The organism is Ralstonia sp. A12, from assembly GCF_000801955.1.
GTDB lineage: Bacteria > Pseudomonadota > Gammaproteobacteria > Burkholderiales > Burkholderiaceae > Ralstonia.
On sequence record NZ_JSZO01000036.1, the window covers coordinates 1 to 56,443 of the forward strand.

Below are 56,443 nucleotides of genomic sequence, written 5' to 3' on the forward strand. Positions count from 1 at the left end.
GGATTCAGGGGGCTGCTCCACTCCGTTTCGAAACCCCCATGGAACCAGAACATTCATGTCACGCAAACACCTGGGCTGCGTGTTCCGCTGACACCACTCACGCTAGCGTCCGTTCAGACTGCCACGATTGACGCGTGGCCGCTCAGAAGCGCCGCCAACTACGCCTTCGACGTTGATGTTCAGAGCAACATCGTAGTAACTGTCTCGAACGTCAACGGTGTGCCGGATGGCACTTATTACCTCGCCGGTAGCGCTGGCAACCAGGACTATCTGTGTACGACCAAGACGTACCATGCCGGTTCGTGCTTAGCCAAGATCTGCAAAGGCTACTCCGACTACAACACTTGTTTTTCATACTCAAATGGCAACTGGAGTACCAACGGCGCCACCATGGTGCCTGGCGTGATTTGGTTTCATGGTGATGTGAATCTTGGCGTTGGGACCTATCAGAACACTGTTGTGGCCACCGGTAACATAGTTACGAGCGGCAATACCGTCGTGTATGCCCCGAACTATGGTGGTGCCAGTGCTCAATGCAGCAACACAGTGTTCCCGTCGCTCTATCCCACGAACTTCTGTTCGGGTGGTTCCTACACTAGCAGCTCGATTGGCAACATTGCGTTGCTTGCCGGGGGCTATCAGAACAGTGCCTTTGCCGGTGGCAACGTCACGCTAGGGGCATCCAACAGCGTCTTTGGCAACATTCTGGCCGCCGGTGTTCTTAACACAGGTGGATCCACATCGATCCAAGGCTACATCACGGTTGGCAACCAAGGGGGGAATGGAGGTGGGTCGACGTGGGGAGCAAGTACTACGATCGACGTCAGTCATCTGCCATCCACCTTCGATCCTACGCACATTCCAGGTGGGGGGGGAATGGGTTCACCCCGCCAGCAAGTGTGAGTGTTGTCTGGACTCGCTACCTATAGCGAGTTCGCCAGCCGTTTGCATGTTGGTCCGCTTCACTCCAAGTTGGCAGACTGTAGTGGTCAACCCATCCCGGACACTGCGTTAAGTTTTTCTTCTGCAACAGGCGGCGCCAGTCCGTCATTGAACTGATGTGGCCGTATCCAGTTGTACCGGGGCATCAGGTAATGGCTGATGTCCCCGTGAGCTTCATGCGCCGTCATGTAACCCACTGACCGCAACCACTCGGTCTTCAGGCTGCGGAACAGCCTCTCCATCGGGGAGTTACCCTGCAATAGGTGCATTGTCAACCTCCGATTGCTTGAGCCCATCAGGTACATCCCGCCAGTTGAAGCTGAGGCAAACTACTGGCGGCAGTTTGCCAGCGAGACCATTGCATCGGTCTCAACTTAAACCAACCGGCCCCCTCGAATCCCGGGGCGATTCGCACTAACTTTCGCTACACCTGTTCAGGCCGTCTATCTTCCACCCCGCGCACCGCACCTCCAGCCTGCCAAGTGCCTCCGATGGCCTTGTAGCTCAATCCCACAGCGAAGGCTGGCACGACGTTGGTAAGCGCGGATGTCCATGCTGCCGGCATCTTGGTCTTTTCCGCTACCAAGCTAAGCGCCGTACCCAGCGAGACGTTGGAGCCAATAGCGGCCGTGCGCGCGACAGACTGATCTAGTACCCGCATGTAGTCTTCCCGCTTGCCCTTGAGAGCCGGACCGAATTGCTGGCACGTACCAGCTTCGTTGGCTTCTTGCTGCGTAAGGTTGGTCCAGTCAGCCGTTTCCAGCAGCGTGTTGATAGCCGCCTTGATGGCCGACGATTCAGTAATTACCTTGAACGCTTCACCCTTTGTGAGTCCAGGACTCGCCCCGTCCGGCCGATTCATCTCAGCCAGCGCTAGTCGTGCGTTGCCGAATTCGGCGGGGGCAGCCGCCTCACCCGCATAGTTGGCGACTACGTTGGCTAGCGCATAGAAGTTGGCCGCGGCGTCCAAGTGTGCACCGCTCACACCGCCATTGCTGGCGTTGGGGTTTTCCATGCCAACCATGCGGAACGAGGCCTGGATAGTGTCACGCATTGCGGAATAGGCGGCCACCTTGACGTCGTTCGCGACCATCCGGGCGGCTAGCTCGGGGGCGCCGATGTGCTGGCCACTGAAGGCCAGCGTGATGTTGGTCATGACGCTGGCGGTGGCCAGCGTAGTGACGGCGTCAGAATATTTGCGCTGCTCGCTCATGAGCCGCTCTTTTTGCTCGCTGCCTAGCTCAGCCCATTGTTCGGCACTGAAGTTGTGGAATCCACGTGCCGCTGCCTCGGGGTTACGCTGTTCGCGATACTGGCGTACGCGGTGCGAGGCCAACGTCATGGTACCTACTGCCACTTCCATGGCGGCCACGTGTGACGGAGGCAAGTGACGCAGCGCCGCGAACATGGTTTCCGCCATGATTTCTCGTGCAAACGTTGGGATACCAACGGCCGTGAGTTGATGGATCAGGTGACCGCCGGCTGCGCCGGCAAACTTTGCGTCAATGCCCATTACACTCATGCCGGACAATGTGCTGCGTGCGCCAGCCACGGCGTGTCCGCCGACGAAGGTGGCGGCCGTAACAGCATGGTTCGCCATCCACTTTGTGCCGTTCCAGGCTTGCTGCGCGCCGTGCGTTGCCGCGTCAGCGACTGTGTGAGTCGCATGGCTTGCGGTCTGCCCCAAGCTTTGACCAGCCATCTGAGCGGTTTGTCTGAGCGACACAAGCGTCTCCCGCCATGTAGCACCGGTTTGTGCCGGCAGGTGCTTCATCTGCAGCGCCTGCCCATGTGCTGGGGTGTGCGCGGACTCCAAGTCGATTTCCGACAGGTTGTCCAGTTGGCATCCGGAAAATGTCGTCGAATGGAAGGAAGGAAGCTGAGTGCCGTCAGAATGCTTCGAACTGAACGCGACCATGGCGGATATGTCGTCAGCGTCGATTCGAGCGGAGTGTGGGCCCTGGAAAAGGCGGCTGGCCTCGCCCTCGTCATCTTTGCTGCGAGCACGTGGCGATCTGGCTAAGCCGCCGAGTGCAGCGTCCAATTTGCGACCACCGGAGGCATTGTGGAGAGGCTTGCTGGAGCCGGGAACTGTTGTGTCACTGTGACCCGAGGGCAGATGCGGCATGGATTGACTGCGAATACGATCGATGGTCATGACTGGGCCTTGCTATTGAGCGACAGTGGGAATGGGCGAAAGTGCCCCATGGCGCTTGGATTCGATATCTGTCGCAAGCGACGCAAAACTACGCAGCCAGCGCGCGAGCGCGGCAGGACGGCGAGGTGCAAGTGGCCAGCGGCTGATCAGTTGCAGGCCAGCATGGCCCGCCGCGACAGCTACACCTGCGGTGAGCAGCAACGGGGCGTTCGCCAGCAGCAAAGCGCGCCGCGCCGCGGGCGTAGCCCACTCGCGACTAAGCGGTGCACCAATCAGCAAGGTCGTTTCGTCGCCCGAGCATGTGAGTACGAGTTGCCTGCCGGCCACGCGCAACTGGCCGGTGCGCGCGGCTTCCCGTGCTACCTCGTAGGGTGCGCCCAGCAACAGCATGATTTCGGCCACCAGCGTGAGCACATCCTTGTGGGCTTCGAACTCTAGGCTGCTACACGCGGCGAATGTCGGTTTGGTAGTGCGGGCGGATGCGCAGGGAGGTACTGAACTGAAAGGCGCGTGAATCGTCTTCATTGCAGGGGCTCCGGATTCAAGTTCGATCGGGCGGCGGCATCACGCACCGTGGCGCACAAGTCCATCATGGCTTCGAAAATGGCACGCAGCAGGACAGGCGTATCCATATCCGGCTGCAGCTTCATGATGAGGCTGGCGGAGTCGTCCTCTTCAAGGGTGAAACTCCACTCGGCAGTCAGCATGGTGGCTTCGTTGGCTGCTAGCAGGGTGTCATGCCATACCGAAGGCGCCACGCCTTCAGGACGTAAGAGCGAGGCAGACGCAACCGATGTGAGCGGCGCTTGGGGAACATCGCTTGCGTGTAGGGCAAATGTGATGTCGCCTAGGCGCACTTGGCCGAAGCGAGCGAACTGCGACTGCGCCTCGGCGTCTAGGCCAATGACGGCGGCCGCGGCGCGTAACAGTGCCTCACGGTCCGTTGGTGGCGGCAACGCAACGGCTGGGATAGAAGTGGACTGCGGGGTAACCATATCGGACGGTCCTTGACGCGGTGATGGTCCGATTGCAGCAGTTGCTAGACCCGATTGACAGATTGCCAGCGCAGTGACGGCGCCAATAGCGAAAACAATGCCTTCCCGGGCCCGAGCGACCGGCGGTTCGTTGCCAAGGATGCATTTCTCAACTTGCATTCCAAACCCCCGATCACGTGAGCATGGCGGCCCTTGGCTGCTGGCTCACGTCACAGGTTCTGCGCTCTACGGTCGCCAGTCCGCCATGTGCGCGAGTGATGGTGTTGAACTCTCGGACTCACCGTCACCCCATTAGGTGATCTAGGTAGGCGCATCGCCTCCCTATGCCAACACCAAGAATCTGCTCTGTCGGAGGGGCTTGGCATCCCCGCAGAGCCTGTCCATGATCTCTTGAGCAGAAGCACCAAGAAGGCCAAATATACGAACTGCAGGCTGGTGTTGAGCTCGCGCTCACAGTTTTTCCATAGCCTGCGATTCTTTATTGGCAGCACTTTAGAAGTGACCCACCTAGAGGTGCGGACGATCTCGAACAACCCGTGCGAGAACGCCAACCGGCCGCTCGCCGTCGGGCGCCGCGACTGGCCGTTCTGCGATACAGCGGCTGGCGCCAATGCCTCGGCCAACCTGTACTCGCTGGTGGAGGAGGCTAAGGCCAACGGTGTCGACGCGTACCAATATCTCGTCGCCTTGCTCAAGGCTCTGCCACGCGCACAGGCGGTCGATGATTACGAGGCACTGAAGCTCTGGAACCTCAAACCGTCAACCGCTGACTAACCGAATCCACCATCGGCCGCAAGAGACTCCCTCAGCCAACCGCTGACAACGAATTGCAAACGGTGGCATGGCTGCGGCCGGTATAACAACCGGGCCGCCTCGGGGGATACGTCTTACTGGGCTTGTTCCTGCCGGCGTAGCGGCAAGATGGATGAGTCTTGCTGCAGCATGGCCACCAAGTTACGGACCAACTGCTGGGCATTGTCGCCTGAGGCCTCTGCGGCCTGGCGCACGGCCGGATGCAAGGTTCCTGCGGGCTGGGTCGAGATGTCATGCAAGTGGTCGACCACGTCAAGCATGTGCGCGCCGGCTTCCGCCGTCATGTCTTCGTGGCCAGCAAAGCCGGTGAGCATGTTGATTGCGTGAATCAGCGTCTCGGTGCTGATGCGCAGCGGCGCGCCGTTGGCGGGTGCCAGCCCAGCGTTGCCGGGTGGCGGCCGACGCGGCGAGTACACCGGCGGGCTGCCTGTGAGCACGCCCACCAGATTGCGAATCAACTGCTGTGGATTGCCGTCGGCCTGTCCAGCAGCGTTGCGCACGGCCGGGTGCAGGCGGTTTGCAGGCACCGCCGCAATGTCTTGCAGATGGTCAACCACGTAGAGCGTGTGGTGGCCGGCTTCTTCGGCCATGTCCACATCGTCCAGGCCGTTGAGCATGTTGACGGCGTCGGACAACATGTCTGCGTTCACGTGCAGCGGCGCTGGGTTGGCGCGCAGCAGGTCTGCCAGCGCGCGCCCCGCATGAACGGCAAGCATCATCGTGCCGAGCATCGCCACGGACGCCGCGCCAGCATAGGCCGGCACGTCATTGCGCTGCTGCGCCCGGTGCATGTTGTAGTTGCCCAGCGCAACGCCCCCCAAGCCTGCTGTGAAGAACGGATTTTCCAGCGCGAATTGCCCCAGGGCAGAGCCGGCCTGGCCTCCCGCCTGGGCCAGCGCTTGCCCCGCGCCACGTACGCGGCGGAGCGTGGCAGAAATGCGGCTGCGTGGGGGCTCTACGACAGCGGTGTCCGCAGCCTGCACGCGCGGCGCATTGGCGCGGGGCGCGGGCAGTTCGGCCAGCGCGCCCTCACGCGCACGCACCGGGCGCCGACGCAGGTTGGTATCGGGGCGCGGGATGGTGCGGCTGGTGGATGCCTCGCCAATGGACGGCGAAGGCACCGCCGATGGACTTGAACCGTCGACACGTGGCATGGCAACTCCGGAACGGAACAATTGAGAATGGACCAGCGTGTAATGTTGCCGCGAGGTTGCGTCTGCCGAGCCGCCATGGGCGAAACCATTGCAGCGTAAGCGAACCGAATGTTGTGTGAGGGACGCGTGCGGCGAGCGCAATGGGCGCTGCCGTTGCCGCCAACCGCTGGCGGGAGGCAAGTGGCGCGTGTGCGCCCGGCCTGCGGGCGTGCCGCCCTGTTGTTGTCTGGCTCCCCCGCTAGTCACATTAGGGAGAGCGTCCATCTTGGTGTTAGCCACGAGCATCCGCGGTGCCATTCGCCGCAGCAGACGCCGGAAATCGCTACTTCTGGACGGGACTAATTCCGGTCCAGGGTCATTCTTGCCGCCGACCCTGCTGTTTGGGTTGCTCTTGCCACGCTTATCACGATGAAAATCGTGCAGGGCATTGACAACCTGATCTTCATTTCGATCCTGGCAAACAAGTTACCCGAAGACCAACGAGACAAAGTGCGGCAGACAGGCATCCTCCTCGCACTGCGATTGCGGCTTGGTCTGCTTGACACGATTACCTGGATCGCGCGCCTCACCGAACCGGTCATCACGGTGTTCGATCGTTACCGTCCGGAGTTCGCAAGTAAGGTGTTCGATGCGCAAACTCATAAAGGGGTGTCACGCTGCCGTTCATTCGGCATGTCCTATTAGGTCATGTCGGGGAGAGGGGTGTCGCCTTAGGCTAAACGCTTGGAACCGGACTTCACCCGCGAATCCGGCTTCTCCAACGAGATGATGGCGAACTCAGCACCGAGATGGACGAATGATATTTACATGAGAAATAAAATTATTTCAGTGCTGGAGATCCTGCATTGTCGAAATACAAGAAAACTCAACTTTGGGGCGCTTCGCTTGTGCCGCACTCAAGATTTCTCTTGCACTGCCGATATGTCCGGTCGAAGCAGCCTAGGCAATATCGGCGAGTGACGGCTTTGAAGATCGGCAAACGACGGCCGCAATTCTTCCTGAGATGCTCCTGCTTCAACGCATGCACCTGAGTGCATTGCGCAATGGCTCGGCAATGACGTCGCCGCGCTGTGATGTTTCTCTCTTTGAAGCTGCTGAAACAGGAAGAAGAAAATGAGAATCTCGGACATGAGGATCGGGGTACGCCTCGGAGCCGCGTTCGCGCTTGTCGTGGCGTTGCTGATCGGGATCGCTGCGGTCGGCATACAACGGCTGGACGACAACAACACAAAGATGGGCCGGATCGTGAGCGAGCGCTACTCACTGATCGCGTTGAGCAACCAGATCAAGAACAATGGCTACAAGGCCAACGGCATTCTCAGCAATCTGCTGCTCGCCACCGCGCCCGAGCAGAAGACGAAGTACATGAGTGACTACGCGGCCATCCGCCAGGCCAATGCGCAGGCATATGGCCGCCTGGAGAAGCTGCTCACGACCGATCAGGGCAAAGCACTCTTCAAAGAACAGTTCGATGCACGTTCAGCCTACGGTGCCAGCGTCCGCAAGTTCTTCGAGCTGGTCGATGCCGACAACGCGCAGGAGGCACGTGCCCTGTATCAGGGTGACATGTCGCGCCTGCAAGACCAGTATTACGTGCTGGTCGACAAGATGGTCGACCAGCAAGCAGGCGAGATGGAGCGCGATGTGAGCGAAGCTGCCGCCCAGGGCGCCAACGCCAAGATCCAGATGATCGTGCTGGCCGTTCTTGCCACGCTGCTGGCCATTGCCACGGGGGCCTTCATCACCCGCACCATCACGCGCCCGATTCACCATGCCATGCACCTGGCTGAGGCCGTGGCGCAGGGCAATCTGACGCATCGGCTGGAGGTCGGCACGCAAGACGAGATCGGCCGTCTGCTGGCGGCGCTCAAGCACATGACCGAAAACCTGCACGGCATAGTCAGCCAAGTGCGGGGCGGCACGGACACCATCACCCGCGCATCGAGCGAAGTGGCCAGCGGCAACATCGATCTCTCGGGCCGTACCGAACAGCAGGCCAGCTCACTGGAGGAAACGGCAGCGGCCATGGAGCAGCTCACCTCCACCGTCAAGCGGAACGCGGACAACGCGCAGGAGGCCAGCCGCCTGGCATCCAATGCGTCGATGGTCGCCACCAAGGGCGGCGATGCCGTGGGCGAGGCGATCCAGACCATGAGCACGATCAACGCGTCGTCGCGCAAGATCGTCGACATCATCGGCGTGATCGACAGCATTGCCTTCCAGACCAATATCCTGGCGCTCAACGCTGCGGTGGAAGCCGCGCGCGCTGGCGAGCAGGGCCGTGGCTTTGCCGTGGTGGCCGGCGAGGTGCGCAGCCTCGCGCAGCGCAGCGCAGCAGCGGCCAAGGAGATCAAGGCACTCATCGAGGATTCCGTCAGCCACGTCAGCACTGGCACGGCCAAGGTGGAAGAGGCCGGCCAGATCATCCGCGATGTGGTGGCCGGCATCCAGAACGTGACGAACATCGTGTCCGAGATCAGCGCATCGAGCCGCGAGCAGAGCGACGGCATCGAACAGATCAACCAGGCGATCACGCAGATGGACAAGGCCACGCAGGAAAACGCCTCGCTGGTGGAGGAAAGCGCCACGGCGGCACAGGCCCTGCAGGACCAGGCAAATCAACTGGCCGACATGGTCAGCACCTTCACGCTCCACGCAGACCTGTCAGGTCGTGGCCACGCCGCGCAAGGCGAGGCAGGCTCTGTGGCACACGCCGCCTGGAGCCAAGTGCAAACGCTTTCGTAGTCGCAGTGCTGTTGCTGTAAGCGGTTCAACGGAGGAGGCACGGGCTGCCCGCGAGGCGGCTCGTAAAAGAAGGAATCGACGGAGCGCCCGGCCGGCTCGCCCGGGTTGGTGTTTCGAAAGGTCCCGCCGTCTGTCCGAACATGCGCCTGCTGCACAGTGTCTGCGCTGTCTGAAGGGCCGCCGCGTGGAGCGGTGTCGGAGTGCCGACGGCGGGGGCAACTAACGGTGTCTCTTTCTCCTGCACAACCATGTCTTCCCAATCGCCTCAATTTGCCGGCCAGGATTCTGTCGCCGCGTTCGACCCGCATGCCCTGCCGACGGGTGCGGCAGACGCTGGGCCGTTGTCCACCCCCGCTTCCCGTCTGATTGACGCCTACCGAGACCTCGGGTATCGCCGCGCGCGTCTCGATCCGCTCTCACGCGCACCGCTGCCCGAGGTGCCCGAACTCCGACTGCGGTTCCATGGCTTGGACCCCGCACACAGGCGCGAGCCAGTGGGCGCCGTGTTGCCGACGGCGACCACCATGCAGGAACTCGAGTGGCAGCTCAAACGGGTGTACTGCGGCTCCATCGGCCTCGATTGCAGCGGCGTGCGCAAACGCCAGCGCCGCACCTGGCTCTACGCCCGCATGGAGGCAGAGCTGACGGCACCGCCACTTGCCCCCGACCGTAAGCGTTGGCTCCTGGGTCGGCTGGCCGCAGCCGAAATGTGGGAGCGCCTCGCAGCCGATCGGTTTGCGCATGCCAAGCGGTTCTCTCTCGAAGGCTGTGAGAGCCTGGTACCGCTACTCGAAACGCTGTTCGAAGAGGCGGGCAGTTGCGGTGTGCGACAGGTCTTTCTCGGCTTGCCGCATCGCGGGCGCTTGAACGCGCTGGTCAACGTGATGGGCTTCGATGCGCAAGGCATGCTGGATCGGCTGGACCCGGATTCCGAAGTCGCCATCACCCAGCGTGATCTGCCGTACCACCTGGGCGGACTCGCCAAGCGAACCACCGATGCCGGCGAACTCCAGTTGGTGCTGGCGCCGAACCCCTCGCATCTGCAGAGCGTGTATCCCGTTGTTTGCGGCATGGCGCGCGGGCACGTGGACGAGCATCCCGACGCGCCATGCCTGCCGGTGATGGTGCACGGCGACGCGGCGTTCGCCGCTCAGGGCGTCGTCATGGAGACCTTGAACCTCACCCGTCGGAGCGGCTACACGGCAGGCGGGGTCGTGCACGTCATCGTCAACAACCAGATCGGATTCACGACGCCCAACGTGATGGACGTGCGCGCCAACGACTATTGCACCGACGTGACGCGCATGGTTGATGCGCCGGTGCTGCATGTCAACGCAGATGACCCGGAAGCGGTCTTGCGCGCTGCGCGGATCGCCCTTGAGTACCGCATGGAGCATGGTGCGGACATCGTTATTGATCTGCTCGGCTATCGTCGGCTGGGGCATTCTGAGCACGATCTACCTGCCTTGACACAGCCGGTGCTACACGCGGCCATCGCGTCGCATCCAACCGTCACCGAGCAGTATCACGCGGCCAGCGCGGAATCGACGCGCCTGGTCGACCTGCGTGAAGATGCCCTGCGCCAGTTGCTGGCGGGCTCCACGGTAGCCACGTCAATGGCTGACGCTGCGGCGGCCGTCAACGGGATGCGCCATCTGCTTCAGCCGCTGTCGCTGCAGCGCTTGCAGGCGCTGACGCAGACGTTGACCACGCCGCCCGAAGGTGTGGTTCTGCACGATCTGGTGCGCGATCTGTGCGAGCGCTGGCGCGCGGCGTTGGCAGACGGCCAACACACGGTCGATTGGCGCATGGCTGAAAACCTGGCCCACGCCACGTTGCTGGAAGACGGGCACGACATACGGCTGTCCGGCATGGACGTCGGGCGCGGCACGTTCATGCACCGGCAGGCGGTGTGGCATTCGCAAGTTACGCTGCCGGGTGGGGGCGGGCAGCACGTTCCGTTGCAGCATGTCGCACAGCGCCAGGGGGCTTTTGACATCGTCAACTCTCCGCTGACGGAAGAAGCCGCACTCGGTTTCGAATATGGTTACAGCGTGCAGACGCGCACGCGGCTGACGATCTGGGAGGCGCAGTTTGGCGATTTCGTGAACGGCGCTCAAGTCTTCGTTGACCAGTACATCGCGCCAGGCGAATACAAGTGGGGTTGCCAGTCGGCGTTGACCATGCTGCTGCCGCATGGCCACGAAGGTGTTGGGCCGGAACATTCCAGCGGGTTCCTGGGCCGTTTTCTGCAGCTTTGCGCGGATGAAAACCTACGCGTTGTCGTGCCCTCGACCTCCGGCCAGTGGTTCCATCTGCTGCGTGAGCAAGCTACGCTGGCAGCCCCCAAGCCACTGGTCGTCATGTCGCCCAAGTCGGAACTGCATGGCAACGGGCGCTCGCATTCGCGCGTGCAGGACCTGGTCGACGGAGCCTTCATGCCGGTGCTGGCGGATACGGGGGTGGCCGAGCCGAACGCTGTCACGCGCGTGGTGCTGTGCAGCGGCAAGTTCTTTTACGAACTGCTGGCGCAGCGTGAACACGACGCACGCGCTGACGTGGCGCTGATCCGCGTCGAGCAGCTCTACCCGTTTCCGGCGCGGGCACTCATGGCTGCACTGGCGGCCTTTCCGAACCTGAGAGAAATCGTCTGGGCGCAGGAGGAGGATGCCAACCAGGGCGCATGGCGCTTCGTGCGGGATGAATTGGAGGCGTGTTTGCCGCCCGGAAGCCGGCTCGCCAGCGTGTGCCGTCACGCAACGCCATCGGGGGCGCATGCGTCGGTGCGGGCACATCAGGTGGAGCAGCGCAGGGTGGCTGCTGCTGTATTCGGTGTTTTGCGCTGATCTTCTAGCGCGCATTATGAACTTGGTCGGATTGGGGCTATCGTATTGGCATGCCGAAGCCCAGTCCCCATCCGGCCGACGTAAGTAGTGAAGAAGAGGCGCCAACCGGCTTGGCAACGCGGGCGCCATGCCAAGCGCGGGGTGGGTGTGCGTAGCGGCGAACTCTCCAAGTTCGCTGCCAACTTGCCCCCAAGGCAGCCCCTTGAGGGCAGTGCTACTTACTTTCTAGCCGCCGTATCGGCTCACTTGCGAGCCGATTTCTTCGCAGACTTGGCCTGCAGTGTGTTCGGCACGTATTGGTGCTTCTTCCAGTCGTATTCGAAATAGTCTAGGAGGCTGCTTCCCTTGCTGTATGGGTCCTGCGGCCGGGGGACTGTGTAGTATCGGCCTGTGATGGTGGTATCCGTCACCTCCAGGCGCAGGAATCCGTGGTTGTCGTCGCTGTATTTCTCCAGCGTGACACGGTCTCCCTCTTTGTCCTCAAAGACGGTTGGGGCAATCAGCTTTTCACCGTCGACTTTCATGATCGAGTGCAGATTGTGGTAGCCACCGGCGCCGGCTACCAGATAGGGCACAACTGTTCCATCCCCCATGTCCTTGCTGATGCGCTGGAAGTTGTGGACGTGCCCGGCCAGGACCATATCGGGGTGCCGGCCGGCTTCCTTGGCTGCCGCTTCGATGATCTCTTTCATGTGCGTGCTGCCGGAGTGATAGGTGTCAGCGGAATACACCGGGTGATGCAGGGTCAGGAAGAGCGGCAGGCTCTTTGGTAGCGACTTGATCTGCTGGGTAAGCCACTCCAACTGGGGCGAGCGAATGTCACCGCCTTCCGGTACGTTGGAGTAGAGCCCGATGATGTTGACCATGGGTGTGCGCAGCGTCCAGTAGACGTTGGGTTGCGTCATCGTCGTGCGGCCCGTATCTCCCGCCTCCGGCAAGAGCGCAGCGTGCTCCGCGCAGAAGAAGCGCACAAATCCGTCAAGGGAATTGTCTTAGGGCAAGTTCTCGCCGTCATGATTGCCGGGCACGGCAAAGATAGGGGCTTTGTAGAACTGGTAGGGCTCGAAGAACTGAGCCCGGTACTGCTCCCCTTCGCCGTTAAAGTAGACACAGTCTCCCAAAATGTAGAGAAAGGCAGGGTTGTCCGATGGCGCAGCAGCGTCATCAAAATCAGCCTCCATGCCTCGTGCCACCAGCTCCTGCGGCGTCGCGAACACGATGCCTCCCATGTCGCCGTTCACGTGGAATGTGAGCTTCTTGGCTTTCTTGATGTCCGCTAGGTTTTTTTCGGGAAGGATGTCGGCGAGATCCAGGTTAAACGGTGGCTTGCCAGTCGGATCGGGCAGATTTCGGTAGTGCGTGTCCCGCGCTTCCTGCGACGTTTTGACGTGAACGTTGAAATTGCCATCGCCGGACGGGCGCGATTTACCAAAGTGGTGATCTTGCTTAGCACGTGCCATAACTCCTCCTGCCTTTTTCCTGTAGATTGCGACGATAGGATGGGTGCTGTGCAAGGTGACAGAACATAAGCGTGCCACGACAGCACGCAGTGTTTTTAGTCGAACGAAACGCGCGACGTCAATTGCTCAAAAGATGGTTGGGGTCGATGTGTAACACCTCCACTCCGAAGGGATTAGTTCATGACCGTCGGACGCGCTTTCGGAATTGCCAAGTCTTTTGTAGTAAGGCACAGCGGGTTGCCACCGGAATTTCCGTAACCAAGTGATATACAGTCGCCCCAAAGTGAGGAACCTTGCCTCTATGATGGTTTTGAGGATTGTTGAATATTGTTTGTTTGAGTTTTATTTTGGTATGGAAATGTTTCATCCGGATTTTTCGCGTTTCCTAAGCTGTCTCCGTTGCATTGGCAGTGTGCAGCTTCATCGAGCTGGGTGAGTCGGTAGCTGTGAGCAGGCGACGTAATTCTGACTTCACTATCTTTCAGAGGGAGGCGGGACGAGTTCCCGCTAGCATTGCCGGCTTTACGCTGATACACGCAACACAACAGATGTCGATTCTTCCCGAAGCTGCGGATAAACCTTCCTGGGACATACCAACAACGTGGGAGCGTGTGCGCGCAAGGAAGCGAGATCAGTGGGTCTCTCGCTATTGGAAACGGAATCCAGTCGGAAATTCCTATCTGAATGCGGACGGCTATATAACCAGAATTATCAAGACCGGTAAGGCCGCTTGGCACTTTGAACTTCAGCCGAATAAATCGGTTGAGGTCGTCCGGACCGGCGGGGGATACCGCACGGTTGTGGAGGCCCGCTTGGCAGCATTTGATGCGATTACGGAACTACTGCGGCAGGATAGTCAGCGCGAGGGTTGAGGCTAGTTTTGCTAGTCCTCTCTCTCCGGCAAAGAGCCCATTGCTGGGGATGCGCACGGTGACGTTATTGATTCGCTATGAATTAACTTGAACGCAGCTACGCCCCCAAGGGGCAAACGCCGGTGGTTCGCGTGAGCAACAAGCGGCACGGCCTGTCGGTGATCTCCACAGTCACCAACAAGGGTGAGATGCGTTGGAAAATCTTCGATGGCGCGCTGAATGCCGACATTCTGATCGACTTCATGCAAGGCTCATTCGCGGGGCCGAGAAGAAGATCTTCCTTGTGCTGGACAACCTGCGCGTGCATCACGCCAAACCGGTCAAGGCGTAGCTGGCGGCCAACAAAGAGCGTATCGAGGTGTTCTACTTGCCCAGTTACAGCCCCGAGTTCAACCGTGATGAGATGCTCGCTGAAGCAGGCTGTCACCAAGCGCGCTCCGGCGCGAACCAAGCTGCAGTTGATCAAGGCAACTTCCAGCCATTTGCGAAGCGTGCAGCGCCAACCCGCGCGCGTCAGAAAATACTTTGAGCATGAGCCTATCCGCTATGCGGCTTGATTCAAGTCGATTGATGTCGGATAAATAACAGCGCCCGAAATTTAAACAAAAATAAAATCTGATTTTCACGCCAGTACACTCCGTTACTGACCCCATTATTCGACTACCAACAAATGTACAGCGGGATGCCAAAATTTTCCGATTGAGAAAAATTGAAAGTTCCACGCAGAGCGGAATCGCACCTGATAATATCTCCAACGCCTTGATTATAAAAGGAAAAACATCTTAACGAAAGCGTTGTGGGGAATCTTGTCTTGGAACATCGCCGGTGGCACAGTCGCAAATCGTGGACATGCTGAAGTTATGATCGGCCCACACCACCCACAAATCATCCTTGTTAAGGAGAAAAGAAAATGAATGCACGCATGACAGAACGGCAAGAAATCGCCCGAGCGTCCGAGGGCACCGTCGAAATCCCGACGATTACGCTGCTCGGCTCGCTTGACGATTCCCAAGGTACGATCGGTTTGGGCCTGAATGCGGTCAGCACGAAGCCCGTTTTTGCCATCATCTACAACGGGCTCTGATTCTTAGGCGTCTAGGCCGTTGTTTGTCTTGCTGGTGCACATTTCAAAATGGCATCAGCTTCTCTCTTGTTTCACACTTCCGACGAAAGGTCAGGAATGTCCAGACGCATATGGATTGCCGAAGGTTATGCGACTGATGGGGACATGTATGGGCGCGCACTTCAGGTGCCCGATGCGAGCACATACCGCCCCTCGTCTGAACAGGGTGCGGGAACGGACGTTCAGCGGAAACGTGCGGCGATCGTCAAAACCAACGTCGGAGACGTCGCGTCGTGCCCGTGCCTCGATGTGGGCTTGTCCAGCAATCACGAGGCCGAATCCGACCCGCGAGGTGCGACATGCGCGCTGGGCTGACAAGAAACCTGAAGACGATCTTTGCCGGCGAAGAAGCAGCCGTCGTGACGGACGATTGGCGCTTGGCGGAGTGGCTGGCGACCCGCGACATTCGAGCCGTGACGTTTGATGAAATTGCTGCGGGCGATATTGAAGTCCCACGGCGGGCTCTCACTGTGCCGCTCGATTGGGAGCGTGTTCCATCCCGCCAGGCACTGCGCGACACATGGTCGGAGACCGCTGTCTTGTGGCTGCCGCTCGCGTCCTTTTCATCTGATCTCGATGCACCGAAATACTCCGTCGAGATGTTTTCGGAAGTCGATGTTTTCCAGTCCGTGGCCATGAACCGCCGGGTCATCACGCGCCTGCTCATGGCCCGCGAGGAAATCACCATGACAGGGCCGGACACCGCATTGAAGGTTCGGCTGCCGGATACGCTCCACGTGGTGGGGCGCACGCGGATGAGTCTGCTGCACGATGAACACGCGGCCCTTGGCAACTACTTCGAAGTCGGCATGTCGCCAACCGACATGGCGGGCAACCTCGACGCATCGATGTCCGTGTCCGGCCTGGTCCGGGTCGATTCGGTACTGGTCGCAAAGCACCGCGAAATCCGGGGCGCCAGGGCATCGTCTTTTTCTGCGGCAGCGGACGTCGCTGACAAACTCCGCAGGGCATGCCCTTTCCAGGTCACGATTTGCGATAACCGGATCGTCGATGGCTTCGGCGAGTGGGCGGACGAGATCGACGCGCTCAGCGGGCCGGAATACGGCGCCGCCTTGACCGAGGTGGCCGTCGGCACCGGGGCCTTGCCGTTGGGCCGCGTGGACTGGAGCCTCAACAGAGTGCTCAACGAAGGCGCCACCGGCATCCACATCGGTGTTGGAAACGGCCTGAATGGCATGCACTTCGACTTCATCTCCACGGAGGCGCGACTTGACTGTCTGTGACCGACATGCAACCGAGGCCACGTCCGGGAAGATAATGCAACTCGCCAGCAATCTCCATGTGCAAGAGGAGGCGGATGCTGGGGCGCTCGTCATCGATGACCAGACGCTGACTGCGGCCCGTCTCAACCGATCGGCGCGCGTCCTTTCCAGGCGCTCAGCCAGCCTCGAACATTGGCGGACTTGGTCAGCCTCTTCGCCGACGCCGCCAAGTGCCCGGTCAGCGAAGCCTCTGCACCTGTAGCCACGCTGGTCGAGGAAATGAGCCGGCTGGGGTGGATCAGGCTTCATTGCGACATGGCCGACATCGGGAGCACGGCACCGTAACCCGGCCGGATGCCGGCACGCGCGCTTGCCATGGAATCAGGCCTCGAGCGAGGCACCCGCCTGGTGCGCCGGTCAGCGCACGCCTCGCCCGAGCTCGATGCTGCGTTGTCTAAACCGAAGAGGTGATCCACCCGCTTGGCTAAGCGGCAAACAAAACGCTGGCGCATCATTGATGCAGCGCAAGGCGGTTTGCAATTGGCCTGGATAGTTCTGACAGGTTGCCTATTAGCCGTACTTTCTCGCCTATGATGTTGGGCATGTCTGATAGGACGAACATGGGCTGATGCAAGGAACGTTGAGGGGCTGGGAGCGAGAGCTGGAAGGGTTGCACGAGCGACTGGGGAAGCTGTTCAAGCGTTCAGAGCCACGGCAGCGGGCCTTGGGCTACCTGAGTGGGCTTCTGAGCCCGGTGGAGCGTAAGAATGGCTGGCAATTGGCCGAATGGATTGGCGAAGCGAGCCCGGACGGTGTGCAACATCTATTGGAACGCGCGCAGTGGGACGCGGAAGAAGCGCGTGACGTACTGCGGGAGTATGTAGTCGAGAAGCTTGGTGCGGACGATGAGGTGTTGATCGTTGACTGTTGACTCCCTACAAATCAGTGCCAAGCTAAGTTAGAGGTCCCCGGGGTCTTGTGAATGCGGAATTCGGCAGGCGTCAGCCCGCCGAGGCTGTCATGGGGAATCTCTTGGTTGTAATCGGAGAGCCATTGCTCGGTGCGCTCGCGCACCTTGTTGAGCGTGCGAAAGACGTGCATGTCGAGCACGCCGCATCGATGGCCGCTGTTGAAGCGTTCGATGAAGCCGTTCTGCATCGGGTGCCCCGGCTCGATGAAGTCCAGCGAGATGGCGTGGCTCTCGGCCCATTCCGCCAACGCTAACGCAATGAACTCCGGCCCATTGTCTAGGCGAAGCTTGTCCCGGTAGCCGCGCCAGGCAGCGACACACTCCAGGGTGCGAATCACGCGGGCGGCCGGCAGGTTCTGGTCCACTTCGATGGCCAATGCTTCGCGGCTGAAGTCGTCGATGACGTTAAAGGTGCGGAAGCGCCGCCCATCCCACAGGGCGTCGGACATGAAGTCGATCGACCAACTGCGGTTGATCTGCTCTCCCGCGACCAGCGGCTGCGGGGACCGGCTCGGAATCCGCTTCTTGCCACAACGGCGGCGGTTCAATCCAATCAGGCAGTACACGCGCCAGACCCTCTTGTGGTTCCACACCCGGCCGCGACGCCGAATCAATTGAAACAGCTTGCCGAAGCCTCGCTCGGGGAAACGTTCAACCAATTCGGCGAGCAGCGCGATCACCTCCTCGTCTCGGTCCGGCCGGCGCCGGTAGCGCGCCGTCGACCGCGATAATCCAATCGCCGTACAGGCCCGGCGCTCGCTCCAGCCGTGACACTCCATCAACCACGCCACGAGCGGGCGCTTGTGCGCCGGGTTTACTGCTGTCTTGCGATCACGTCCTTCAGCGCATGGTTCTCCATGGCCAGCTCGGCGTACATGCGTTTGAGCTTGTTGTGCTCAGCATCAAGGTCCCAAAGCCGCTGCACGTCGGCCGCTTCCATCCCGCCGTACTTCGACTTCCACACGTAGTAGGTCGCTTCGGATATGCCCAGCTCCCGGCATACTTCCTTGACCTGCCGACCGCCTTCGACCTGCTTCAGCGTCGCGACGATCTGGCTCTCGGTGAACTTGCTCTTGCGCACCTTCGATCTCCTTGCGGCTAGTTTGCCCGGAGACCTCTGGTTTTGCCTGGAGTGAGCTTACGGGAAGGCGACAGTTCAACGGAAGAGCTTGTGGCACCGCGCTCGCGGCGACGGTACGGGACATCGGGAGGCCGTCGCCCGCTGTCATGCGTTGAGGAAAGTTCAGAATGTGCTCTGGGGACGTGGGGGATGCTTGTGCGGCCGTTAGGCGCCCAGTCTTTCCTGCATCGTGGGGAATGGTCCCCACGTTGGGGCGAGATCGCCGCGCCGACGGGCAATTGCCTTTCTTTGGAGTCCACTCATGCACATTCCTGCCAAACTTCTTATTCCTATCATCGTGGCGGTTGCTTCCTCAGTAACGCATGCTGCGGATGCCCCTGTCACGACGCAATGGGGCACGGTGTCTGAACCCAGCTACCCGGCCACCCTTTGCGGCAACCCGTTGGTCGCCACGCTCGCGCCAGAAAACGGCTCGGTCGACGCGCTGGACAGTAACCCCTCCAATTCAAAGCCGGATACCTCGCGCATCCAGGCCGCCATCGATGCGTGCCCGTCCGGCCAGGCCGTCAAGCTGGTAGCGGGATCCAGCGGGAAGACCGCGTTCATCACGGGTCCGCTCAAGCTCAAATCCGGCGTGACTCTGTGGGTCGATACGGGTGTCACTCTGTTTGCCTCGCGCAACCCGAAGGACTATGACAACGGCGTGGGCACTTGCGGCACGGCCACCAAGTCGAGCACCAAGTCGTGCAATCCGCTGATCTTGGCGAACAAAACGTCGAACAGCGGCATCGTAGGCGGAGGCATCATTGACGGCCGTGGTGGCAGCCTGTTGACAGGCGGTGCCAACGCCAGTGCGCGCACTTGGTGGGACGTGGCCTGGCAGAACCGGGCCAACGGCCTGAACCAGCAAAACCCGCGGATTGTGCAGATCCAGAACGGCAGCAATTTCACGCTGCACGGTATCACCTTGCAGAATTCACCCAATTTCCACATCTGGGCCTATGGCGTGACCGGCTTGACGGCCTGGGGCATCAAGATCTTGACGCCGAGCCTAGCCTACACCAAGTCACACTATGCCTGCCCAAGCGGTACCACTCCGGATCAGGTCACACCCGCCACCTGTTTCACGCCCGACACGGCGGTGAACACTGACGGTCTCGACACGGGGTACTCTAGCAAGGTGTTACTCGCCTATTCGTACATCAGTGCGGGCGATGACCACGTAGCGATCAAATCCAGCGGCAGTCCGGGCGTGACCAATCATACGTACGCGCACAACCATTTCTACTACGGACATGGTTTGTCCATAGGGTCCGAAACCAACGCGGGAGTGAGCAATGTTGCGGTCACTGATCTTTCGATCGATGGCCTTGATAGCGGCACCAGCGGTGGGTTGCGCATCAAGTCTGATTCGTCACACGGTGGCACCGTGGACAACGTGACCTACAAGCAGATCTGCGTGCGCAACGTAAGCTCGCCGCTGACGTTCGACCCGTTCTACAGCGGCTCGAAAGGTTCGCTGTTCCCGAGCTTCACTAACATCGCGATGCAGGGATTCCACAATCTGGGCAGCACCAAGTACATGGGTGGTAACGTGGTATTTGTGGGCTATGCACTCAACGGCCAGCACAATCCGCTGACCATTACGCTGGATAACGTGGTCTTCGACGGCGCGCAGCCGAGGTTTGCTGCGGGGCACAATGGCGGTCCGACCACGACTCCTGCCGCAACGCACTTCAAGCTGGGGGCTGGGCCGGTCAGTTTTGCCTCGTCGATCATTACATCGTCCATCAACGACGTGACGGTCACAGGAACGCCTAGCACTGGCAGCGCCATCGATTGCAGCTCCGCGTTCGTTGATCTGAAATCCGTCTTATCGACATCACCGATTTGATCGTCACCACACTAGCATTGCGCGCTGTGCCTGCCCGCGAAGGTGTGGCGTGCATCCCTGCTCGATGCAAGGGCATGGAACCGGTACACGGAGTCTGCAAATTGGTGAGGGCAGCGCAATGTGTCCATTTGACCGTCGCCTCATGGACGAAACTGCGCAAGGGATCGCCGAGCTTGCGCCATTGCCAATACGCCGATGAGTTCACGGAAGGGACCTTGGCGTGCCCGCCTATTCTGAGCCCTTGAGCTGGTCCAGGTAGTCTGCCCACTGCTGCATCATCTCGCGCCGCTGTTGAAGAAACCTGGTGCGATTGTATGCGCGCCCATTGGTATCTTTCACAACGTGGGCAAGCTGCGCCTCGATGATGGCTGGCGGCACGTTCAGCACCTCATCAAGGATCGTGCGCGCCATCGCACGGAAGCCGTGGCCGGTCATCGTCTCTCCGTCATAACCCAGGCGGCGTAGCGCGGCATTGACCGTGGCGTTGCTCATGGGACGGCCGGAACTGCGGATGCAAGGGAACAGGTAGCGGCTGTGGCCGGTATATCGATACAGGTTTTGGAGAAGCCCGACGGCTTGGTGGGAAAGCGGCACAATGTGATCCTCGCCGTTTGCCTTGAGCTTCTTCGCCCGCTTCATTCGGGCCGATGGGATTTGCCATGTCGCGTTCTCAAAATCGAATTCGCTCCATTCAGCGAGGCGTACCTCTCCCGGTCGCTGAAAGACCATGGGCATGAACTGAAGGGCACACGCTACAGGAAAGCTGCCTGGGTAACCGCTGATCGCGCGCAACAGACCTCCGACCTCACGAGGATCGACAATGGCCGCCAAGTGTTTAACCATGCTCGGTGTCAGCATGCCTCGCAGGTCCGCCGTCGGGTCTCGTTGGGCACGGCCGGTTACCACCGCGTATCGCATCACCTGCCCAATCGCTATTTTGACGCGGTGCGCTGTTTCGATCGTGCCGCGTTGCTCGATCTTGCGGATGATGGCCAGCACATCCGACGGCTCCACAGTGGTGGCTGGGCGTCGGCCGATGATAGGGAGGGCGAAGCGCTTCAATCGGCTCCAGGTGTTCTCGGCGTGCTTGTCTGACCAGGTCGACTTGAAGCGCTCGAACCACTCGGTCGCTATTGCCTGAAATGAATTTGCCGCAGCAAGCTGCCCAAGGTGCTTGGCGACTTTGCGAGCGTGGCCGGGGTCGATGCCTTTCGCGATCTGCTCGCGTAGAGCGATCGTTCTGGTGCGTGCATCTTTGAGCGTGACGTCTGGATACACGCCCAGTGACAGACGCTTCTCACAACCGTCAATCCGGTACTTGAGGCGCCACCATTTTCCTCCGTTCGGCGATACCTCAAGGTAGAGGCCATTGCCGTCGAAGAGGCGCTGCGTTTTTTCGGAGGGACGTGTCTGGCGGACTGTTACATCTGTTAGATACATGGGGGCAACTCGTTCTGGAGGTGGGGAGCTATCCCCAATGTTGCCCCCAGAACGGTTTGGTTGCCAACGCACACCAGCGTACAGCAGCGGACAATGAGTTGCCCGTAAAGCCTTGTGGTACAACGATTTTCCGGATTTCGGTGTTCAACGTTGGACCTTGATGTGGTGGGACGTACAGGACTTGAACCTGCCTGCCTGCGTCGGTAAACCGTCGCTGCTCGACCCATGAGCTACCGTCCCGCCTTCACTATATCGACCCTTCTTGAGGAAACCCGAGTCGGGACATCCACCTAGCCCGATCGGCCAATTCATGGGGCCGGCAGAGGCATCCGGACGCTCTACGCCGGAATGATCTTGCGCTGCCGCAGGTCGTCGAAGATGCGCATGAACATCGCTTCTGTCTCCGCGTATTCATGAAAGCCCAAGCGGCGTGCCTTGGAGCCGTCGCCGAACATGTCGTAGTCCCACGAGAATACGAAGTCGGCAAAGCGCCACGAAGACACGTCGTGATACGGCGTGTCGGCCAGGCCATGTCTGGCGATCATGCTTTGCCACAGCGGTGCCTTGTCGGCCATGACAGTGTCGAGCGACAGGGGCAGCGGCGGGGCGACTTCCAGATCAAAGTAGCGCGCGATCTTGGGCCACATTTCGCTCCAGCGGAAGAGGTCTCCATTGTTGATGTTGAAGGCCTGGTTGGCGCAGCGCGGGTCGGTGGCGGCCCATACGGTGGCGCGGGCGAGCAGGCCCGCGTCGGTCATCTCCAGCAGGTGGTCGTACGCGCCGGGTTTGCCGGGAAAGCGCAGGGGCAGACCCAGCTCCTTCGACATCGTCGCGTACATGGCAATGGCCACGGCCAGGTTCATCGGGTTGCCCAACGCAAAGCCGCCGACCACCGACGGGCGGATGGCTGACCATGTCCACGCCTTGCCGTGCTGGCGTGTCTCCAGAAAGGTCTGCTGGTCGAACATGAATTCGGGCGGCATGAAGTGCGCATCAGTTTCGCGCGCCGGGGTCTTAAAGGGCCCGAGGTGGCCGCCGTAGACCTTGTAGCCCTGCATCAGGCTGATGTGCGCGAGGTTGGGCGCCACAGCCTCGATGGCGTCGACCACGTTGGTCAGCATGGCCAGGTTGGGCGGTACGAGTTCAGCCCAAGTAGGGCGGTCCTGGTAGGCGGCGTAGAAGATATGCGTGACGTGGTTGAGTGCGCTGAGTTTGGCGCGAGTGTCGGCCGTATCGAGCAGGTCCACTGCGATGTGGCGGATGCGCTCGGTCGATTCGCCACCGCGGCGCGACAGGCCGACGATGCGCCAGTCGTCCAGCGTGGCGAGGTGGTCGATCAGGTTGCGGCCGATCACGCCTTGCGCGCCGACGACGAGCGCGACTTTGTGCTGTGCAGTCATGATGGTGTGCAGTGAAATGTTGGCGCGTGATCGATCACGCGGTTTGCGGGTGCTGTGCAGCATCTCCGGCGCCATGCAGGCGCAGGCCGATGACGACGAGAACAAGCGCGCCGACGGGTGCCAGGGCGGCCACCCAAGGCAGGGCGGTCAGCCCCGGGCCATGCGAGATGACTACACCGCCCACCCATGCCCCCAGCGCATTGCCCAGGTTGAACGCGGCGATGTTGAAGCTCGACGCGATGCTCTGGCCGGCGCCGTGCGCCTTCTCCAGCACCCACATCTGCAGCGGCGGCACGGTGGAAAAGGCCACTGCGCCCAGCAGCGCTACGAACACCACGGCCCATACCTTGTCATGCACGGCAAACGTCATCAGCGCGAGCGTGACGGCCAGGGCGACAAGGGTGCCGACCAGCGTGCCGCGCAGGTGCCGGTCTGCCAGTCGTCCGCCGATCAGGTTGCCCGCGATGAGCCCGCCGCCGAATACGAGCATCACCGGTGAGACGGCCGCACTGGTGTAGCCCGTCACCTCAATGATGAGTGGCGCAATGTAGGTGAACACCGCAAACACGCCGGCATAGCCGAGCACCGTGGTCAGCAGCCCGAGCAGCACGGGGCCGCGCATCAGTACACGCATGTCCTGGCGCCAGTCGCCGGCATCCTGCGGGGCGGGTTCGTGCGGCACGAAGCGGGCGATGACGACCAGCGCTACCACGCCAATCGCCACGATGGCCCAGAACGCGGCACGCCAGCCATACGCCTGGCCCAGCCATGTACCCAGCGGCACGCCCAGGATGGACGCCACCGTGAGCCCCGTGAACATGATGGCGATGGCCGAGGCGCGGCGGTTGGGCGGCACCAGGCCGGTGGCCACCACCGAGCCGACTCCGAAGAACGTGCCGTGTGCAAACGCGGTCAGCACGCGGGCGGCCATCAGCAGTGCGTAGTCGGGCGCCAGCGCGCAGGCTGCGTTGCCCACCGTGAAGATGGCCATGAGCCCCAGCAGCACGGCCTTGCGCGGCCAGCGGGCCGTGAGCGCTGTCAGCACCGGTGCACCCAGCACCACGCCGAACGCGTAGCCGGAAATCAGCAGGCCCGCCTGCGCAACGGTGACATGCAGGTCTGCACTGGCTTCCAGCAGCAACCCCATCAAAACGAATTCCGTCACGCCGATGCCGAAGGCGCCGGCGGTCAGGGCGAGTAAAGCCACAGGCATGGTCAGGTGTCCTCAAGAACTGGCCGCAATTGCGGGATGCGGCCAAGTATGTCGACGCTGTGTCTTGTGCGATAGACTGCCTATAAGCACAACATCTATGAATTGAAATCACAATGTCGCGGCTCGATGTCAATCGCTTTGGCGAGATGGAAGTCTTCGTGCGGGTGGTGGAGCAGGGCGGTTTTTCCGCTGCTGCACGGGCGTGCCGGATGACGCCATCGGCGGTGAGCAAGCTGGTGGCGCGGTTGGAGGCACGGCTTGGCGCGCGGATGGTGAATCGATCAACGCGGCGCTTTCAGCTCACGCCGGAGGGCGCGGCCTTCTATGAGCGCAGCGTGGCGGTGCTGGCCGATCTGGACGAGGCCGAGCGCGAGGCTTCATCCGGTGCGCAGCCATCGGGGCGTTTGCGCGTGAACTCCAATCTGCCGGTCGGCACCCACCTGCTGCTGCCGATCGTGCCGGCGTTTCTGGCGTGTCATCCGCAGGTGTCGCTCGATATTGCATTGACGGACCGGGTGATCGATCTGCTCGAAGACCGCACCGATGTTGCGCTGCGCAGCGGGCCGCTGAGGAACTCCCGGCTGGTCGCGCGCAAGCTCGGGCAGACCCGGCTGATGATCGTAGCCTCACCCGCCTATCTGGCACGGGCCGGTACGCCGCGCACGCCGGCTGACCTGGCAAACCACAACTGCTTGGCCTTCAGCTACGTGCGCGCGGTCAATGGCTGGCCGTTCACCAAGCGGGGCCGCCGCACCGAGGTCATGCCGCAGGGCAACACGCAAATCAGCGATGGCGAGGCGCTACGCGCGGTGGCCGTGGCTGGCCTGGGCCTGGCGCGGCTGGCCGAGTTTCAGGTGCGTGCGGATCTGGATGCAGGCCGCCTCGTACCGGTGCTGGAGGATTACAACCCCGGCGAAGCCGAAGATATTCACGCCGTTTATGTCGGCCAGGGCGCGCATTTACCGGCGCGGGTACGGGCATTTCTGGACTTTCTGGTCGCGCACGTGAAGGTTGCCTAGGCGGCGGATCCCCCACGCTGGAAGGGCGTGGCGTTCACATTCGTAAATCCCTTCAAGTTGCCCGGCAGCCTGCCGTTTACCGCCACATAACGTGTGCTTGAACGGGGGAAGACGATGTCGCAACTGGAAGTCGATGAACGGACCAATCTGACGAACAACAACCGCTTTGAACTGTTGCTGTTCCGCCTGGGCGAATCTGCGCGATCCAACCAACGCGAAATGTTCGGCATCAACGTGTTCAAGGTGCGCGAGATCATGGTCATGCCGCCTGTCACGCACGTGGCGGATGCCGGCGCCCACATCCTGGGTGCGGTGAACGTGCGCGGCCAGATCATCCCGGTGATCGACCTGGCCAGCGTGATCGGCACCAAGAACAGCAACGCCAACATCCTGCTGATTACGGAATACGCGCGTTCCACCCAGGGCTTTGCGGTGGAAGAGGTGGACGAGATTGTTCGCCTGGAGTGGAGCCAGATCTTCCCGGCCGAGGCCAGCGTCGGCAGCAGCAACATCACCAGCCTGGCGCGCCTGGACGGCAATGCCGACAACTCGCGCCTGGCGCAGGTGATTGATGTTGAGCAGATCCTGGTCGACGTGTTCCCGACCCGCCGCACCGATCTGGCGCCCGATAACGACGAGCGCCCGATCAAGCTGCCGCCGGGCGCCAAGCTGCTGGTGGCGGATGATTCTGGTCTGGCGCGTACGTTGATCGCCAACGGTCTGGAAGCCATGGGCACACCGTACGTGATGACCAAGAGCGGCCAGGAAGCGTGGGACACGCTGCAGAACATCGCGCGCGACGCCGCCCGTGAAGGCAAGACCGTGCGCGACAAGATCGCGCTGGTGCTGACCGATCTGGAAATGCCTGAGATGGACGGCTTCACGCTCACGCGCAAGATCAAGACCGAACCGGCGTTCCAGTCGATTCCGGTGGTGATTCACTCGTCGCTGTCGGGTTCGGCCAATGAGGACCACGTGCGCCGCGTGGGCGCCAATGGCTACGTCGCCAAGTTCGAGGCCAATGAACTGGCCCAGGCGATTGCTTCGGCACTGGGCTAAACAGTACGAATGACCGGCGGCGTGCAATGTGCCGCCGGGTATCACCTGAACATCACTTGCGGCTGTGGTGGCCGTCGCCGCCAAGCGGGTCGATGACGATCATCGTGCGATCCAGCACACCGTTGTCGTCAAAGAGGGCGTTGAAGTGCGCCTGCTGATAACCGGCGACGTACATCCGGTATGACCATGCTTCCCGCTTCATGAGCGGGTAGTACTGCTTCGGCTCGCGCGGCATGCCGAAGCGCTCGGCCACGTCATGCTTGGTCCACACACCCGGGCGTGCTTCGTAGATTTCCTTCTCGGTCAGCATCTGGCGGAAGTTGGTGAGCTTGCCGCCGCTGTCGAAATCCGCCGCATAGACGTCGTGCCCCATGGGCTGCTTCGAATAGATCCAGCGTTGGGCGCCGCCGGCAAGCTGATACGTTTCAGTGGGCGCGCCAAAGGCCGTGCGCACAGCGCTTTCCGGTTGGCCGATCATCTTCTGCGCCGTCTGCACGGGCTCCAGCGACGCGCAGGCGCCCAGCGCGAGCGCAGCGGCGCCCATTCCAATTCCGATCCACTTGGTGAGTTGAGTCTGCATGGCCATCCTCCGGTGTCGACGCGGGCCGCATCCGAATAGTAAACACCTTGGGCGTGGCGGTTATTCCATCAGGGGCGGGCGTGCGTCGTCCGGGGAGGCTTTGCGATCACCAAGCGTGGCTCGCCAATGGCTGCGCCGCTGTTTCAGCTGCGGGCTGCCACCTTCGCTGCGCGCCCGGATGGGTGGCGGGTAGGCGGTCGTGGCCGAACAATTTGCCGCGCAACGTGCCCGGCGCATAGGCGGTCTTGTAGATGCCTCGGTTTTGCAGCTCCGGTACCACCAGGTCAATGAAATCGGCATAGCTTTCCGGCGTCACGGTGCGCGCCAGGTTGAAGCCGTCGATGTCGGTGTCGTCCATCCAGTGCTGCAGGGCGTCGGCCACTTGCTGCGGGTCTCCGACGATGGTCGCGTAGCGGCCGCCCAGGGCCAGTTGATCAAGCAGGCGGCGCACGGTGAACTGCGTGTCACCGCCGGTTGCGCGGCGTATGGATGACTCGATGGCATTGGTTTGCACCGCGCGCAGCGGGTCGTCCAATGCATAGGTCGAGTAGTCGACACCAGAGCCTGCCGAGAAATGTGCGAGGCCGGCTTCCGCGCTGGCGTAACGCTGATACTCGGCCAGCTTTTCTCGGGCCAGCGCTTCGGTCTTGTCGACTACGACTGTGATGCCCATGAAGACCTTCACATCGTCGGCACGACGCCCCGCCTGTACGGCAGCTCGGCGCAACTGTGCGACCTGATCGCGTGTTGCTGCGGGGCTCTGGCCCGACAGGAAAACGCATTCCGCATGCTGCCCGGCAAAGGTCTGCCCGCGCGCAGAAGAACCCGCCTGAAACAGCACCGGCGTGCGTTGTGGAGAGGGCTCGCTCAGGTGATAGCCCTCCACGTTGTAATAGCGGCCGTGGTGGTGGATGCGGTGGACCTTGTCGGGCTGTGCGAACACGCGCGCTGCACGGTCACGCAGCACGGCATCGTCTTCCCAACTGCCTTCCCAGAGCTGGTAGACCACGTCGAGGAATTCATCGGCACGGTCGTAGCGCTCGTCGTGTGCGATCTGCTCGCGCAGGCCCATGGCGCGTGCAGCGCTGTCCAGATAGCCGGTGACGATGTTCCAGCCGACACGGCCGTCGGTCAGGTGGTCGAGCGTGGAGAAGCGCCGTGCGAACAGGTAGGGCGCCTCGTACGTCAGGTTGACGGTCAGACCAAAGCCGAGGTGTTCCGTCACGCCTGCCATGGCGGAGACGAGCATCAGCGGATCGTTCACCGGCAACTGGATCGACTCGCGCAGCGTGAGGTCCGCCGATTGTTGGTAGACGTCGTACACGCCCACGATATCGGCAATGAACAGGCCGTCGAACAGACCGCGCTCCAGCAGCTTGGCAAGGTCTGTCCAGTAGCTGAGCTTGCGGTAGTCGGCCGAGCGGTCGCGTGGGTGGGTCCACAGGCCGTGGTTGATGTGGCCCACGCAGTTCATGTTGAACGCGTTGAGCAGGATCGATTTCTTGGCCATCGTGCTCAGGCGCCCAGGCTGGTGAGGGTGGGCAGCGTATCGGCAGGACGCTGCAGCAACACGCCAAGAATCTCGCGCCGCCATGCGTCATAGAGCGGGATGTGCTGGCGTGTGTCGATGCCTGCCGCGCGCTCGTTCAACGCCCACGATTCGCGCAGGTAATCGCCCAGCAGCACCTGCAGCTTGTCATCGGCTTCCAGTACCTCGCCGACGAGTTGTTCGCGCTGCGCGTCAGACGCAGCATTGAGCTTGTTGTGCCACCACTCGGTGATGAGGATACGGTGCACTTCTTCGTCCGGCATGATGCGGTTCTCGGCAAAGTCGCGGTTGGCGAGATCGAGCACGCGCGAGGTGCGCCGGTTGACCTGCAGCCGCGCGAGGATGTGGTGCTCGTAGTGGAACTCCCACGCGAGGAAGGCGGCCTGGCTGGTCAGCGGGTAGTCGCCCAGGATGTTCCAGTGGTGGCGTACGTCCTGCGCGATGCGCTCGATCTGGTCATGCCCCGACAGCGCGCGGATGCGCTCGCGCGAGGCCACGGCGTGAAAACCGTCATCACCAATCTGACGTGAGAGCGCGAGCTGGAAGTCGGGCTCGTCGCGGAACAGCCGGTCCAGCCCGGCGCTTGCCAGTTGCACGATGAAGAGATCGTGCGCGGCGTTCCAGACCGCATAGTCGATTACCCCTTCCCATTCTTCCGGCGTTTGCGCATCGCGCGGCGGCTCGGTGCGCGAGGGCGGCAGGTGCTGCGCGTGCACGGCGGCGACGCGGTCGAACAGGTCTTTCTCCAGCGCCGCGCCGTAGCGTACGGGCGCCGTTTCGAGGTGGATTTGGGTCACGTTGACATCCTGGTCGCGGAGGGTGGCTCCGGTTGATCGGTGCGCGCCACCGCCGGGTGGGCGGGCGCGACGAGGCTGTCATCGTTGCATTGAAGGCGGTGCGGGCGAACGAAGCGTTGCGCATGTCGTCAGAACCTGCGCGCAGAAACGGCTACAGGCCGTTCTCGACCATCTCCACCACGCGCAGGGCGATGGCGCCCGTCTGCTCGGGCGGGCGGCCGCGCAGCGGGCCATCGATGATGAGTAGCGCAAGCCCGTGCACTGCAGACCATGCGAGGTATTCGGCGCCTGGGCGGCGCTCCGCAGGCAGCACGCCGGCGGCGGTCATGCGATCAAGGGCCAAGCCCAGCAGTTGGAACGGGTTCAGGCCGCTGTTGCCGGCCTTGTCTGGGTCGGCGTCGTTCTCAACCTCATCGGGCACGGCAAATGCGGTGCGGAACAGGCCGGTCTCCATTTGCGCAAAGCGCAGGTAGCCCACGCCGATGGCGCGCAAGGACGCGCGAGCCTGTGCGTCGTCCGGCCAGGTCGGGTCGATGGCATCCAGTTCCGTTTCCATCGCGCGCGCCAGTGCAGCGAGCGCCGCCGCGCGCACGCCCTGCAGCAGATCCAGCCGCCCGGCGAAGTGCCGGTATGCCGCGTTCGGCACGACGCCGGCTCGGCGCGTTGCTTCACGCAGCACGATGGCATCGGGGCCGCCGGTGCGCGCCAGCTCAATGCCGGCGTCGAGCAGTGCGCGCCTCAAATCGCCGTGGCGATAGGTCGATCGCGCTGGCGGGCGGGGTGGTTCCTGGGTCATGCAATCTCCGCAAGCTTTATGTGGACACTGTTCATTATGTCTGCTATCGTTTGTGGACAGCGTTCACAAATCAACACTACACGCTGTTGCCGTAGATTCCAAGGCGCTTTTTCTTCATTGGAGGCCGACATGACAACTGCAACAAACACCACGAATGATGAGGCGCAGTTGCGTGCGCTGATCGAAGCGTGGGCCGCCGCCGTGCGCGCCAAGGACGTGGACGCAGTGATGCGTTACTACGCACCCGATGTGGTGGTGTTCGATGTCATGCCGCCGCTGTTCGTGAAGGGTGCCGAGGCATACCGTCGCAACTGGCAGGGCTGGTTTGATGCCCTGGAAGGGCAGGCCGATTTCCAGTTTATCGAGCTGCACCTTGAGGTCAGCGGCTACTTGGCCTATTGCTTCAGCGTGAACCGCCTGCGCGCGCGTTATCGCGATGGCGCGAAGCACGATGCGCAAACGCGCGCCACGGTGTGCTTCCGCAAGATTGATGGCCGCTGGCAGGTTGTGCACGAGCACGCATCGGTGCCGATGCCGGTGCCCGAACCGGCGTGCAGTTGATTGAGATGATTCCCTCGACCGCGTGAAACAACACGTGGCTTTGCAGTCCCTGCCCCAAGGAGTTGTGATGCAAGTTCAACCGTATCTGTTCTTCGAAGGTCGTTGTGAGGAAGCGCTCGAGTTCTACAAAAAGACGCTGAGCGCCAAAGTTGACGTGATGATGCGCTACAAGGATGCGCCCAAGGATGCACAACCCACCGCCGAGCAGTGCGGCGGCATGGCGCCTCCGCTCGACAAGGTGATGCACGCGGCCTTCCGCGTGGGTGAAACGCAGGTGCTGGCGTCCGATGGCATGGCTTCGGGCAAGGCCGATTTCAAGGGGTTTGGGTTGTCGGTGAGCGTGGCCGACAAGGCTGAAGCCGAGCGCACGTTCAAGGCGCTGGGCGATGGCGGCCAAGTCACGATGCCGATGTCCGAAACGTTCTTCGCCAACGCCTTCGGCATGGTGGTCGACCGTTTTGGCGTGCAGTGGATGGTGATTGCACCCAAGCCGATGTAACCACAACGTCATCGCACCTGTGCACGAGACGACGGCCACCCGACGGTGGCCGTTCTACGCAAAGCCGTAGGAAAGTTTGCCTTGGCATGGTGTGACAATCCGGTGCTAGACTGCGCTTTCACCGGGGCCTTACTAATAATCAACGAAACCACCCCTGGGTGACCGGCTGCTCTGGCCGCGACCCTTCGCATCTTCTGCGCGAAGGCGTCCATTCACCTGCTGCCCCGCTTTCTGGAGACCGTCTTCATGCTGAAGATCATTGCGATCGTCATCGTCGTTGCCATTGTTGCCGTGCTTGGTTTTGCTGCCACGCGCCCGGACAGTTTTCGCGTGCAGCGCGAGATCGACATCAAGGCGCCGCCTGAAAAGGTGTTTGCCCTGATCGACGATTTCCACCACTGGACTGCCTGGTCGCCATGGGAAAAGCTCGACCCCGCGATGAAGCGCACCTACGGTGGTCCGACCAACGGCAAGGGCGCAAATTATGCGTGGGAGGGTTCCAGCAAGGTGGGCGCTGGGCGCATGGAGATTGTCGATACCGCATCGCCCGCGCGCATTCAGATCCAGCTGGATTTTCTGAAACCGTTCGAAGCCCACAACACAGCAGAGTTCACGTTGCAGCCTAAGGGCGATCTCACCCATGTGACCTGGGCCATGTATGGCCCAAGCCCATTCATCTCCAAGGTGATGGGCCTGTTCTTCAGTATGGACGCGGTGATCGGCAAGGATTTCGAGGCCGGTCTCGCCAATCTCAAATCGGCTGCGGAATCCTGAGCGAGGCCGCGGCGCATCCAAGGAGTGGTTCCATGACGCATGGCATCGACGAACGCAAGCGCTGGCTTGCCCTCATCGTGCTCTGCCTGGGCGTGCTGATGATCGTGCTGGACACGACCATCGTGAACGTCGCACTGCCGTCCATCCGGGCGGATCTGGGCTTTACCGAAACCTCGCTGGTGTGGGTGGTCAACGCCTACATGCTGACCTTTGGCGGCTTCCTGCTGCTGGGCGGGCGACTGGGTGACCTGTTTGGCCATCGCAAGCTGTTCCTGCTGGGGATCACGCTGTTCACGCTGGCTTCAGCGGCGTGTGGGTTGGCGAACTCGCAGGGGCTGCTGATTACGGCGCGCGCCGTACAGGGGCTGGGCGGGGCCGTGGTATCGGCGGTGTCGCTGTCGCTCATCATGAACCTGTTCACCTCGCCGGCCGATCGCGCCAAGGCGATGGGTATCTACGGCTTTGTGTGCGCGGGCGGCGGCAGTATCGGCGTGTTGCTGGGTGGGCTGCTGACCAGCGCGCTGAGCTGGCATTGGATCTTCCTGGTCAACCTGCCGATTGGTGTGGCGGTGTACGCCGCATGCGTGGCGCTGCTGCCCGCCGGCAAGCCGCTGGCAGATCGCGCCAAGTTGGACGTGGCGGGCGCGATTGCGGTGACGACGTCGCTCATGCTGGCGGTATACGCCATCGTGCATGGCAACGAAGTGGGTTGGACTTCCGCGCAAACGCTTGCTCAGTTGGGTGTTGCCGTCGCGTTGATGATTGCCTTCCTCGTCATCGAATCGCGCGTGTCGCATCCGCTCATGCCGCTGCACATGTTCGCGCTGCGCAATGTGGCGACCGCCAACGTGGTAGGTGTGTTGTGGGCTGCGGCAATGTTCGCGTGGTTCTTCATCTCGGCGCTGTACATGCAGCGCGTGCTGAACTACAGCGCAATGCAGGTGGGGCTGGCGTTCCTGCCGGCCAACATCATCATGGCGGTGTTCTCGCTGGGGTTGTCGGCCAAGCTGGTGATGCGCTTCGGTATTCGCGCGCCGTTGTCGCTGGGTTTGCTGGTGGCGGCGGTTGGGTTGATGCTGTTTGCGCGCGCACCGGCTGGCGGCAGCTTCATCCTGGATGTGCTGCCAGGTATGTTGCTGTTGGGCCTGGGGGCAGGTGTGGCCTTCAATCCGGTATTGCTGGCAGCGATGAGCGATGTCGCACCGGATGAGTCAGGCCTCGCCTCGGGCGTGGTCAACACGTCGTTCATGATGGGTGGCGCGCTGGGCCTCGCGATCCTTGCCAGCTTGGCGGCCGCACGCACTGACAATCTTGCGGTAGCGGGTGCTGATGCGGCCACCGCGCTCAACGGTGGCTATCACCTGGCGTTCCTGCTGGGCGCCATTGCTGCTGTACTGGCCTCCGCCCTGGCTGGTGCCTTCGTGCGTACGCGCGCACATCCGCAGGCGCAGGGCGAGGCATCCTCCGCAGCCCACATCTAAGCTGGATACACCGCATGTCTCAATCGAGGCGTGCGGCGTAATTCGTCATTGACCGACCGGTCGGACGGTTTATAATCGATCCAGCCCCAGCATGGCGCAGATGACGCACCGTGCACATCACGCAAGAGCGGCCGGAGGATCGCATGTACACCCAAAGCCTGGACCAGCCCGGCGGCCTGCCCACTGAGCAAGAGTTGGCTGCTGTACCGCAAGGCGAAGCCGCGTTGCAGGCGCGCTTCGATGCGCGCATCGATGCAGACCACAAGATTGAGCCGCAGGACTGGATGCCTGCGCCGTACCGCAAGACGCTGCTGCGGCAGATCTCGCAGCATGCGCATTCGGAGGTGGTCGGCATGCTGCCCGAGGGCAACTGGATCAGCCGCGCGCCGTCACTCAAGCGCAAAGCCATCCTCCTGGCCAAGGTGCAGGACGAGGCAGGCCACGGTCTCTATCTCTACTCTGCCGCAGAAACGCTCGGCAGCACGCGCGACGAGATGATCGATGCGCTGCACGAGGGGCGCGCCAAGTATTCGTCCATCTTCAATTACCCGACGCTTTCCTGGGCGGATGTGGGCGTGATCGGCTGGCTGGTGGACGGCGCGGCGATCATGAACCAGGTGCCGCTGTGCCGTTGCTCGTACGGCCCCTATGCGCGAGCCATGATCCGCATCTGCAAGGAAGAGTCGTTCCACCAGCGCCAGGGCTTTGAATCGCTGCTGACCATGATGGGCGGCACGCAGCCGCAGCGCGACATGGTGCAGGACGCCGTCAACCGCTGGTGGTTTCCGGTGCTGATGATGTTTGGCCCACCCGATACGGCGTCGCCCAACAGCGCGCAGACCATGGCCTGGGGCATCAAGCGCATCTCGAACGACGACTTGCGCCAGCGCTTTGTCGACGCGACCGTCGAACAGGCACGTGTACTGGGCGTGACGCTGCCCGATCCGGGCCTCGTGTGGAATGCGCAACGCGGTCACTACGATTTCTCGCCGCTCGACTGGTCCGAGTTCAAGCGCGTGCTCGACGGCCATGGCCCGTGCAACCGCGAGCGCCTTGCCACCCGCAAACGCGCCCATGAAGAAGGCGAATGGGTGCGCGAAGCCGCGCTCGCCTATGCGCGCAAGCAGGCCGAGCGCGCTGTTGCCAACGAACAAGCTGCCTGAGAAATCGACATGACGACAACCACGCATCAACACGAATGGCCGCTGTGGGAAGTGTTCATCCGCAGCAAGCAGGGGCTGGAGCACAAGCACTGCGGCAGCCTGCATGCAGTGGATGCCAAGCAGGCATTGCAGATGGCGCGCGACGTCTACACGCGCCGGCAGGAAGGCGTCTCGATCTGGGTTGCGCCCTCGGCCGCCATCACCGCCAGCGAGCCCGACGACAAGCCCATGCTGTTTGACCCGATGGCTGACAAGATCTACCGGCACCCGACGTTCTATCGGCTGCCCGATGAAGTCAACCACATGTGAGCCGTGGCGATGACTTCCAATGCACATCTGGAATATATCCTCCGTCTTGCCGATAACGCCCTGATCCTTGGCCAGCGCAACGCTGAATGGACGGGGCACGGCCCGGTGCTCGAAGAGGACATCGCCCTGTCCAATCTGAGTCTGGACTTGATCGGTCAGGCGCGGCTGCTTTATACGCACGCAGGCCAGCTCGAAGGCTCGCTCACGGGCACGGCACGCAGCGAAGACGACTACGCCTACTGGCGCGCCGAGCCCGCGTTCCGCAACTACACGCTGCTTGAACTGCCGCATGTGGGGCCGCTGGCTGCCACAGCCGCCGCTGCGCGCGACTATGCCGTCACCATCGTTCGCCACTTCCTGTATGCGGCGTTGATGGTGCCGTTGTGGGAGGCGCTGACCGCGTCCAGTGATGCCGAACTGGCCGCCATTGCCGCCAAGTCGGTCAAGGAGATGCGCTATCACCTCGCACATACGCGTGACTGGTTGGTGCGCTTTGGCGATGGAACGGAAGCGTCGCACGCACGTGCGCAGCGCGCGCTGGATTGGCTGATGCCGTACACCAACGAGTTCTTTGCCACCGACGCGGTAGAGGATGCCGTGGCCGATGCCGGCATTGGCGTGCGGGCTACCGATGTGCGTGAGGCATGGGAAGCCACAGTGAACGACGCGCTGGCCGAGGCGACGCTAACCTTGCCTGAGCCCGGCGCCTACGTCAGCACCGGCAAGCAGGGCGTGCACTCCGAGCACATGGGCACATTGCTGGCCGAAATGCAGGGGCTGGCACGTCAGTTTCCGGGGGCATCGTGGTAGCTGAGCCTGCCGTCTCCGTCGACATTGCCACGCGGCTCGCTCGAGCGCGTGCGGCGCTGGATGCGGTGACCGATCCGGAAATTCCCATCGTCACGATTGCCGAGCTGGGCATCCTGCGCGATGTACAGATCGACGCTACCGGCACGCTGGTGGCAACGATCACGCCCACGTACTCCGGCTGCCCGGCGATGGATCAGATTGCCGACGATGCGAGCCGCGCACTGCAGGCGGCCGATGTGGGTGCCTATCGCGTGCGTTCCGTGCTCTCGCCAGCATGGACGACGGATTGGATCACATCCGATGGGCACCGCAAGTTGCGAGACTTCGGTATTGCGCCGCCGGCCCACGTGGTGACGGTGGGAGATGCGCGCCCGATCCGTCTGATGCGTCCCACGCAGGGCGAGCACATCGCCTGCCCGCAATGCGGCTCGCACGACACGGTGCTCATCTCCGCCTTCGGTTCGACGGCCTGCAAGGCGCTGTACCGTTGCCGCGCGTGTCGCGAGCCGTTCGATTACTTCAAGCCTTACTAAGGCCTCACAGAGCGACCACCATGACCCCGCAATTCCATCCGCTGCGTATTGCTGAGGTGCGCGGCGAGACGGCCGATACGATTTCCGTTCGCTTTGATGTGCCGGACAACCTGCGTGATGCGTATCGCTTCACGCAGGGCCAGTTCCTGACGCTGCGCATGCCGGTGCCCGAACAAGGGCAGGATGACGTGCGGCGCTCGTACTCCATTTGCTGTTCCGTGCAGGACTACGACGCGCATGGCGAGCTGCGTGTGGCAGTCAAACGTGTAGACGCAGGTGTGTTCTCCAACCACCTGCACGACCGCATTCGTGTAGGGCAGTCGCTGGACGTGCTGCCGCCCGACGGCCGCTTCTACGTGCCGCTCGCTGCGGAAAGCGCGCGCCACTACGTCGCCTTTGCCGCGGGCAGTGGTATCACACCCATCCTCTCGCTCATCAAGACCACACTGGCCGCCGAGCCGCACAGCCGCTTCACGCTGGTCTACGGCAATCGCAGCGTCGACAGCATCATCTTTGGTGAAACGCTGGAAGACCTGAAAGACCGCTACCTCGACCGCTTTGCGCTGTACCACGTGCTGTCGCGCCAAGCGCAGGAGATTGCGCTGTTCAACGGACGGCTGGATGGTGCGAAGGCGCACGCCTTTCTGGATGCGCTGATTCCCCCCGCCGATATCGACGCGGCCTTCATCTGCGGCCCTTCCACGATGATCGACGCCGTAGAGGCTGCACTGCTGGAGCGCGGCGTACCGCGCGAGCGTGTGCATGCTGAACGCTTTGGCGTGCCGGTGGGCGATGCGTCGACCGAATCGGCGAAGGCACGTAAGCGTGCGGCCGTTGCTGGCGATGTAGCACTGACGGTGGTGCTCGATGGCAAGTCGCACGAGGTGCCGATGGCGGGTGACGCCAAGGTACTCGACAGTGCGTTGAGTGCCGGGCTGGACCTACCCTATGCGTGCAAGGGCGGTGTGTGCTGCACGTGCCGCGCCAAGGTGCTGGAAGGCCGAGTGGAGATGGAGAAGAACTTCACGCTGGAAGACTGGGAGATCCAGCAGGGCTTTGTGCTGACGTGCCAGGCGCGGCCGCTCACACAGCGTGTTGTCGTCAGCTACGACGAACGTTGATCTTCAGCCCTTCTTAGCGTCCGGGCCACTGAGCCCGTTCTCCAGCATCTCGATCACCATCTCGGCATAGCCTTCATACGATAGCGGGCCGTCTGGTTTGAGCCAGGTGAAGGTCCAGTTCATCATGCCGAACAGCATCATCGTGATGGGGGTACGGTTGGCCTCGTCCACCTTCTCGGGGTAGGCTGCGCCGAGCTGCCGGCCCACGGCGGCCACTACGTCCCGCTCACGCGCCAGCACGATGTCGCGCTGCTCCGGCGACAGGTATTTCACGTCATTGAGTAGCGCCACGTGTCGCGTGCGCGACGTCGCATACTCGGCCAGGAAGGTGCGGATCAACAGATGCAGCGTAGCCCGTGCTGACAGCTTGGCGTGCCGCGCATCGCTTTCAGCCCGTTCGACCAGATCGGCCAGCCGCGTGGTGTAGCGGTCGAGCAGGTCGAAGAGGATCGCTTCCTTGCCTTCGTAGTAGTGATACAGGCGCGACTTCGAGCCGCCGCAGGCTGCGGCAAGCTGGTTCATCGACACGCTCGGGTAGCTGTCGGCGGCAAAGGCCTCAGCGGCGGTGTCGAGCACGCTTTCGCGGCGCAGCTCGAATTCGTCTTCGTTCTTGACGCGGGACATGTCTGGCGGCACATCGGTTGGATGGCCGCCATGTTAACCGCAACCGGGCGGGTTGCGGCATGTCGATCCGCTATGCCGTTTCGCGTACGGCCAGGAAATCCAGCACCAGGTCGATAAATGCTTCGGGCTGCTCCACGTTGGCGAGGTGTACGGTGTCCAGCATGCGCAGCTGTGCGCCCGGAATGGTGGCGGCAATTTCCTCGCCGTGGCGGGCGGACGTCACCGTGTCGTGCAGGCCCGCGATGACCAGCGTCGGGTGCGGGATGAGCGCAATCGTCCGGCGCAGGTCGGAATCGCGCACCGCAGCCCAGCCACCGATGATGCCCTCGCGCGGTGTTGTCAGCAGCGCGCGGCGGAAGGGCGTGACGGTCGGGTCATTCGTTTCCAGCATGCGTGCAGGGAACCAGTTGCGCAGGAACGTCTCGGCCGTGGCTTGCATGTCGGGTGCGCGCTGCAGCTCTGCGATGGCGTTGTCAAAGTACTGCGTCGGGCCGATGTGGGCGGCGGTGTTTGACAACACCAGGCGGTCGAGGCGCTCCGGCACGTGGATGCCCAGCCATTGCGCAACGATGCCGCCCAGCGACAACCCCAACATGTGCACGCGTTGCAGGCCGAGCGCGTCGAGCAGTTCCACCACATCACGCCCCAACCGGTCGAGCGAGTATGGCCCCGAAGGCGCGTCGGATGCGCCATGGCCGCGTGCGTCATAGCGCAGCACGCGGAAGTGCTCGGCAAGCTGCGGCACGGTCACGTCCCACATGTGCAGGTCGGTACCGATGGAGTTGGACAGCAGCAGCACAGGCTTGTTGGGCGAGCCGTCAAAGCGGTAGGCCAGGCGCACGCCGTCGCCAGTGGTGATGAACGAGAGGGTGTTGTGAGATTCCATGATGGGCTCCGAACGTGTTTAAGGTGGAGTCATCGTAGAAGTCGGATCGTTTCATAGATACTATAAAGTTTGAAATAACTCTGTAGAGTTAGACAACAATGTCGAATTTCACGCTCCATGAACTGCAGTGCTTCGATGCCGTTGTGGCCGGGGGGAGCTTCCAGGCGGCGGCGGACCGGCTGCATCGCTCGCATCCCTCGGTGTTTGCGGCGGTGGCCAAGCTGGAGGAGCAACTGGGCTTGAGCCTGCTGGATCGCAGCGGTTATCGCGTGCGGCTGACAGAGGCCGGCCAGTCTTTCCATCGCAAAGCCCAGTCGTTGCTGCGCGAGAGCGATGAGCTGCGGACCCACGCCAAGCAATTGGCGATGGGTGAAGAGGCCGAGTTGCGCGTGGTGCTGGGCGATCTGTGCCCGCTGCAACCGGTGCTGGCATTGCTCAGCCAGTTCTTCGGGCAGTGCCCGCAAACGCGCCTGCAGCTTCAGTTCGAAGCTGTGACCGGCCCGTGGGAGCGATTGCTGGAAGACGAGGCCGATCTGATCGTGCACCGCGTGCCGAAGGGCGACGTGCGCATGGAGTGGATCGACCTGGGCAAGATCGCGATGGTGCCGGTGGTCGCGCCCGGCTTTCTGCCGTTCCAACCTACGTCTGCCCTCACGCCGCAACAGATGCAGCGCTTCATGCAGTGCGTGATCAACGATTCAGCACGGCAGCCTCCGTCGCAAACGCACTACGTTGTGGAAGGCGCCCCGCAGTGCTTTGTTCCCGACCAGCTGATGAAGAAGGAACTGATCCTGCATGGCATGGCGTGGGGGCATCTGCCGCGCTTCATGATCGAGGCGGAGTTGCTCGAAGGGCGGTTACTGTCGATTGCGGGGCGCCATTTCCCCGGCACGGTGGAGGATCTGGTGGTCGCGCGCCGGCGTGACCGGCCACATGGGCCGGTTGCCAATCGGCTGTGGGAATTCCTGGCTCAGCAGACGCCAGTGTTGAAGCCCACGCTCGGCCGTGTGCCGCGCCAGGCCGCGGGCTTGGCCGAGAAAACCGTGGCATCTCGCCGCCGCGCGCCAGCATCATTGCCCTGACAGTCGAAGCCGCCATGCTGGCGTCGATCTGGTCTCTCCTCAACTTGGCGGAGTGCCGAGTGCAATGATCCGGCCTATAACGGTGGATGCCCGCCCATCCTGCCGGGCGAAGGTGGTGAACGATGGAAGCGCATGGCACCGATAAGGTATTCGGCGGTTCGATTCCTGAGCTGTATGACACGCTGCTGGTCCCTCTGATCTTTGAGCCCTATGCAGTCGATATAGCGGCCAGGGCCGCCGCGTTTGCTCCAACACGTGTGCTGGAAGCGGCGGCCGGAACAGGCGCCGTCACGCGCGCGCTGGCGCGCACGCTTCCAGAGGCCACGACCATTGTGGCGACCGACCTCAACCCGCCGATGCTCGATCGCGCCGCGACCATCGGCACATGCCGCGCCGTGACCTGGCAGCCAGCCGATGCGCAGCAACTGCCGTTTGACGATGGCAGTTTCGATCTGGTGATCTGCCAGTTTGGCGCGATGTTCTTTCCCGATCGTCCGAAAGCCTTTGCCGAGGCCCGCCGCGTGTTGCGGCCGGGCGGCACGCTGCTCTTCAACGTGTGGGACCGCATTGAAGACAACGAGTTTGCGCACGTGGTCACGTGCACACTGGCGAGTGTCTTTCCTGACAATCCGCCGGCGTTCCTGGCGCGCACGCCGCATGGCCATCACAACCCCGTGTTGATTGAAGCGGACGTGCGGCTCGGCGGCTTTACACAGGTGGTGTGCGAGACCGTGTCTGCACGCAGCCGTGCCGACACCGCCCGGTTGCCGGCGTTCGCCTACTGCCAGGGCACGCCATTGCGCGGCGAGCTGGAGGCATTCGGCCCCGATGCGCTATCCGCCGCCACCGATGCATGCACGGAAGCGCTGGCCGCGCGGTTCGGTCCGGGGCCGGTGGACGGAAAGATCCAGGCGCATGTCTTTACCGCAACGACAGCGTGAAGCTTGCCCGTGGCCGTATCAGGCGGCCTGCTTGGTCGCGCTCATGTAGTTGCGGTTGTAGTTGAGCACGCGCCCCGTGGCGAGGTCGAAGCCGACGCGGCCGATCAGTGTTTCCAGCGCGCGGCCGTACAGGTGGAAGTGGCGCGTGGGTTTGTTGCCGACCACGTGGATACTGTGGATGTCGTCAGCAAGAAACGTGATGGGCGTTCCGGGTTGCACGACCACCTCGCGCGACAGGGCGAGCGTGGCCTGTTCGGGGTCGCGGCCATCGTCCGTGCGTACGTATACGCGGTTCAATTCTTCACCTTCCAGCGCAACGATCACTGCCCACGTGGTGTGGTTGTGCGGCGGCGTGATCTTGCCCGGATTGATCGTGTTCAGGTACAGCGCGAAGGTCTTGTCGGTCTCTTCATGCAGCAGGTAGCGGCTGGCGGCATCCGCATCGTCAGAAGGCGGTGGCGGAAAGGCGTCGAAGGGGAACAGCGCTTCCTGCGCGGCCAGCTCCTGCAGCCGATCGGCAATGCGCGCGAGTGAGGTGTGCGTGATGCCATCCTGCGCAGCAATGGCGCGGACGGCGATGAGGGTTTGACGGACCGCTTGGTCGCGTTGCTGGGTCAGGCTCATGGCGCGTCGGAGAGGGTGAAGAGGCAGAGAGGAGACGCCCAGTGTAGGCCGTTGAACCCCCGCTACCAACGCAGCATCCTGCATATGCATAGACGCATCGGTTCGTTCTCGCGCGTGGGGCGGTGTGCCTACCATGGGCCTTTCCGTTACGCGCGAGGCCCGCATGTCTGTTCCTTCCATTGATGCCGTCACGTTGAAGGCGTGGCTCCACGACGGTGCGGAGGTCGCGTTGTTCGATGTGCGCGAAGCCGGTGAATTTGGCGAGGGACATCTTTTTCTGGCAACGCCTGTTCCGTACAGCAGGCTGGAGATCGACGGCGTGCGCCTTGCGCCCCGGCGCAATGTTCGGCTGGTGGTGACGGATGCTGATGGCGGGGCACTTGCCACGCTGGCTGCGCGGCGCTTGCTCGATCTCGGCTACGAAAATGTGCACGTGCTTGAAGGTGGAAACGCTGCTTGGCAGGCCGCTGGGTTCTCGCTGTTCAAGGGCATCAACGTTCCGTCCAAGACGTTTGGTGAACTGGCAGAGCTGGCCTATGACACGCCGCACATCACGGCGGGCGAGCTGGCGGCCTGGCAGCGCGAGCACAAGCGCCACGTGTTGCTGGATGGTCGCACCGTCGCCGAGTACCGCCGCATGACCATTCCCGGCGCCGTGGCTTGCCCGAACGGTGAACTGGCACTGCGCGCGCACGCGCTCATTCCGGATGACGACACGCCGGTCGTCGTCAACTGCGCAGGCCGCACACGCAGCATCATCGGTGCACAGACGCTGCGCAATCTGGGGTTGCCCAACCCGATCTATGCGCTGGAGAACGGCACGCAAGGCTGGCAGTTGCACGGTCTGACGTTGGAGCACGGCGCCGACCGCTGCTACCCCGACACGATCGATGTGTCGGCACGCCGACGCGCGAAAGAGACCGTGGCTGCGTTGTCGCACCGCTTTGCCGTGTCGACGGTGACTGCAGCAGCGGTTCAAGCCGAGCGACAGCGCGGGGCGCGTACGGTCTTTCTGCTTGACCTGCGTACCGCTGACGCATTTGCACGCGGCAGCTTGCCTGGTGCCGCGCATGCGCCGGGTGGCCAGCTGCTGCAGGCCACAGACCAGTATGTCGGCGTGCGCGGCGCGTGGTTGATCGTCTTTGACGATGACGGTATCCGCGCGCCCGTAATCGCCAGTTGGCTGCATCAGATGGGGCACGACGCTGTCGTGTTGGAAGGTGGCCTGAGCGAAGCGAATGCCGCAGCACTGGCGACGGACGACGCGCAATGGCAGCCGGCTCCGCCCGTGGGCATTGATGCGGGCACGCTGCGCAATGCTTTCGCGCACGGTGAGGCCGTGCTGTTCGACCTGCGCAGCAGCGCGGCCTATCGTACGGCGCATATCCCCGGCGCACGCTGGGCAACGCGGCGACAGTTACGCGATGTGCACGATGTGCGCGGCGCACACGTCGTGCTGGTTGACGATGAGGTTTCGGTCAGCGCGCTTGCCGCGGTGGATTTGCGCGAGCAGGGGGCGGTGTCTGTGCGGCGCCTTGAAGGTGGCGTTGCCGCGTGGCATGCCGCCGGGTATCCGCTTGAGGCAACACCAGCGTTGCCGACCGAGGCTGAACGCATCGATTACCTCTTCTTCGTGCACGACCGGCACGACGGTAATCTGGATGCCGCACGTGGCTATCTCGCCTGGGAGATCGGGCTGGTGGCACAACTGGATGCACAGGAGCGCGCGCTATTTGCGCTGGGCAGTCCTGATGCGCTCGCCAACGAACCGGCCGAGGTGGTGACTCAATGACCCGCGCATCCCACAACGTGCCGGAAGCGCTTGCCACGCGGATCATTCACGCAGGCAGCCCCCCGTTTGTCGACGGCACCGCACCCGTCAACGTGCCCATCGAGCGCACCAGTACCGTGCGCCACGCCAGCACGGCCGCACAGCACGACGTGCATGCGCGCCGCAAGGCCGGCGAGAACATCGCCAGCTACGGCCGGCATGGCTCGCAAACGCACCGCGCATTGGAAGACGCACTGCTGGCGCTTGAAGGCGGCGTGCGCGCATTCCTGGTGCCGTCGGGCCTGTCGGCCATCGCGTTGACGTTTCTGGCGCTGCTCTCGCCCGGTGATCACGTGATCGTGACCGACAGCATCTACGCGCCTGTGCGCAGGCTGGACGCTGTGCTGCTGCAGCGACTGGGTATCGAGGTGTCTTACGTGGCGCCCAACGACGGCGGCCTTGAGGCAGCCATTCGGCCGCACACACGGTTGATCTATACGGAATCGCCCGGGTCGCTGCTGTACGAGATCTACGACCTGCAGGCCATCGCCCGCGTGGCACAACGCCACGGCATCCCACTTGCGACGGACAACACCTGGGCATCGGGCATCCTGTTCCGTCCGCTGGATGCGGGTGCCGATGTTTCGGTGCTCGCCGCCACAAAATACGTGGCCGGGCATTCCGACGTGATGCTGGGCGCAGTGATTGCGCGCACGGAAGCGGTGGCTGCCCGCATTGCCGCCGCACACGACGTGCTGGGCCTGACGATTGGCGCGGATGACGCCTACCTGGCCTTACGCGGTGTGCGCACGCTACCCGTGCGGATGGCGCAGCACCAGCGCAACGCAACGCGTGTCGCGCAGTGGCTGCAGACGCAACCGGGTGTCGGCCAGGTGTTCTATCCGGCGTTGCCGGAGGATCCCGGTCATGCGTTGTGGAAGCGCGATTTCTCGGGCGCCAATGGGCTCGTTTCGTTTGTACTCAAGGACGCAGATCAAGCCGCAGCGGAGCGTATTTCCGATGCCTTGCAGCTGTTCGCCATCGGCGCTTCGTGGGGTGGCTACGAGAGCCTTGTCACCGTGGTGGCACCCGAGCGCCTGTCAGACCACGCGCAGTGGAGCCACGCCGGTGCCGTATTGCGCCTGCACGTTGGCCTGGAGGATGCCGACGACCTGATCGCCGATCTGGAGCAGGCGCTGCAGCACGCCCCGGTGGGAGAGCTGCACGCCATCGGCGGATAGGGGAGGGTCAGACGGCAAACGCCGCGCTAGCAAAAGCGGCGTGCCACGGTGCGTGGGAAGGCGGTCGCGCCCCAGCATGACCCGACAGCGCGCGCGACAGAAACGCCCGTGTGCGCTCGCTGACCGGTGACGAGAACACTTGCTCGGCCGGGCCACGTTCCACCACCACACCGTGCTCGGTAAACACCACTTCATCGCTGATGGCGCGTGCGAAGGCCATTTCATGTGTCACCAGCACGCAGGTCAGTCCATCATCGACTAGCTCTCCGATCACGTTGAGCACCTCGCCCACGGTTTCCGGGTCGAGCGCCGAGGTCACCTCGTCAAACAGGATCAGCTCGGGCCGCATCGCCAGCGCGCGGGCAATCGCCACGCGTTGCTGCTGGCCGCCGGAAAGTTGCCCCGGATACGCACGCGCCTTGTCAGCCAGGCCGACTTTTCTGAGCAGGGCATGCGCGTCGGCTTCAGCCTCTTGCCGGGTCCGGCCCAGCACGCGCACGGGTGCGGCCGTCAGGTTGTCCAGCACGCTCAGGTGCGGAAACAGGTTGTACTGCTGGAACACGAAGCCGATGCGCTTGCGCAGGGCAATGGTGTCGGCCTCGGTGGCAAGTTGATCGACGCGGATGCCATCCACAGTCACGCTGCCCCGTTGCGGCCGAATGAGCCCGCTGATGCAGCGCAGGAGCGTCGATTTGCCCGAGCCGGATGGCCCAATGATCGACACGGCCTGGCCCCGATGCACGTCGAGATCGATGCCGCGCAATACGGGCGTCGTGCCGAATGTCAGGTGCACATTGCGCAAGGCAACGAGCGGGGCGCCGGTGACGGGCACATCAAGGGGCAGCAGATCAGGCGACGACATGGGCGCGCTCCAGGCGCCGGGTCAGGCGCGAAATCGGGTAGCAGTAGATGAAGAACAGGGCGAGCACGGTGAAGTAGGTGAGCACCGTAAACGGTGTACGGTTGACGGTATTGCTGGCGATCTGTGCGGTGTCGAGCAAGTCATGCACGCCCACCAGCGAGGCCATTGCCGTGCCCATGGTGATGACCGCGTACAGGTTCATCCACGAGGGCAGCATGCGGCGCAGGCATTGCGGCAGCACGATGCGCCAGAGGATGTCGCGACGCGTGAAGGCCAACGACGCTGCCGCTTCCCATTGCGTCGATGGAATCGACAGCACCGCGCCACGGAAGATTTCCGCCACGTGGGCACTGGCCGGCAGCGCTAGCGCCAGCGTGACCTTGAACCAGTCGGGAAACGGAAACACATGCCCGCGCACCACGATCTCGAACGGCACCGCGTAAGCAATGCCGTACACAAGCACGAGCCAAGGCGCATTGCGGAAGGCGACGACGTAGCCGCCAGCAAGCCGCTGCAGCCAGCGCGCGGGCGACAGGTGCAGCGCACCGACGGACAGTCCAATCAAGGTGCCCAGCCCAACGGCAAGCAGGCTGATGCCGACATTGATACCAAGCCCACGTAGCAATGCCGGTGACCAATGCAGCAGTGTTGCGAGGAGGTTGTCAGGCATGGGCGGATGCTCCCCCAACGGCATGGCTTGCGGTGCCGTAGCCTGGCATGCGCAGCCGGCGTTCGATCCATACGCCTGCAGCGTGCACCGTATAGGTGACCACGCCATAGAACAGCAGCAACAGCACCATGCATTCGAGCACGTTGTCACGCTGGGTCCAGATCATGAGCGCGCTGTAGGTGATGTCGCCCACCGCAATGGCCGAGGCCAGCGAGGACGCCTTCACCAGTTCCACTGTGTTGTTCATCAACGAGGGCAGCGCAGCGCGAAACGCCAACGGAAGCTGCACGCGCCACAGCCGTTCTCGCGCGCTGAAGCCCAGTGAGGTTGCGGCCTCCAGCATGGCGGGCGGCACCGCCTCGATGCCGCCGCGCAGTGCCTCAGCATGAAAGGCCGCCTTATGCAGCGAGAGAATCGCCACCGCCCAGAAGAACGGCGTGAGCGGGTTGGTCAGATGCCATTGCGCCAGCGCTTGCGTGATGAGCGTGTTGACGACGAGGAACGCGCAGCACAACTGCACCAGCGTGGGCGTGTTGCGGGTGAGTTCCACAAAGCCCTGGGCCAGTTGCCCGAGGCGCCTGCGCGGTGAGATCAGCAAGCGCGCCAGCACCACCCCAAAAACCAGGCTCAATACCACGGTACTGAACATCACCAGCAGCGAGAGCCTGGCGCCTTGCAGCAGCGCGTTGCGTTCATAGGCTTCGGTCAGGAAGCCGTAGTCGAGGCCCGTATGGCGGACCAACGCGATCACGCGCAAGAACAGATCGTCAGCCATGCGAAGTACGGTTCAGCTACGGCCCGCCTTGGCGCTGACCTTTGCCGTGTCGTGCCACTCGACCAGCGCGGGCGACGGCGGCAGGATGCCGTTTTTCTTCTCGGTCTCGATCAGCCAGCCATCGCGATGCCAGCCTTGCACGATGCGGTCGAGCGCGGCCACGGTGTCGTTCTCCCCCTTGCGTGCCCAGATGACGGTGGGCGAGGGGATCAGGTCTGGGCCGACGATGCGGTAGTCCTTCCATTCCGGGTTGGTGCGCGGCAGCGGTTGCAGCAGCGTGGCGTCGTGCACCGCCGCGGCGCAGTTGTTGCCGCGCAGTGCCAGTAAGGACTCCGCCGGGCTCTTGAAGCCCTTGGGCGTGGCGCCGATGTCGGCTGCCAGCGGCCTGGTGTAGCTGCTGCCCTGCGACAGGCACACGTCCTTGCCCTTCAGGTCGCTCCACTTCTGTACGGGGCTGTCCTTTGGCACCAGCGCTACGCCGCCCACGCGGTAATAGGGTGAGGGCACGTGCGCCAGCAGTTCAGCGCGCTCAGGGTTCAGCTCCATCGAGGCAACGAGAATATCCACGCGCCCCTGCTGCAGGAACTGGATGCGGTTGGACGGCTGCACCTGCACCGTTTCCACCTCCACGCCCAGCCCGCGCCCAAGCGCTTGCGCCAGATCCACATTGAAGCCCGTCGCGCGCTGCGTGGCGGGATCAATGGACCCGAACGGCCCGCCCGACAGCACTACACCCACCACCAGCTTCTTGCGTTGCTGGACTTTGTCGAGCGTGGCATCGGCAGAGGCGGCGGTTGATGCAAGCAGCGTGGCAGCCGCCAACACAGTGGGAGCAAAACGGAACCAGTGGGAATGAGCAGACATGGCGTGCGACAGATTGTTTCTGAGGCAACCATTGTGGGAGACGCTCGTCGTGCGGCGAACGAATAAAAACCGGAAACGTTATGCAGCGCTCACGGTTTCTGCGGGCCAAGCCGTGCTCGCCAGGCATGCTGCTGGCTGTGCATCCAGTCGAGGGTCTTGCGGCCCAGCGCAATGGATGGCAGTTCGATATAGCGATGCAGCAACGCTGCCAGCACAAGCGTCAACGCAAGGTTGACGGCAAACAGCATGAGCTGCGTAGTGATCCACTCTGGCGCGAGCACGCCCACCAGCCGATGCATGGTCTCGATCACGCTTGGGTGAACGAGGTAGAGCGCGTACGACAGCTCACCCAGCCAGACCGCCACGCGCGGCACACGCAGTGCACCACAATGCTCCATCGCCACCAGGCCGATCAGTAACGCACCTGCAGGCAGGCCGCGTGCGAGCAGATCAAACCTGGGTACCGGCCCAATGACCGAGACGATGAAGATGCAGAGGCCTACCGCAAACAGCATACGAGCCACAACGGGTGTCAGGCGGTGCCGATGTTCCGCATACACCCACGCCAGTCCCGCCCCCAGCAGGAACTCGAGCACGAGCGGGTTGGCGGCCATTGCCTGCATGGGTGTGGCCCAGTCGTAGAGCGCTTCCGGGTTGCGCAGTACTACGCCGCTGTGCCAGAACGGCACGATGATGGTCGTGATGAACAACGCCAGCGCGACCAGCCACAGCGCACGCCTGCCGAACAGCGCGAGCCCCAGCGCGCACAGCGCATAGAAAAACGCCTCGTAGTTGAGCGACCAGCCGACGTAGAGCGCGGGATAGCCAAAGTAAGGTGCATCCACATTGGCCTGCGGCAGGAAGGCGAGCGAACTGAGCAGCACGCCTGCCGACACCGGATTGAGCCACGTGGAATGCAGAACCGACATGAACCAGTACGGTGGCGCCAGCCGGAATGCGCGTTTGACGAGAAATTCACCGGGCGTCTCGGGACCCTTGGAGCCCAGGATGGCGACCCACGCAATGATGAAGCCACTGATGACGAAGAAGACATCCACCCCCACGTGCCCGCGCTTGATCACATGCGTGGTCAGCCACGCGAGGGCAGGGATATCGGCATGCGCGAGCGCCAGGCCCGAATGGAACACCACGACGTAGAGCGCGGCAAAACCCCGCAGCGCCTGGATGCTTTGAAGAGAAGAGGAAGAACGGTTCACGCTGGATTGGACGCCGGCAGCGCAACGGAGGTCACGCCGTCGTTAGAGGATAGGCAACCCAACCCTGTCAGCAAGCTGCGTGCCGCGTACCTACTGTGCGATGACGCACTTTGCCGCGCGCTCCAGCAGCAGTGCACGTTCCTGCCGGTTATGTGCCAGGGCAGCGGCGCGTTCGTACTCGGTGCGAGCTTCGTCCAACCGGTTGAGCCGCGCCAGAAAATCCGCACGTACGCTGGGTAGCAAGTGGTAGTTGCGCAGCGCAGGCTCGGCGGACAGCGTATCGACAATCTCAAGCCCTGCAGCCGGGCCATATGCCATGGCAACGGCCACGGCGCGGTTGAGTTCAACAACCGGTGACGGCGCGACTTGCGCGAGCGCGTCGTACAGCGCGGCGATGCGGGTCCAGTCCGTCTGGTCTGCTGTGCGGGCGCTGGCATGGCAAGCGGCAATCGCGGCCTGCAGGCCGTATGGCCCAAGGCCACGCCTGCAGGCTTCCGCCTGAGCGAGGGCCGCGAAGCCGCGCTGGATGAGCAGGTAATCCCACCGGCTGCGGTCCTGCTCCATCAGCAGGATGGGGCGTCCGCCAGGGCCCACGCGTGTACGCAGGCGCGAGGCCTGCAACTCCATCAGTGCAAGCAGGCCGAGCACTTCCGGCTCGTGTGGCATCAGCCCCGCGAGGATGCGGCCCAGGCGCTGCGCTTCTTCGCACAGCGTGGGGCGCGTCCAGTCATCCCCTGAGGTGGCGGCATAGCCTTCGTTGAAGATGAGGTAGATCACCTGCAACACTGCTGACAGCCGCTCCGCCAGTTGATCAGGCTCGGGCAACTCGAATGGAACACGTGCGGCGGAGAGCGTCTTCTTCGCGCGCACGATGCGCTGTGCGACCGTGGGTTCAGGCACCAGAAACGCGCGGGCGATCTCGTCGGTGGTCAGGCCGCCAAGCAGGCGCAATGTGAGTGCCACGCGGCCCTCATGCGGCAGCACCGGATGACAGGCGATGAACACCAGGCGCAGCAGGTCATCGCTGATGGCCCCGTCGCGCGCGGCTTCTGCATCGGCCTGGGTAAGCTCCTGTTCGATCTCCAGCTCGATGGCCAGCAGCGCATGCTTTTGCTTGGCAAGCGTGTGATGCCGCAGCCGGTCAATGGCGCGGTGCTTGGCGGTGGTTGTCAGCCAAGCCGCTGGGTTGTCAGGAATGCCCGACATTGGCCACCGCTCAAGTGCGGCGACCAGCGCATCCTGTGCCAGTTCTTCCGCCAGGCCCACGTCGCGCAGCAGGCGGGCGAGCCCGGCAATGATCTTGGCCGACTCGATGCGCCACACCGCATCAATCGTGCGGTGGATGGCGAGTGTTGCCTGGGTCGAATCGACCATAGTGGATGCGCAAGCGTGGCTTATTGCTGCTTGGCCGCCAGTTCAGCGCGCAGGCGTTCTTCACGCTCGCGTGCTTCCGGGGTGAACTCGGCGCCAAAGTCCTCCGCCTCGAACACGCGGCGGACTTCCAGGCGCACATTGCCGCCGGCGTCCAGCCCAGGCCAACGCTTGACCCATTCCAGGGCCTCTTCTTCCGACTTGACCTGCAGCATGGTGTAACCGGCAATCAACTCCTTGGCCTCGGTAAACGGGCCGTCGATCACCGTCGGCTTGCCGCCCTTGAATTCCACGCGCGCGCCGCGCGAGCTTGGGTGCAGGCCTTCGCCGCCCAGCAGCACCCCAGCTTTGGCGAGGTCTTCCATGTACTTGCCCATGGCGGTGAGCAGTTCTTCGCTGGGCATCACGGAGGCTTCGGTGTCCTTGTCGGCCAATCGCAGAACCATGAATCGCATGTTGTTTCTCCTTGGGGTGCGGGGTGAATTGATCGGAGCCGCAGGATGTTCGCGCCTCTATTTGCACGTCGAATGACGGGTGGGCGGAATCGACAAACGCGACAGCGCTAAATGTAACAATATGTAACTTGGCGATGCGTGCGGCTCAGCTTGGCCTGATCGCTACTGTGCCGCCGGCCGCATGGATCGTGCAATCAGGCTGCCTGGGACGCTGGTTGAAAAAGCGATCGCCCGATCGCCTGCGCTGTTGCCAGGTGTGGGGCAGGGGCCTGCATTTCCGATTCCAGCAGCAGTTCCGACGTGACGACCGTGGCGCCGCAGTAATCGAAGATGCCGTGATCGATCTGCGTCTTCATCGCCTGTGTGTAGCCGTGGCGAGCATACGTCTGCGCATTGGCGCCGCCAATGCCGACCAGATGCACCTGCAGGTGGCGCAGCTTCTTGACCAACGTGCCATCGAGCCGGTAGTCAAACGCCCAGCCATTCGAGAACACGCGGTCGATCCAGCCCTTGAGTTGTCCCGGCATGGACCACCAGTAAACGGGGTAGACCAGCACCAGGGTATCGGCCTGTGCAACACGTGCCTGCTCTGCCTGTACATCGGGTGCCGGTGTTGCCTGTGTCCGGTGCACGGCAAGGTCGGCCGCTGTGAAGCGCGGGTCGAATCCCTCGGCCGCAAGATCGGCAATCTCGAACGTGTGGTCTGGGTTGGCTTGCGTTATGCCTTTGCCGATCTGCGCGGCAACACTGTGGCTGAGCGACTGCGGCTCGGGGTGCGTGACAACGATGACGGCATGCATGACAACACTCCTGTTCTATGGGGGCGAGCCGAACCGCGGAGCGCTCCGGCGATATACTTTCAGTAAGTTACCGTTGGTAAACTACTTTTGGTAAGTTATGAAGTCAAGCGACAAAGCTAATGAAGTGGCCGCCGGTGGCAAGGTGCGCAGCCGGATGTCATGGGACGAGCGTCACCGCCAGTTGCTGGAGGTGGCATGGCGGTTGATTCGTGACGAGGGCACGGATGCCCTCACGCTCGGTTATCTGGCGGAACAGGCCGGGGTGACCAAGCCGGTGGCCTATGACCATTTCGAGACCCGGTCGGGCCTGCTCGCCGCGCTCTATGCCGAATACGACGCGCAGCAGACCATGCAGATGGATGCCGCACTGGCGCGGAGCCAACCCACGCTGGAGGCTCGTGCGATGGTCATTGCCGCCGCCTACGTTGAATGCGTGCTGCGCCAGGGGCGGGAGATTCCGGGAGTCAATGCCGCGTTGAGCGGTTCGCCGGAACTGGAGGCGATCAAGCGCGAGTATGAAGCGGCGTTTCTCGACAAGTGCCGCGCCGCATTTGCGCCGTTTGCCGGCAGCGGCAAGCTGGCGCAGGCGGGACTGCGCGCGATGCTCGGCGCGGCGGAAGCGCTGTCGCACGCCGCCGCCAATGGCGAGATCACCCCAAAGCAGGCGCGCGACGAACTCTTCGAGACCATCGTTGCCATGGTGGCCCGCAACACCCGCGAGCGTGCGCGCAAGGGGGCGCCGCGATGAGCCGGCGTACACCCAGCACACCGTTGAAGCCCAGGAAGGCGCCCAGCCAGCCGCGTTCCGAAGAGACGGTGGCCGTCATCATCGAGGCGGCAGCCCAGGTGCTTGAGGCTGACGGGTTGGGCGGGTTCAACACGAACGCCGTTGCGCGGCGTGCGGGCGTCAGCATCGGCTCGCTCTATCAGTATTTCCCGGGCAAGGATGCGCTCACGGCAGCGCTCATGCACCGCGAAAGAAAACAGTTCAGCGAAGACATGGCTGCTGCGCTCTCCATGCGCAGTGGCAAGGCTGCGTTGGAGCATCTGATTGGGGCATCGGTGCGGCAGCAGTTGCAGCGCCCCGTGCTGGCCAAGCTGCTCGATATTGAAGAAGGGCGACCGGCGCTGCGTGGCGAGGCGAACAATCTGGACCTGGAGTCGCTCGTCAATGCCGTCGTTCTGCGTGCGGTGCCACGGCATCCGCAACCGCAGGTGGCCGCAGCCGATCTGTTTGCCATGGTGCGTGGCTTGGTGGATGCCGCTGGCGAGCGCGGCGAAAGTAACGTTGAAGATCTGGAACGCCGCGTTCGGGCCGCCGTTTTCGGCTATCTGGCAAGAACAGGTCGACGCTGAGACTTGAACGTGCGCTGCACGAATGCGAGCAACGCGATTCACGCCGCGTGCTGCCATGCTGTAAACGGTTCAGTGGCGCGGGCTTGCAGGCCACGCCCGTGACGCTTGGATGCGAGTTGTTGGGGTAGGCCCAGGCCCATATTCTGACGTCGTCAGGCGGTATGGCATTGGGCCACCGCCACCCTAAGAGACAACGACGATGACAGCATCCATGCACCCTATGAGGCTCAATCACCTGAGCTTTCCTTCAGCCGATACCCTTGCGACGGCCCAGTTCTTCGAGCGCCATCTCGGCTTCACGATTGCGGGCACCTGGGACAAGTCGTACATCCTCAAGCGCCCCGGCTTTGACGTGGTGATCGATCACGCGGGTGACGAGGCCCTGACCTGGCCCCGGAACTTCCACGTCGGGTTTGAGTTGCCGAGCCTGGATGCCGTGCGCGCGCTGCACACGCGTTTCCAGGTCGAGGGCGTCAAGATGGAGACAGAGGTGTTCAACAACGGCCGGGGTTCGCGTTTCTTCTGCCGCGCGCCGGGCGGCGTGATGTTCGAACTGAACACCCGATCGGATGCCGCACCGGAATACCAGGGGACGTTTGACGACTGAATCAGCGGCACTTGACGCTGTAGTCGGCCACGCTCGGAAGGTCGTCTTCGCCCATCGTGGTCAAGGACAGCTTGCCGGCCGTGCTGGCGTAGCTGTAGCTGCAGTACGCGAGGCCCGTTCCCGAGCAATCGTCAGTCTCAATGACGCCGTGCTTGAACAATGCAGCTTGCCGAGGGTCGCCACTGGCTTTGGCGCGCACGGGGTTCCAGCCCTTGGCGGCCAGCGCCTTGCGCGCCTTGTCGATCGGCATGCCGTAGACGTTCGGTACCTTGGCGCGGCCCTGGCAGACGGCGTCTTCGCTGGCAAGCTTGCTCAGGCGCAGCGTGCCGTCGGCGTCGACATGCAGGTCACCAACGGGCGAGGTGGTGATATCACCATCCCACACGCGCACGGCACCGCCTTCAAGCGGCATCAGGTTGCCGATAGCGGTGTCTTCTGCTGATTTGCCGTAGGCCAGGGCGATCAGCTTGTCGTTGTCGAACACCGCCACGTTGCCTTGCGTGATGCTGCAGGTGCCGCTGGTGGCGGCATGCATCTGGCCCGCAAAGCTGACTGCGCGATACGGCCCCAGCGGCACGTCGGCCATGACGGCCCAGCCTTGGGAGGCCACCCGCTTGGCAGCGGCTGACTTCGGTTGGATAACCGCTTGTGGGCAATCTTCGCGGTCATGCTGCGTGCCGCCGGCTTTTGGCAGGGTGGTGCCCGCCTTCACGTGGATGTCTTTCAGCTCGGAAACCACGCGGGGTGCCGTGGTGTTCGTTTGCGCAGCAGCGGGCAATGAGAGCGCGAGGTTCAGCGCCAGTGCGGCGCCGAGCGTGGTGAATGTGGCAGGTGCCGAGAAGGTATGCATGACGAGAGCGCGCATCGCATGGATGCATGGAAAACGGTTGGATTTTGAGGGGCGTGGTGTGCCCGATAGCGACCTACCGCTTGCGGTAGAACTCCACCTTGACGTTGCTTTGCGTTTCGCAGTGCAGGCTGACCGTGTAGCCCCGCTCATCGCTCACGCCTTCGTGGGTCAAGCCGCAACCGGCAATGCGGTACGGGTTGAACGGTACAAAACCGCCATCCGTCGGACGCACCATCTGTGCAGCGCGGCTGGCTTTGCCGGTGCCGATGGTCTGGACAAAACGGACCTGGCCAATCACCACGGGCTCTGCTGTCCGGACAAAGGCCGATCGCCCCTGGTCATCGGTCACGCCGTCGACCGAGACCAACACAGTCCGATCCCGCTCTGACTTGAACACCACCAGTTCATATGGTGTGTTGGCAAGCTTCTGCCGCGAGGTGGTGTCGTGCAGCTCGAAATAGCATCCGTAGCTGCCGTCGCCCTCGGTGGGCTGACCCGGCACGGCTGGGTAATGGCAGGCGTAGGAGGAGTCAGCCGGCAAGGATGTGGCTGTCATGCCGGGTTGCTGGGCGCCTTGGGTGGCGCAACCGGCAAGCAGCACAGGCACGGCAACGGCGAGCGGGAACAGGAGATGGCGAAGCGTCGGAAGCGGCATGAGTGAAGGCGGCGGCAAGGCGCAGTAGACGGGCTTGTCTTGAGTGGTGCAGCCGGCGATTGTCGCTGCAGTAGGTGGTGTGCGGTGTTGTGGTTTCTTAATCTTGCACGTGCGATGCCGCCCAAGGGGGGCGGGGCTGTTGTGCTGTGAATGGCTTCAACGCTGCCCTGTGGAGCATCCGATGGGGCTTGGCTACTTGCGCCGACGCTTTGCGGCAGAGGATGAAGCGGCACCGGCATCAGGAGGATTGACCAACTGCACGTCGCCCGCTGACGCAGAGGTGAGCGCAGAAGTCTGGCAATCACGCAGGCGTTCGATCAACCATCGCCCCGCTGGCCCGGGCGGCGATGCGGTGGGATACACCGCCGACATCTGCATGCCAAGCCCGCCCTGCGGGACTTCGTCGATCTTCAGTTCGACGAGCTTGCCCGTCTCAAGGTCGGTGCGCACCGTATGCAGCGGCATGCCGCCCCAACCCAGGCCACTGAGCAGGAATGCGTGCTTGGCAAACAGATCTGCCAGGTGCCATGTCAGGCCGGAGAACACGCCAAACTCGCGCCCGGCCGACAGGTCTGATCGATCGGTCAGCACAAGCTGTGTATGGCGCCCGAGTTGTTCTTTCGAGATCGGCCCACGGAGCGCCGCCAGCGGATGGTCCTGCGCCGCCACCATGACGAAGCCGACCGTGGTCAGCTTCTCCGCCGTTAGCGGGGCAGGCACGGTGGGAAGCGACCCGACAATGCCCACCGACGCCCGCCCATCCAGCACCGGTTGGTAGGCGCCGCCCAGTGCCTCGACATACAGCCGCAGCGGCACCATCGGAAAGCGCTCCCGAAACTCCTTAGCCACCTCACTGATGACCTGGATCGGGAAGAACACGTCCACGACCACGCACAACTCGGGCTCCAGCCCTTTGGTCATGCCCTTGGCGCGGGATTTCATGCCGTCGATACCGCCCACCACGGTGCGCGCATCTGCCAGCAGCACCGTGCCTTCCGTCGTCAGTTGGGGGTAGCGGCGCGTGCGGTCGAACAGCTCCACGCCCAACTGATCTTCGAGGTTGGCGATCAGGCCGCTGACCATGGATTGCGCGCGCCGAAGCTTGCGCGCCGCGGCTGAAAAACTGCCTTCATCCACCGTGGCGATGAAGGCTCGCAATTGGTCGAGAGAGACGCCGTCGAGCATGGGAGAGGCCTAGAACTATCTGGTTTGGAGATGGTTAGTATCGAAATATAGTGTCTTTTGCTGTGAGATCAAGCGTGCCAAAGTGAATGCGTGGGTTGAACCAACCCCACGCTCATTCAAGGACACCGGCACATACCTGCCGCATTTTTCAGATCTTCAAAAGGACTTTCCATCATGAACAAACATGCCTCAACCATTGCCGCCGTCGGCCGCATCGTCATCGCAGT

The 56,443-nt window shown here is 62.6% G+C and carries 53 protein-coding genes and 6 pseudogenes (1 of these 59 cut by a window edge); 29 read left to right on the plus strand and 30 right to left on the minus strand.

What is annotated here, in order from left to right:
• On the plus strand, positions 1-903 hold a 903-nt coding region (locus PI87_RS29495; protein ID WP_442965525.1), incomplete at its 5' end, for a hypothetical protein.
• A gap of 86 nt (positions 904-989) precedes the next feature.
• Here the strand turns inward: PI87_RS29495 and PI87_RS25665 are convergent.
• The 5 genes and pseudogenes from PI87_RS25665 to PI87_RS29290 form a co-directional block, all read right to left on the minus strand.
• Positions 990-1,193, minus strand: a pseudogene (locus tag PI87_RS25665) (IS3 family transposase); the annotation flags it as partial.
• 173 nt (positions 1,194-1,366) lie between these two features.
• Positions 1,367-3,100, minus strand: coding sequence for a hypothetical protein (locus PI87_RS28265; protein WP_157003245.1), 1,734 nt, complete (start codon positions 3,098-3,100; stop codon positions 1,367-1,369).
• 12 nt (positions 3,101-3,112) lie between these two features.
• Positions 3,113-3,625, minus strand: a complete 513-nt coding sequence (locus PI87_RS25675; RefSeq protein ID WP_157003246.1) for a hypothetical protein — start codon at positions 3,623-3,625, stop codon at positions 3,113-3,115.
• Positions 3,622-4,254, minus strand: coding sequence for a hypothetical protein (locus PI87_RS25680; protein ID WP_157003247.1), 633 nt, complete (start codon positions 4,252-4,254; stop codon positions 3,622-3,624). Before PI87_RS25680 ends, PI87_RS25675 begins: the two co-directional genes overlap by 4 nt.
• 227 nt (positions 4,255-4,481) lie before the next feature.
• Positions 4,482-4,577: pseudogene (locus tag PI87_RS29290) on the minus strand (IS5/IS1182 family transposase); the annotation flags it as partial.
• 40 nt (positions 4,578-4,617) lie between these two features.
• Between PI87_RS29290 and PI87_RS25685 the strand changes: the two are divergent.
• Positions 4,618-4,869 (plus strand): annotated as a pseudogene (locus PI87_RS25685) (transposase domain-containing protein); the annotation flags it as partial.
• A 113-nt stretch (positions 4,870-4,982) separates the two neighbouring features.
• On the opposite strand, the gene PI87_RS29760 reads toward PI87_RS25685, so the two are convergent.
• A complete protein-coding gene (locus PI87_RS29760; protein WP_039600579.1) occupies positions 4,983-6,062 on the minus strand; it encodes a hypothetical protein in 1,080 nt (359 codons plus the stop codon).
• A gap of 357 nt (positions 6,063-6,419) precedes the next feature.
• Here PI87_RS29760 and PI87_RS25695 point away from each other — a divergent pair.
• The 3 genes and pseudogenes from PI87_RS25695 to PI87_RS25705 form a co-directional block, all read left to right on the plus strand.
• Positions 6,420-6,656: pseudogene (locus tag PI87_RS25695) on the plus strand (TerC family protein); the annotation flags it as partial.
• Positions 6,657-7,175: 519 nt separating this feature from the next.
• Complete coding sequence (locus PI87_RS25700; RefSeq protein ID WP_039600581.1) at positions 7,176-8,807, plus strand: methyl-accepting chemotaxis protein; 1,632 nt, start codon at positions 7,176-7,178, stop codon at positions 8,805-8,807.
• A 248-nt stretch (positions 8,808-9,055) separates the two neighbouring features.
• Positions 9,056-11,653, plus strand: a complete 2,598-nt coding sequence (locus tag PI87_RS25705) for a 2-oxoglutarate dehydrogenase E1 component (protein WP_039600582.1) — start codon at positions 9,056-9,058, stop codon at positions 11,651-11,653.
• Positions 11,654-11,895: 242 nt separating this feature from the next.
• Here the strand turns inward: PI87_RS25705 and PI87_RS28270 are convergent, their stop codons facing one another.
• Together PI87_RS28270 and PI87_RS28275 are read right to left on the minus strand one after the other, a co-directional pair.
• Positions 11,896-12,558 carry a metallophosphoesterase family protein gene (locus PI87_RS28270; RefSeq protein ID WP_157003248.1) on the minus strand — a complete coding sequence of 221 codons (663 nt, stop codon included), beginning with the start codon at positions 12,556-12,558 and terminating at the stop codon, positions 11,896-11,898.
• Positions 12,559-12,645: 87 nt separating this feature from the next.
• Positions 12,646-13,113, minus strand: coding sequence for a metallophosphoesterase (locus tag PI87_RS28275; RefSeq protein ID WP_052321774.1), 468 nt, complete (start codon positions 13,111-13,113; stop codon positions 12,646-12,648).
• A 964-nt stretch (positions 13,114-14,077) separates the two neighbouring features.
• Between PI87_RS28275 and PI87_RS28845 the strand changes: the two are divergent.
• From PI87_RS28845 to PI87_RS25730, 4 genes and pseudogenes are all read left to right on the plus strand, one after another.
• Positions 14,078-14,542 (plus strand): annotated as a pseudogene (locus PI87_RS28845) (IS630 family transposase); the annotation flags it as partial.
• 353 nt (positions 14,543-14,895) lie between these two features.
• Positions 14,896-15,069: a hypothetical protein gene (locus PI87_RS29500; protein ID WP_198139630.1), complete on the plus strand. Its 174-nt coding sequence runs from the start codon at positions 14,896-14,898 to the stop codon at positions 15,067-15,069.
• 338 nt (positions 15,070-15,407) lie between these two features.
• Complete coding sequence (locus tag PI87_RS25720) at positions 15,408-16,352, plus strand: hypothetical protein (protein WP_039600584.1); 945 nt, start codon at positions 15,408-15,410, stop codon at positions 16,350-16,352.
• A gap of 607 nt (positions 16,353-16,959) precedes the next feature.
• Positions 16,960-17,256 (plus strand): annotated as a pseudogene (locus PI87_RS25730) (transposase); the annotation flags it as partial.
• A gap of 17 nt (positions 17,257-17,273) precedes the next feature.
• Here PI87_RS25730 and PI87_RS28855 read toward each other — a convergent pair.
• Positions 17,274-18,382, minus strand: a protein-coding gene (locus PI87_RS28855; protein ID WP_157003249.1) for an IS3 family transposase whose coding sequence is annotated in 2 segments (ribosomal slippage) — positions 17,274-18,121 and positions 18,121-18,382 — 1,110 coding nt in all. Because the reading frame shifts where the segments join, the coding sequence is not laid out codon by codon here.
• 301 nt (positions 18,383-18,683) lie between these two features.
• Between PI87_RS28855 and PI87_RS25745 the strand changes: the two genes are divergently transcribed.
• Complete coding sequence (locus PI87_RS25745) at positions 18,684-20,276, plus strand: glycoside hydrolase family 28 protein (protein ID WP_039600586.1); 1,593 nt, start codon at positions 18,684-18,686, stop codon at positions 20,274-20,276.
• 228 nt (positions 20,277-20,504) lie between these two features.
• On the opposite strand, the gene PI87_RS25750 is transcribed toward PI87_RS25745, so the two are convergent.
• The 3 genes from PI87_RS25750 to PI87_RS25765 form a co-directional block, all read right to left on the minus strand.
• Positions 20,505-21,716 (minus strand): tyrosine-type recombinase/integrase, encoded by a 1,212-nt coding sequence (locus tag PI87_RS25750; RefSeq protein ID WP_039600587.1) that lies wholly within the window; start codon positions 21,714-21,716, stop codon positions 20,505-20,507.
• Between the two features lie 338 nt (positions 21,717-22,054).
• Complete coding sequence (locus tag PI87_RS25760) at positions 22,055-23,116, minus strand: SDR family oxidoreductase (protein ID WP_084210108.1); 1,062 nt, start codon at positions 23,114-23,116, stop codon at positions 22,055-22,057.
• Between the two features lie 34 nt (positions 23,117-23,150).
• The gene (locus PI87_RS25765) at positions 23,151-24,329 is read right to left on the minus strand and encodes an MFS transporter (RefSeq protein WP_039600588.1); all 1,179 of its coding nucleotides are present in this window, start codon (positions 24,327-24,329) and stop codon (positions 23,151-23,153) included.
• Between the two features lie 113 nt (positions 24,330-24,442).
• Between PI87_RS25765 and PI87_RS25770 the strand changes: the two genes are divergently transcribed.
• Both PI87_RS25770 and PI87_RS25775 read left to right on the plus strand, forming a co-directional pair.
• Positions 24,443-25,348 carry a LysR family transcriptional regulator gene (locus tag PI87_RS25770; protein ID WP_039600589.1) on the plus strand — a complete coding sequence of 302 codons (906 nt, stop codon included), beginning with the start codon at positions 24,443-24,445 and terminating at the stop codon, positions 25,346-25,348.
• Between the two features lie 114 nt (positions 25,349-25,462).
• Positions 25,463-26,407, plus strand: coding sequence for a chemotaxis protein (locus tag PI87_RS25775; protein ID WP_039600590.1), 945 nt, complete (start codon positions 25,463-25,465; stop codon positions 26,405-26,407).
• 52 nt (positions 26,408-26,459) lie between these two features.
• On the opposite strand, the gene PI87_RS25780 is transcribed toward PI87_RS25775, so the two are convergent.
• From PI87_RS25780 to PI87_RS25795, 4 genes are all read right to left on the minus strand, one after another.
• Positions 26,460-26,987 (minus strand): hypothetical protein, encoded by a 528-nt coding sequence (locus PI87_RS25780; RefSeq protein ID WP_039600670.1) that lies wholly within the window; start codon positions 26,985-26,987, stop codon positions 26,460-26,462.
• A gap of 106 nt (positions 26,988-27,093) precedes the next feature.
• A complete protein-coding gene (locus PI87_RS25785) occupies positions 27,094-28,497 on the minus strand; it encodes an LLM class flavin-dependent oxidoreductase (RefSeq protein ID WP_052321776.1) in 1,404 nt (467 codons plus the stop codon).
• A 5-nt stretch (positions 28,498-28,502) separates the two neighbouring features.
• Positions 28,503-29,333, minus strand: coding sequence for a hypothetical protein (locus PI87_RS25790; protein WP_039600591.1), 831 nt, complete (start codon positions 29,331-29,333; stop codon positions 28,503-28,505).
• A 151-nt stretch (positions 29,334-29,484) separates the two neighbouring features.
• On the minus strand, positions 29,485-30,129 hold the full coding sequence (locus tag PI87_RS25795) for a TetR/AcrR family transcriptional regulator (protein ID WP_039600592.1): 645 nt from the start codon (positions 30,127-30,129) through the stop codon (positions 29,485-29,487).
• A gap of 129 nt (positions 30,130-30,258) precedes the next feature.
• Between PI87_RS25795 and PI87_RS25800 the strand changes: the two genes are divergently transcribed.
• From PI87_RS25800 to paaE, 9 genes are all read left to right on the plus strand, one after another.
• Positions 30,259-30,690: a YybH family protein gene (locus PI87_RS25800; protein ID WP_039600593.1), complete on the plus strand. Its 432-nt coding sequence runs from the start codon at positions 30,259-30,261 to the stop codon at positions 30,688-30,690.
• A gap of 67 nt (positions 30,691-30,757) precedes the next feature.
• Complete coding sequence (locus tag PI87_RS25805; RefSeq protein WP_039600594.1) at positions 30,758-31,189, plus strand: VOC family protein; 432 nt, start codon at positions 30,758-30,760, stop codon at positions 31,187-31,189.
• Between the two features lie 246 nt (positions 31,190-31,435).
• Positions 31,436-31,963 (plus strand): SRPBCC family protein, encoded by a 528-nt coding sequence (locus PI87_RS25810; protein ID WP_039600595.1) that lies wholly within the window; start codon positions 31,436-31,438, stop codon positions 31,961-31,963.
• A 32-nt stretch (positions 31,964-31,995) separates the two neighbouring features.
• Entirely contained in the window at positions 31,996-33,444 is a 1,449-nt protein-coding gene (locus PI87_RS25815; protein WP_039600596.1) for a DHA2 family efflux MFS transporter permease subunit, read from the plus strand.
• Between the two features lie 143 nt (positions 33,445-33,587).
• Positions 33,588-34,607 (plus strand): 1,2-phenylacetyl-CoA epoxidase subunit PaaA, encoded by a 1,020-nt coding sequence (gene paaA / locus PI87_RS25820; RefSeq protein ID WP_039600597.1) that lies wholly within the window; start codon positions 33,588-33,590, stop codon positions 34,605-34,607.
• A 9-nt stretch (positions 34,608-34,616) separates the two neighbouring features.
• Complete coding sequence (paaB, locus tag PI87_RS25825) at positions 34,617-34,916, plus strand: 1,2-phenylacetyl-CoA epoxidase subunit PaaB (RefSeq protein ID WP_039600598.1); 300 nt, start codon at positions 34,617-34,619, stop codon at positions 34,914-34,916.
• A 9-nt stretch (positions 34,917-34,925) separates the two neighbouring features.
• Positions 34,926-35,726, plus strand: a complete 801-nt coding sequence (gene paaC / locus PI87_RS25830; RefSeq protein ID WP_039600599.1) for a 1,2-phenylacetyl-CoA epoxidase subunit PaaC — start codon at positions 34,926-34,928, stop codon at positions 35,724-35,726.
• Positions 35,720-36,259, plus strand: coding sequence for a 1,2-phenylacetyl-CoA epoxidase subunit PaaD (paaD, locus tag PI87_RS25835; protein WP_039600600.1), 540 nt, complete (start codon positions 35,720-35,722; stop codon positions 36,257-36,259). The genes paaC and paaD overlap by 7 nt, the downstream gene beginning before the upstream one ends.
• 20 nt (positions 36,260-36,279) lie before the next feature.
• A complete protein-coding gene (paaE, locus tag PI87_RS25840; RefSeq protein WP_039600601.1) occupies positions 36,280-37,380 on the plus strand; it encodes a 1,2-phenylacetyl-CoA epoxidase subunit PaaE in 1,101 nt (366 codons plus the stop codon).
• 3 nt (positions 37,381-37,383) lie between these two features.
• Here paaE and PI87_RS25845 read toward each other — a convergent pair whose 3' ends face one another.
• Both PI87_RS25845 and pcaD read right to left on the minus strand, forming a co-directional pair.
• Positions 37,384-38,004, minus strand: a complete 621-nt coding sequence (locus PI87_RS25845; RefSeq protein ID WP_039600602.1) for a TetR/AcrR family transcriptional regulator — start codon at positions 38,002-38,004, stop codon at positions 37,384-37,386.
• A 70-nt stretch (positions 38,005-38,074) separates the two neighbouring features.
• Positions 38,075-38,890, minus strand: coding sequence for a 3-oxoadipate enol-lactonase (gene pcaD, locus PI87_RS25850; protein WP_039600603.1), 816 nt, complete (start codon positions 38,888-38,890; stop codon positions 38,075-38,077).
• Between the two features lie 98 nt (positions 38,891-38,988).
• Here pcaD and PI87_RS25855 point away from each other — a divergent pair, with 98 nt between their 5' ends.
• Positions 38,989-39,972 (plus strand): LysR family transcriptional regulator, encoded by a 984-nt coding sequence (locus PI87_RS25855; RefSeq protein WP_039600604.1) that lies wholly within the window; start codon positions 38,989-38,991, stop codon positions 39,970-39,972.
• A gap of 122 nt (positions 39,973-40,094) precedes the next feature.
• Positions 40,095-40,913 carry a class I SAM-dependent methyltransferase gene (locus PI87_RS25860; RefSeq protein ID WP_039600605.1) on the plus strand — a complete coding sequence of 273 codons (819 nt, stop codon included), beginning with the start codon at positions 40,095-40,097 and terminating at the stop codon, positions 40,911-40,913.
• 18 nt (positions 40,914-40,931) lie between these two features.
• On the opposite strand, the gene PI87_RS25865 is transcribed toward PI87_RS25860, so the two are convergent.
• Positions 40,932-41,537: a cysteine dioxygenase family protein gene (locus PI87_RS25865; RefSeq protein ID WP_039600606.1), complete on the minus strand. Its 606-nt coding sequence runs from the start codon at positions 41,535-41,537 to the stop codon at positions 40,932-40,934.
• A 163-nt stretch (positions 41,538-41,700) separates the two neighbouring features.
• Between PI87_RS25865 and PI87_RS25870 the strand changes: the two genes are divergently transcribed.
• Positions 41,701-43,329, plus strand: coding sequence for a rhodanese-like domain-containing protein (locus PI87_RS25870; RefSeq protein ID WP_039600607.1), 1,629 nt, complete (start codon positions 41,701-41,703; stop codon positions 43,327-43,329).
• Positions 43,326-44,549 carry a cystathionine beta-lyase gene (gene metC, locus PI87_RS25875; RefSeq protein WP_039600608.1) on the plus strand — a complete coding sequence of 408 codons (1,224 nt, stop codon included), beginning with the start codon at positions 43,326-43,328 and terminating at the stop codon, positions 44,547-44,549. Before PI87_RS25870 ends, metC begins: the two co-directional genes overlap by 4 nt.
• Before the next feature lie 7 nt (positions 44,550-44,556).
• On the opposite strand, the gene PI87_RS25880 is transcribed toward metC, so the two are convergent.
• The 8 genes from PI87_RS25880 to PI87_RS25915 form a co-directional block, all read right to left on the minus strand.
• A complete protein-coding gene (locus tag PI87_RS25880; RefSeq protein ID WP_039600609.1) occupies positions 44,557-45,411 on the minus strand; it encodes an amino acid ABC transporter ATP-binding protein in 855 nt (284 codons plus the stop codon).
• Positions 45,398-46,081 (minus strand): amino acid ABC transporter permease, encoded by a 684-nt coding sequence (locus tag PI87_RS25885; RefSeq protein ID WP_039600610.1) that lies wholly within the window; start codon positions 46,079-46,081, stop codon positions 45,398-45,400. Before PI87_RS25885 ends, PI87_RS25880 begins: the two co-directional genes overlap by 14 nt.
• Positions 46,074-46,856, minus strand: coding sequence for an amino acid ABC transporter permease (locus PI87_RS25890; RefSeq protein WP_039600611.1), 783 nt, complete (start codon positions 46,854-46,856; stop codon positions 46,074-46,076). The genes PI87_RS25885 and PI87_RS25890 overlap by 8 nt, the downstream gene beginning before the upstream one ends.
• A 12-nt stretch (positions 46,857-46,868) precedes the next feature.
• Entirely contained in the window at positions 46,869-47,720 is an 852-nt protein-coding gene (locus PI87_RS25895; protein WP_039600612.1) for a transporter substrate-binding domain-containing protein, read from the minus strand.
• Between the two features lie 89 nt (positions 47,721-47,809).
• On the minus strand, positions 47,810-48,937 hold the full coding sequence (locus tag PI87_RS25900) for an acyltransferase family protein (protein ID WP_039600613.1): 1,128 nt from the start codon (positions 48,935-48,937) through the stop codon (positions 47,810-47,812).
• A 90-nt stretch (positions 48,938-49,027) separates the two neighbouring features.
• Positions 49,028-50,311: an RNA polymerase sigma factor gene (locus tag PI87_RS25905; RefSeq protein WP_039600614.1), complete on the minus strand. Its 1,284-nt coding sequence runs from the start codon at positions 50,309-50,311 to the stop codon at positions 49,028-49,030.
• Positions 50,312-50,331: 20 nt separating this feature from the next.
• Positions 50,332-50,763, minus strand: a complete 432-nt coding sequence (locus PI87_RS25910) for a YciI family protein (protein WP_039600615.1) — start codon at positions 50,761-50,763, stop codon at positions 50,332-50,334.
• A gap of 194 nt (positions 50,764-50,957) precedes the next feature.
• The gene (locus PI87_RS25915; RefSeq protein ID WP_039600616.1) at positions 50,958-51,563 is read right to left on the minus strand and encodes an NAD(P)H-dependent oxidoreductase; all 606 of its coding nucleotides are present in this window, start codon (positions 51,561-51,563) and stop codon (positions 50,958-50,960) included.
• 97 nt (positions 51,564-51,660) lie between these two features.
• Here PI87_RS25915 and PI87_RS25920 point away from each other — a divergent pair, with 97 nt between their 5' ends.
• From PI87_RS25920 to PI87_RS25930, 3 genes are all read left to right on the plus strand, one after another.
• A complete protein-coding gene (locus tag PI87_RS25920; protein WP_052321777.1) occupies positions 51,661-52,311 on the plus strand; it encodes a TetR/AcrR family transcriptional regulator in 651 nt (216 codons plus the stop codon).
• The gene (locus tag PI87_RS25925; RefSeq protein WP_039600617.1) at positions 52,308-52,919 is read left to right on the plus strand and encodes a TetR/AcrR family transcriptional regulator; all 612 of its coding nucleotides are present in this window, start codon (positions 52,308-52,310) and stop codon (positions 52,917-52,919) included. The genes PI87_RS25920 and PI87_RS25925 overlap by 4 nt, the downstream gene beginning before the upstream one ends.
• A 220-nt stretch (positions 52,920-53,139) precedes the next feature.
• Complete coding sequence (locus PI87_RS25930) at positions 53,140-53,526, plus strand: VOC family protein (RefSeq protein ID WP_039600618.1); 387 nt, start codon at positions 53,140-53,142, stop codon at positions 53,524-53,526.
• 1 nt (position 53,527) lies between these two features.
• On the opposite strand, the gene PI87_RS25935 is transcribed toward PI87_RS25930, so the two are convergent.
• From PI87_RS25935 to PI87_RS25945, 3 genes are all read right to left on the minus strand, one after another.
• On the minus strand, positions 53,528-54,391 hold the full coding sequence (locus tag PI87_RS25935; RefSeq protein ID WP_052321778.1) for a PASTA domain-containing protein: 864 nt from the start codon (positions 54,389-54,391) through the stop codon (positions 53,528-53,530).
• A gap of 58 nt (positions 54,392-54,449) precedes the next feature.
• A complete protein-coding gene (locus PI87_RS25940) occupies positions 54,450-54,932 on the minus strand; it encodes a hypothetical protein (RefSeq protein ID WP_157003250.1) in 483 nt (160 codons plus the stop codon).
• Between the two features lie 291 nt (positions 54,933-55,223).
• Entirely contained in the window at positions 55,224-56,216 is a 993-nt protein-coding gene (locus tag PI87_RS25945; RefSeq protein ID WP_232314094.1) for a LysR family transcriptional regulator, read from the minus strand.
• Between the two features lie 174 nt (positions 56,217-56,390).
• On the opposite strand from PI87_RS25945, the gene PI87_RS25950 reads away from it, so the two are divergent.
• Positions 56,391-56,443, plus strand: partial view of a DoxX family protein gene (locus PI87_RS25950; protein ID WP_039600620.1) — the 5' end (the start) only. It continues 352 nt past the right edge of the window; 53 of the gene's 405 nt are visible here — the first part of the coding sequence; its start codon is at positions 56,391-56,393; the stop codon falls past the right edge of the window.

Bases quoted from the DNA above. Each gene is read 5' to 3' on its own strand.
- PI87_RS25855 (WP_039600604.1), top strand. From the start codon at position 38,989: ATGTCGAATTTCACGCTCCATGAACTGCAGTGCTTCGATGCCGTTGTG.
- PI87_RS25805 (WP_039600594.1), top strand. From the start codon at position 30,758: ATGCAAGTTCAACCGTATCTGTTCTTCGAAGGTCGTTGTGAGGAAGCG.
- pcaD (WP_039600603.1), bottom strand. From the start codon at position 38,890: ATGGAATCTCACAACACCCTCTCGTTCATCACCACTGGCGACGGCGTG.
- paaE (WP_039600601.1), top strand. From the start codon at position 36,280: ATGACCCCGCAATTCCATCCGCTGCGTATTGCTGAGGTGCGCGGCGAG.
- PI87_RS25750 (WP_039600587.1), bottom strand. From the start codon at position 21,716: ATGTATCTAACAGATGTAACAGTCCGCCAGACACGTCCCTCCGAAAAA.
- PI87_RS25845 (WP_039600602.1), bottom strand. From the start codon at position 38,004: ATGTCCCGCGTCAAGAACGAAGACGAATTCGAGCTGCGCCGCGAAAGC.
- PI87_RS25800 (WP_039600593.1), top strand. From the start codon at position 30,259: ATGACAACTGCAACAAACACCACGAATGATGAGGCGCAGTTGCGTGCG.
- PI87_RS25765 (WP_039600588.1), bottom strand. From the start codon at position 24,329: ATGCCTGTGGCTTTACTCGCCCTGACCGCCGGCGCCTTCGGCATCGGC.
- PI87_RS25890 (WP_039600611.1), bottom strand. From the start codon at position 46,856: ATGGCTGACGATCTGTTCTTGCGCGTGATCGCGTTGGTCCGCCATACG.
- PI87_RS25885 (WP_039600610.1), bottom strand. From the start codon at position 46,081: ATGCCTGACAACCTCCTCGCAACACTGCTGCATTGGTCACCGGCATTG.
- PI87_RS25860 (WP_039600605.1), top strand. From the start codon at position 40,095: ATGGAAGCGCATGGCACCGATAAGGTATTCGGCGGTTCGATTCCTGAG.
- PI87_RS25720 (WP_039600584.1), top strand. From the start codon at position 15,408: ATGCGCGCTGGGCTGACAAGAAACCTGAAGACGATCTTTGCCGGCGAA.
- PI87_RS25865 (WP_039600606.1), bottom strand. From the start codon at position 41,537: ATGAGCCTGACCCAGCAACGCGACCAAGCGGTCCGTCAAACCCTCATC.
- PI87_RS25795 (WP_039600592.1), bottom strand. From the start codon at position 30,129: ATGACCCAGGAACCACCCCGCCCGCCAGCGCGATCGACCTATCGCCAC.
- PI87_RS25780 (WP_039600670.1), bottom strand. From the start codon at position 26,987: ATGCAGACTCAACTCACCAAGTGGATCGGAATTGGAATGGGCGCCGCT.
- PI87_RS25880 (WP_039600609.1), bottom strand. From the start codon at position 45,411: ATGTCGTCGCCTGATCTGCTGCCCCTTGATGTGCCCGTCACCGGCGCC.
- PI87_RS28275 (WP_052321774.1), bottom strand. From the start codon at position 13,113: ATGGCACGTGCTAAGCAAGATCACCACTTTGGTAAATCGCGCCCGTCC.
- PI87_RS25745 (WP_039600586.1), top strand. From the start codon at position 18,684: ATGCACATTCCTGCCAAACTTCTTATTCCTATCATCGTGGCGGTTGCT.
- PI87_RS25760 (WP_084210108.1), bottom strand. From the start codon at position 23,116: ATGACTGCACAGCACAAAGTCGCGCTCGTCGTCGGCGCGCAAGGCGTG.
- paaA (WP_039600597.1), top strand. From the start codon at position 33,588: ATGTACACCCAAAGCCTGGACCAGCCCGGCGGCCTGCCCACTGAGCAA.
- PI87_RS28265 (WP_157003245.1), bottom strand. From the start codon at position 3,100: ATGACCATCGATCGTATTCGCAGTCAATCCATGCCGCATCTGCCCTCG.
- PI87_RS25905 (WP_039600614.1), bottom strand. From the start codon at position 50,311: ATGGTCGATTCGACCCAGGCAACACTCGCCATCCACCGCACGATTGAT.
- PI87_RS28270 (WP_157003248.1), bottom strand. From the start codon at position 12,558: ATGACGCAACCCAACGTCTACTGGACGCTGCGCACACCCATGGTCAAC.
- PI87_RS25915 (WP_039600616.1), bottom strand. From the start codon at position 51,563: ATGCATGCCGTCATCGTTGTCACGCACCCCGAGCCGCAGTCGCTCAGC.
- PI87_RS29500 (WP_198139630.1), top strand. From the start codon at position 14,896: ATGAATGCACGCATGACAGAACGGCAAGAAATCGCCCGAGCGTCCGAG.
- PI87_RS25910 (WP_039600615.1), bottom strand. From the start codon at position 50,763: ATGCGATTCATGGTTCTGCGATTGGCCGACAAGGACACCGAAGCCTCC.
- PI87_RS25870 (WP_039600607.1), top strand. From the start codon at position 41,701: ATGTCTGTTCCTTCCATTGATGCCGTCACGTTGAAGGCGTGGCTCCAC.
- paaB (WP_039600598.1), top strand. From the start codon at position 34,617: ATGACGACAACCACGCATCAACACGAATGGCCGCTGTGGGAAGTGTTC.
- PI87_RS25770 (WP_039600589.1), top strand. From the start codon at position 24,443: ATGTCGCGGCTCGATGTCAATCGCTTTGGCGAGATGGAAGTCTTCGTG.
- PI87_RS25930 (WP_039600618.1), top strand. From the start codon at position 53,140: ATGAGGCTCAATCACCTGAGCTTTCCTTCAGCCGATACCCTTGCGACG.
- PI87_RS25680 (WP_157003247.1), bottom strand. From the start codon at position 4,254: ATGCAAGTTGAGAAATGCATCCTTGGCAACGAACCGCCGGTCGCTCGG.
- PI87_RS25940 (WP_157003250.1), bottom strand. From the start codon at position 54,932: ATGACAGCCACATCCTTGCCGGCTGACTCCTCCTACGCCTGCCATTAC.
- PI87_RS25675 (WP_157003246.1), bottom strand. From the start codon at position 3,625: ATGAAGACGATTCACGCGCCTTTCAGTTCAGTACCTCCCTGCGCATCC.
- PI87_RS25895 (WP_039600612.1), bottom strand. From the start codon at position 47,720: ATGTCTGCTCATTCCCACTGGTTCCGTTTTGCTCCCACTGTGTTGGCG.
- PI87_RS25705 (WP_039600582.1), top strand. From the start codon at position 9,056: ATGTCTTCCCAATCGCCTCAATTTGCCGGCCAGGATTCTGTCGCCGCG.
- PI87_RS25700 (WP_039600581.1), top strand. From the start codon at position 7,176: ATGAGAATCTCGGACATGAGGATCGGGGTACGCCTCGGAGCCGCGTTC.
- paaC (WP_039600599.1), top strand. From the start codon at position 34,926: ATGACTTCCAATGCACATCTGGAATATATCCTCCGTCTTGCCGATAAC.
- PI87_RS25815 (WP_039600596.1), top strand. From the start codon at position 31,996: ATGACGCATGGCATCGACGAACGCAAGCGCTGGCTTGCCCTCATCGTG.
- PI87_RS25810 (WP_039600595.1), top strand. From the start codon at position 31,436: ATGCTGAAGATCATTGCGATCGTCATCGTCGTTGCCATTGTTGCCGTG.
- PI87_RS25920 (WP_052321777.1), top strand. From the start codon at position 51,661: ATGAAGTCAAGCGACAAAGCTAATGAAGTGGCCGCCGGTGGCAAGGTG.
- PI87_RS25775 (WP_039600590.1), top strand. From the start codon at position 25,463: ATGTCGCAACTGGAAGTCGATGAACGGACCAATCTGACGAACAACAAC.
- PI87_RS25945 (WP_232314094.1), bottom strand. From the start codon at position 56,216: ATGCTCGACGGCGTCTCTCTCGACCAATTGCGAGCCTTCATCGCCACG.
- PI87_RS25935 (WP_052321778.1), bottom strand. From the start codon at position 54,391: ATGCGCGCTCTCGTCATGCATACCTTCTCGGCACCTGCCACATTCACC.
- PI87_RS25925 (WP_039600617.1), top strand. From the start codon at position 52,308: ATGAGCCGGCGTACACCCAGCACACCGTTGAAGCCCAGGAAGGCGCCC.
- metC (WP_039600608.1), top strand. From the start codon at position 43,326: ATGACCCGCGCATCCCACAACGTGCCGGAAGCGCTTGCCACGCGGATC.
- PI87_RS25785 (WP_052321776.1), bottom strand. From the start codon at position 28,497: ATGGCCAAGAAATCGATCCTGCTCAACGCGTTCAACATGAACTGCGTG.
- PI87_RS29760 (WP_039600579.1), bottom strand. From the start codon at position 6,062: ATGCCACGTGTCGACGGTTCAAGTCCATCGGCGGTGCCTTCGCCGTCC.